The sequence below is a fragment of the Streptomyces umbrinus genome (assembly GCF_030817415.1).
Lineage (GTDB): Bacteria > Actinomycetota > Actinomycetes > Streptomycetales > Streptomycetaceae > Streptomyces > Streptomyces umbrinus_A.
The window spans coordinates 6,017,770-6,075,440 of sequence record NZ_JAUSZI010000002.1 but is presented as its reverse complement, the minus strand read 5'-3'; the positions used below and the strand labels follow the sequence as shown (position 1 = coordinate 6,075,440).

Sequence of the window (57,671 nt, the reverse complement as noted above, 5' to 3'; positions counted from 1 at the left end):
ACCCGCCCAGCCTAGGCCACGGCTCAGCCACCTATTCGAACTGCCTGGCCAGGGGCCTTCCCCGGACGCCTTCCCCGGGCTTTCGCCGCCCCGTCAGACCCCCAGTTCTCCCTCGATCCGTCCCGCCCGCACGGCCGCCACCAGCTCCGCGTGGTCGGCCTCGGTCCGGTCCGCGTAGGCCACCGAGAAGGTCGCGACCGCCTCGTCCAGTTCCTCGCTCTTGCCGCAGTACCCCGCGATGAGCCGTGGATCGGCGCTGTGCGAGTGCGCCCGTGCAAGCAGGGCTCCCGTCATCCGGGCGTAGTCGTCTATCTGGTCCGCGGCCAGCGCCGCGGGATCGACGCTGCCCTTGCGGTTGCGGAACTGCCGCACCTGGAAGGGGCGCCCCTCGACCGACGTCCAGCCGAGGAGGATGTCGCTGACGACCTGCATCCGCTTCTGGCCGAGGACGACCCGGCGGCCCTCGTGCTCGACCTCGGGCACCACGAGGCCGGCCGTCGCCAGATGCGGCACCAGGACTGACGTACGGGCTTCCTTCACCTGGAGGACGAGGGCCTCACCGCGGTGGTCGAGGAGCAGCACCACGTACGAGCGGGTGCCCACGCTGCCCGTGCCGACCACGCGGAACGCCACATCGTGCACCTCGTACCGCGCGAGGAGCGGGAGACGGTCCTCGGAGAGCGTGGCCAGATACTCCTCCAGTGACCGCGCGACCCCGGCGGCCTCGTCGTCCGGCACGCGTCGCAGCACCGGCGGGGCGTCGACGAAGCGGCGCCCGCCGCCCTCCACGACCTCGGTCGACTTGGCCGCGAACCGCCCACTGGTGTTGCCACGGGCCTTCTCCGAGACCCGCTCCAGCGTGCCGAGCAGATCGTGGGCGTCGGTGTGCGAGACCAGCTCCTCGTCCGCGATGGCGTTCCACGCGTCCAGGACCGGGAGCTTGGCGAGCAGCCGCATGGTGCGCCGGTACGAACCGGTCGCGAAGTACGCCGCCTTGCGGCAGGTGTCCTCGTCCGCCCCCGCCTCCCGGGCGGCGAGCACCAGCGAGGTCGTGAGCCGCTTGAGGTCCCACTCCCACGGCCCGTGGACCGTTTCGTCGAAGTCGTTCAGGTCTATGACGAGGCCGCCGCGCGCGTCCCCGTACAGACCGAAGTTCGCCGCGTGCGCGTCGCCGCAGATCTGGGCGCCGATGCCGGTCAGCGGTGTACGCGCCAGGTCGTAGGCCATGAGCCCGGCCGAACCGCGCAGGAAGGCGAAGGGTGTGGCCGCCATCCGGCCGACCCGTATCGGCGTGAGCTCGGAGATCCGGCCGTGGTTGGACGCGTCGACCGCGGTCACCGCGTCCGGGCGGTCGCCGTTCGTGTCGATGGAGGCGTGCGCGCTGCGCGGGACGCTGCCTCGCAGCGCCTTGCCCTCATCCTTCGGCGAGCCGTGCCCCTTGGCCGAGCCCTCGCCGGACAGCCGCGCGAACCCGCGCACCGCCGGAACCCTTGCCGCCCCGGCCACCACACCACCGGTCTCGCTCACCCGAACCGCCTCCCCCGCACACGAACATCAATTTCGAGACGACCGTACCGCCGGGCAGCGATCCGCGTGAGCCCCTGTGGACAACTCCGCACCTGTGGAAAACACCCCAGCTCAGCGCCAAAGGCAGCTCGCAGGCGGTGCAGGTGCTAGCGCCGGAACTGCTCCTGACAGCGCCCGTCCTCCGCCAGATACGTCTTCGCCCAGGCTCCCAGCTCCCCCAGCGCGGGCTCCAGCGCCGCCCCCGCCTCCGTCAGCCGGTAGGAGACCCGCAGCGGCGGCCCGTCGTCGACCTCGCGCACCACCAGCCCGACCGTCGCCAGCTCGGTGAGCCGGTCGGAGAGCATGCGCTCGCTGATGCCGGGGATGGCACGGCGCAGGTCGGCGAAGTGCACGGGGGCGGGCAGGAGCACGGCCACGATCGGGCCCGTCCAGCGCTTTCCGAGCACCTGGAAGACCTGGGTGATGCCTTTGTCCACCCGCCTGCACGACGCAGCGTCGTGGTTTTCCTGGACCGCCATGCCTTCAGGGTACTGGTCTCCCGTGAGGGAGTGAAAAAAAGTAAGTGACTGTGTTATTCATAGTTACGAACAGAAGCGCAGCTCATGGCGACGGGTCACACCGTGCCCGGGCTGCCAAGAGCACAGCGCTGCCTCGGCGCACCTGTCCGACAACGCTCCGTCGAACCACATCGCCGAACCACCCTCACTGGAGAACTCATGGCCACCCTGCTGCACCTGGACTCGTCCGTCTTCCCGGGTCCCGCCTCGGCGTCCCGCGCCGTCACGGACGCCTTCCGCAAGACCTGGGAGGAGCAGCACCCGGAGGGCACGGTGATCTACCGCGACCTCTCCGTGAATCCCGTGCCGCACATCACCGCCGACGCCCACAGCGCCGGCTTCGCCGATCCGTCCGAGCACACTCCGGAGCAGGCCGCCGCCTTCGCCGCGCGCGTGAAGTTCATCGAGGAACTGGAGCAGGCGGACGCCGTGCTGATCGGCGCGCCCATGTACAACCTCTCGATCCCGTCGACCCTCAAGGCGTGGCTGGACAACGTGATCCTCATCGGCCGTACCGCGGGCGATACCCCGTCCGCCAAGGGCACCCCGGTCACCGTCGTGGCCAGCCGCGGCGGCTCGTACGCGCCGGGCACCCCGCGCGAGGGCTACGAGTACGTGCAGAACTATCTGGAGGCCATCCTCAAGGACATGCTCGGCCTGGACCTCGAATTCATCGTCCCGGAGCTCACGATGGCCCCGCACATGCCGGCGATGTCCGAGCTGGTCCCGCTCTTCGAGGCCTCCCGCGCCAAGGCTCTGCAGGAGGCGGCCGACAAGGCCAGGACCCTCACCGACCAGCTCACGTCCAAGGCGGCCTGACGCTTCACCGCGTGAGCACGCACCACGTGGCCACGCACCCCGGTCGTGCGGCGCCCAAGGCTCCCGAAGCGGCGCCGCACGACCGTTCTTCACCCTCTACGGAGAGGGCACTTTCCCTGACGGGCATCCCTAGGAGACCCATTTCCCCCGGGGCCGCATCGACGGAAGTCGCCCCTACGCGGCCGCTGCCGCCGCCCGGTTGATCCCGTCCGTCTCCAGCACCCGCTCGGCCGCCCCGTCCCGGGCCACCGCGATCATCGCCAGACCCACCTGTTCGGTCGTGGTGATCCGCCGGGGCGCCAGCTTCCGCAGGACGGGCAGCAGGGGCCCGGTCAACGCGTACATCACCCGGTACACCCGGGTCTTCGACCGGATTCCGTGCAGCGGCTGGATGAGCCCGGGCCGGAACATGTACGCCTCCACACCGTCCAGGGCGAGCAGCGCGTTCTCCGTCTCCCCCTTGACCCGCGCCCACATCACACGCCCCTGCCCGGAGCCGTCGGTCCCCTGCCCGGACACGTAACAGAAGGTCAGCCCCGGATTCCAGCGGCCCAGCGAACGCGCCACCTCGAGCGTGAGGTCGTATGTGACCTTCCGGTACGCGTCCTCCTTCATGCCCGCCGACGAAACCCCGAGGCAGAAGAAGCAGGCGTCGTACCCGGAGAGCTCGCCCTCGAGCCCGCCGAGATCCATGAGATCGGTCCGCACGACCTCCCGCAGCTTCGGATGCGAGACCCCCACCGCCGACCGCCCGACCACCAGCACACTCTCCACACCCGAGTCCCGCAGACACTCCCGCAGAACCCCCTGCCCGACCATCCCGGTCGCCCCAAAGAGGATCACCTTCACGAGCCCACTCCCACCACTCAGCCGGACCGGCACCCTAGGCCCTGCCCGCACGGGCCGCGCGCCGCAGGGCCGAAGGGACTCGATCCCGCCACGGATCCTGCTGTTTCACAGGCTCGTGCCGCCCTGCTTCTTCTTCATCCAGGCCTGACAAACCCACCGGACGAGCCCCCCGACAAGGACAGCGACGACGATCGTCCCCCAGTCGATGACATGCGGAAGCCCGGGGAAGAAGCCGAAGAAAGCCAGTGTCACCACCAGCCCCCCGACGAACGCCGCGACCCCGACCCACCGCAGTCGCACATCCCGAGCCCGGTCCCGGCCCGCCTGCTGATCAATCATGAACGGCTCACTTCGTGATGTGGTGGCACTGACTCACCCGGCGCACCCCGTTGACGTACAGATGCGCACACGCCTTTCCATAACGAGGCAGCGTCTGAGGAGAGTTGTTCCGCATCGGGTCAACGCGCGCACCGGCTCGAATGATCATGCAATCATGCCCTGACCTGCGGATTCGTATCTTCGATGCCGTCTGGGTTCCAGCCGGTGGACCGGGCGACCAACCGGGCACCCGACGGCCAGTCGCTCCGCCAGGTCGACCCACCCCGCGACACCTCCCCGGCCCTGACCCAGTGAAGACCCGGCCCACACAAAGCAGGCCCCCGACCGTGAGATACCTCACCGCCAGGGGCCTGTGCCGTCATGGCGTCGGTCGGGGCGCAGGGGCTGTCTGTGTATGTTCCGGGGAACGAAGAACGGGCCCCCACCGGAACTTTCGTTCTGGTGGAGACCCGGTCTCCTGTGGTTGGTGCGCGAGGGGGGAGTTGAACCCCCACGCCCTTGCGGGCACTGGAACCTGAATCCAGCGCGTCTGCCTATTCCGCCACCCGCGCATTGGGTGTGTCGTCCGTCTCTCACCGAGTGGGTGAGCGCCTGCCGACATGCAGAAGATTAGCACGCTGGATGGGGTGGATTCACATCCGTTTCCGAGGGCCGGAGGTGGGGCAGCGGACCTCCGCGGCGGCCCGCCATCAGCCCCGCTTCACCCCCGCATCACCTGCGGGACCGCCTCGGACGGCACCCCGGATCCCTCCGTCCCCACCCTCCACGTATCAACGAGAACCGGTTCACGTATCAACCTCGTACCGGTCCAGGCCATCTCCCCAGGAGGGGGCCAGGGTCCACAGTCGGGTGCGGGACACTGTGGGGACGCCACCTCTACGATCCTTCTCATACGGAGTGCCCGGGGGGAGTTCGAAGAGGGACTTCCGAGGGAACTTCGGGAGGGGACTTCAGTGGGCGTCGACTTCTGTCGACCGGGCCGACAGGGGGAACCAGCCGATTTCCCGGCGCGTGGATACGATCAGTAAGCAGTACCAGGGCAACGACGAAGGAGGAGGTGCCCCATGGGAGTCCTGAAGAAGTTCGAGCAACGTCTCGAAGGTCTGGTCAACGGCACCTTCGCCAAGGTGTTCAAGTCCGAGGTCCAGCCCGTGGAGATCGCGGGAGCGCTCCAGCGCGAGTGCGACAACAACGCCACGATCTGGAACCGCGACCGGACCGTCGTCCCGAACGACTTCATCGTGGAGCTGAGTACGCCCGACTTCGAGCGGCTCAGCCCCTACTCCGGCCAGCTCGGAGACGAGCTCGCCGGCATGGTGCGCGACTACGCCAAGCAGCAGCGATACACCTTCATGGGCACCATCAAGGTGCATCTGGAGAAGGCGGACGACCTGGACACGGGCCTGTACCGGGTCCGCAGCCGTACGCTCGCCTCCTCCGCCAATCAGCAGGCCACTCCCGAGCGCGCACCCGCGGGCCCGCCCCCGGCGGCAGCCCGCGGCCAGGCAGGTGGCTACGGCTACCCGCCCGCGGCCGCTCCTCCCATGCCTGCCGCGCCGCCCCCCGGCGGCCGTCCGGGCGCCGCACCCGCGGGCCAGCGGCCCGCCGCGGCCCCGCAGCCGGGTGGACGTACGCGGCACTGGATCGAGATCAACGGCACCCGCCATCAGATCTCCCGCCCGACTCTGGTGCTGGGTCGCAGCACCGAAGCCGACGTGCGGATCGACGACCCCGGCGTCTCGCGCCGGCACTGTGAGATCCGGACCGGAACGCCCTCGACTGTCCAGGATCTCGGGTCCACCAACGGCATCGTGGTGGACGGGCAGCACACCACCCGCGCTACGCTCCGCGACGGCTCGCGGATCGTCGTGGGCAGCACCACCATCATTTACCGGCAAGCCGAAGGGTGAAGCGGGGGCAATGTCAGAGCTGACCCTCACGGTCATGCGGCTGGGTTTCCTGGCCGTACTGTGGCTGTTCGTGATCGTGGCCGTGCAGGTCATCCGCAGCGACCTGTTCGGAACGCGCGTCACACAGCGCGGCTCGCGCAGGGACGCCAACCGGCCGCAGCAGACCGCGCGCCAAGCCGCGCCGCCGCAGCAGCGCCAGCAGGCGGCACCACCGAGCGGCGGCGGCCGTCAGCGCCGCGGCGCCCCCACCAAGCTGGTCGTCTCCGAGGGCATCCTCACGGGCACGACGGTCGCCCTGCAGGGGCAGACCATCACCCTGGGGCGTGCACACGACAGCACCATCGTGCTGGACGACGACTACGCGTCCAGCAGGCATGCCAGGATCTACCCGGACCGTGACGGCCAGTGGATCGTCGAAGACCTCGGGTCCACCAACGGCACGTATCTCGACCGGAACCGACTGACGACTCCCACGCCGATCCCGCTGGGCGCGCCGATCCGCATCGGCAAGACCGTCATCGAGTTGCGGAAGTAGTGCTACATCATGAATGAGCGCGAGCGGAGCGAGCGGGCAGCGGCGGTCCACACGACGGACCCCGGCACGCTCCCGACCGGAGGGTGGGCACCGTGCGGATGTACCCGGAGCCGACGGGCGAGGTGCGCATGAGTCTGTCACTGCGCTTCGCCGCCGGATCGCACAAAGGCATGATCCGCGAGGGCAACGAGGACTCCGGTTACGCCGGTCCCCGGCTGCTCGCGATCGCGGACGGAATGGGCGGCCAGGCCGCCGGTGAGGTGGCCTCCTCCGAGGTCATCTCCACCATCGTCGCGCTCGACGACGACGTGCCGGGCTCCGACATCCTGACCTCGCTCGGGACGGCCGTTCAGCGCGCCAACGACCAGCTCAGGATGATGGTCGAGGAGGACCCCCAGCTCGAGGGCATGGGGACCACCCTCACCGCGCTCCTGTGGACCGGGCAGCGGCTCGGCCTCGTACACGTCGGTGACTCCCGTGCGTACCTGCTGCGGGACGGCGTGCTGACGCAGATCACGCAGGACCACACGTGGGTGCAGCGCCTCGTCGACGAGGGCCGCATCACGGAGGAAGAGGCCACCACCCACCCGCAGCGCTCCCTGCTGATGCGTGCGCTGGGCAGTGGCGACCATGTCGAGCCGGACCTCTCCATCCGTGAGGTCCGCGCCGGCGACCGGTACCTGATCTGCTCCGACGGGCTGTCCGGGGTCGTCTCCCATCAGACGATGGAGGACACCCTCGCCAGCTACCAGGGCCCGCAGGAGACGGTGCAGCAGCTGATCGAGCTCGCGCTGCGCGGCGGCGGCCCCGACAACATCACGGTCATCGTGGCCGACGTCCTCGACATCGACGGCGGAGACACCCTCGCGGGGCAGCTCTCCGACACCCCCGTCGTCGTGGGCGCGGTCGCCGAGAACCAGCACCAGCTGCACGACAACGGCGCCATGCAGACGCCCGCCGGCCGCGCCTCCAGCCTCGGCCGGCAGGTGCCCGGGCAGGGCGGCGGCGGAGAGTTCGGCCCGCCCGGCAGCGGCGACACCACCGGCTACGTACCCACCGGCGGTTTCGGCGGCTACTCGGACGACGACTTCGTCAAGCCGAGCTCCGGGCGGAAGTGGCTGAAGAGATCTCTCTACATCGCGCTCGCGCTCGGCGTCATCGGCGGCGGACTGTACGGCGGCTACCGCTGGACGCAGACGCAGTACTACGTCGGCTCCAACGACGAGCACGTCGCGCTGTACCAGGGGATCAGCCAGGACCTGGCCTGGGTCTCGCTCTCGAAGGTGGAGAAGGATCACCCCGAGATCGAACTCAAGTACCTGCCGCCGTACCAGCAGAAGCAGGTCAAGGCCACGATCGCCGAGGGCGGTCTGACCGACGCCCGCTCGAAGATCGAGGAGCTGGCCACCCAGGCGTCCGCGTGCAAGAAGGACGCCGAGCGCCGCGAGGCGGAGAGCAAGGAGAACGCGAAGACCGGTGAGGGCGAGGCCGGTGGTGCCACGGGAACCACAAGGACCTCAGCCGCGTCCAAGGCGACACCTACGCCGACCCCGTCGGGGTCCGGTACAACATCGCCCGACCCGTCCAAGTCCACGACCGCACCCACTCCCACACCCGGCCCCAGCCTCTCCGACAAAGAGCAGAAGCTGGTCTCGCTGTGCGGTAAGCAGTAAGCAGCCGTGAGGGGCCCTGTCACACGATGAGCAGTTCTTCCAACCCGTCGACGCACCACACGTCCACGATCGGCTCGATCGGAGCACCGAGCCGACGTAACACCGAGCTCGCGCTGCTGGTGTTCGCCGTGGTCATCCCGGTGTTCGCCTACGCCAACGTCGGCCTGGCCATGAACGACTCGGTGCCGCCCGGGCTGCTGAGCTACGGCCTCGGTCTCGGCCTGCTCGCGGGCGTCGGCCATCTCGTCGTCCGGAAGTTCGCCCCGTACGCGGACCCGCTGCTGCTGCCGCTGGCCACGCTGCTCAACGGCATCGGGCTGGTCGTGGTGTGGCGCCTGGACCAGTCGCAGCGGCTGCAGCAGAGCCCCAACTTCTTCGAGGCGGCCCCCCGCCAGCTGCTGAACTCCGCGCTGGGCGTCGCCCTGTTCGTGGTCGTGCTGATCTTCCTCAAGGACCACCGCGTCCTGCAGCGCTACACCTACATCTCCATGGTCGCCGCGGTGATCCTGCTGCTCCTCCCGCTTGTCCCCGGCCTCGGCGTGAACGTCTTCGGCGCGAGGATCTGGATCAAGATTCCCGGCCTCGGCACCATCCAGCCCGGTGAGTTCGCGAAAATCGCCCTGGCGGTCTTCTTCGCCGGCTATCTCATGGTGAAACGCGACGCCCTGGCCCTGGCCAGCCGCCGCTTCATGGGGCTCTACCTGCCGCGCGGGCGGGACCTCGGCCCGATCGTCGTCATCTGGGCGCTCTCCATCCTGATCCTGATCTTCGAGACCGACCTCGGTACCTCGCTGCTGTTCTTCGGCATGTTCGTGATCATGCTGTACGTCGCCACCGAGCGGACCAGCTGGATCGTGTTCGGTCTGCTGATGTCCGCGGCCGGCGCCGTCGGTGTCGCTTCCTTCGAGTCGCACGTCCAGCAGCGCGTCCAAGCCTGGCTCGACCCGATGCGCGAGTACGAGCTGAGCCAGGAAGGCGTCCTGGGCCACACCGAGCAGTCGATGCAGGCACTGTGGGCCTTCGGCTCCGGTGGCACCCTCGGCACCGGACTCGGCCAGGGCAACTCCGACCTCATCGGCTTCGCCGCCAACTCCGACTTCATCCTCGCCACCTTCGGCGAGGAGCTGGGCCTGGCCGGTGTGATGGCGATCCTGTTGATGTACGGCCTGATCGTGGAGCGCGGTGTCCGTACGGCGCTCGCGGCCCGTGACCCGTTCGGCAAGCTCCTCGCCGTCGGCCTGTCCGGCGCCTTCGCCCTTCAGGTCTTCGTCGTCGCCGGCGGCGTCATGGGCCTGATCCCGCTGACCGGTATGACGATGCCCTTCCTGGCGTACGGCGGTTCCTCCGTCATCGCCAACTGGGCCCTCATCGGCATCCTGATCAGAATCAGCGACACCGCCCGCCGCCCCGCGCCGGCCCCCGCGCCCAACCCCGACGCCGAGATGACCCAGGTGGTCCGACCGTGAACAAGCCCCTGCGCCGGATCGCGATCTTCTGCGGGCTCCTCGTCCTCGCGCTGCTCATCCGCGACAACTGGATCCAGTACGTCCAGGCCGACTCGCTGAAGAAGGACACGAAGAACCGCCGAGTCGCCATAGCGCGCTACGCCACACCGCGCGGCGACATCATCGTCGACGGCAACCCGATCACCGGGTCCACGAAGACGAGCGGCGACGACTTCAACGACTTCGAGTACAAGCGCACCTACAAGGACGGCGCGATGTGGGCCCCCGTCACGGGCTACGCCTCGCAGGCCTTCGGCGCCACGCAGTTGGAGAGCATCGAGGACGGCATCCTCACCGGCAACGACGACCGGCTCTTCTTCCGCCGCACCCTCGACATGATCACCGGCAAGAAGCAGGAGGGCGGCAACGTCGTCACCACGCTCAACGCCGCCGCGCAGAAAGCCGCGTACAAGGGTCTGCTGAAGCAGGGCAAGGGTGCCGTCGCCGCGATCGACCCGGAGACCGGCGCGATCCTGGCCCTGGCCTCCACCCCCTCGTACGACCCCTCGACGTTCGCCGGGAACTCCACCAAGGTCGACGGCGAGGCCTGGAACAAGCTCCAGAAGAAGAACAACCCCGACGACCCGATGCAGAACCGGGCGCTGCGCGAGATCTACCCGCCCGGGTCGACCTTCAAGGTGGTCACGGCCGCGGCCGCGCTGGAGCACGGCATCGCCGACAGCGCCGATGAGAAAACCGACTCGCCGCTTCCGTACACCCTGCCGGACACCACCACCGAGCTGAAGAACGAGGGGAACATCCCCTGCAAGAACGCGACGCTGCGCGAGGCGCTGCGCGTGTCCTGCAACACCGTCTTCGGCAAGCTCGGTGTCGACGTCGGCAAGGAGGACATGCTGGAGACGGCGAAGAAGTTCGGCTTCAACGAGGAGCAGTTCGTACCGATCCGCTCCAGCGCCTCCAACTTCCCCGAGAAAATGGACAGGCCGCAGACCGCGCTCAGCTCGATCGGCCAGTTCGAGACGGCCACGACGCCGCTGCAGATGGCCATGGTGGCCTCGGCCATCGCCAATGACGGCACGCTCATGAAGCCGTACATGGTCGACAAGCTCCAGGCGCCGAGCCTCGACGTCATCGAGCAGACCGAGCCCTCCGAGATGAGCGAGCCGCTGTCCGAGAAGAACGCCCAGATCCTTCAGTCGATGATGGAGACGGTCGTCAAGGAGGGCACCGGCACCAAGGGCCAGATCAACGAGGACGGCGTCACCGTCGGCGGCAAGACCGGTACCGCCCAGCGTGGTGTCGACAACAGCGAGAACCCGTACGCCTGGTTCATCTCGTACGCGAAGCTCGACGACGGCAGCTCCCCGGTCGCCGTCGCCGTGGTCGTCGAGGACGAGAGCGCCAACCGTGACGACATCTCCGGCGGCGGTCTCGCGGCACCGATTGCGAAGGACGTGATGAAGGCAGTCATCGACAGCAAGAAGTGACCCCGCTCACGTCCCCTTCACATCGGTGCACGTTGCGATACCGGTCCTGTATCGGGTGACGGTTGTGGCCAGGTCAGTCAAGGCGAGCCGGGTACGGTATGCCCGGACAGCACACCGCCGGACCACACGTGGTGTGGTCAGGACCGTCGGAGAGGGCTGGTAGGTAGCTATGGAAGAGCCGCGTCGCCTCGGCGGCCGGTACGAGCTGGGCCACGTGCTCGGCCGTGGTGGCATGGCGGAGGTACATCTCGCCCATGACACCCGGCTCGGCCGCACGGTGGCGGTGAAGACGCTGCGAGCGGACCTCGCGCGCGATCCGTCGTTCCAGGCCCGGTTCCGCCGGGAGGCCCAGTCGGCCGCCTCGCTCAACCATCCCGCGATCGTCGCCGTGTACGACACGGGTGAGGACTACATCGAGGGCATCTCCATCCCGTACATCGTGATGGAGTACGTCGACGGGTCCACGCTGCGAGAGCTGCTGCACTCCGGGCGCAAGCTGCTGCCCGAGCGCGCCATGGAGATGACCATCGGCATCCTCCAGGCGCTCGAGTACTCGCACCGCAACGGAATCGTCCACCGCGACATCAAGCCGGCGAACGTCATGCTGACGCGCAACGGCCAGGTCAAGGTCATGGACTTCGGTATCGCCCGCGCCATGGGCGACTCCGGCATGACGATGACGCAGACCGCGGCGGTCATAGGAACCGCGCAGTACCTGTCCCCGGAGCAGGCGAAGGGCGAGCAGGTCGACGCCCGCTCCGACCTGTACTCCGCGGGCTGTCTGCTGTACGAGCTCCTGACGGTCCGCCCGCCGTTCATCGGGGACTCCCCGGTCGCGGTCGCGTACCAGCACGTACGCGAGGAGCCGCAGGCGCCCAGCGTCTTCGACCCCGAGATCACGCCCGAGATGGACGCCATCGTCCTGAAGGCGCTCACCAAGGACCCGGACTACCGGTACCAGTCCGCCGACGAGATGCGCGTCGACATCGAGGCCTGCCTCGACGGCCAGCCCGTCGCGGCCACGGCGGCCATGGGCTCCGTGGGCTACGGCGGCTACCCGGACGACCGGCCCACCACCGCGCTGCGCTCCACGGACGCGCAGGCCACGTCCATGCTGCCCCCGATGAACCCGGACGACGGCGGCTTCGGCTACGACGACCGTGCGGGGCGCCGACGCCAGCAGAAGAAGAGCAACACCTCGACGATCCTGCTGGTCGTCGCGGGTCTGCTCGTGCTGGTCGGCGCGATCCTCATCGGCAAGTGGGCGTTCACCGGACAGGGCGGGTCGGGCGACGACGCGTTCCCGGCGCCGAACTTCGTGAACCAGACCCAGTCCGAGGCCGAGAAGCTGGCGACCAACCGCGAGCTGGAGCTGAAGATCGACTCCAAGCCCTGCGAGAACACCCCGAAGAACAGTGTCTGCGCCCAGAACCCGAGGGCGGAGACGCAGGTCAAGAAGGGCGACACGATCACGCTGACCGTGTCGACGGGGGCGCCGAAGGTCGCGGTACCGAACGTCATCGACGACCCGGTCGACGAGGCCACGGAGAAGCTCGAGGACGACAAGTACGGCTTCACGGTCAAGACGGAGTCCAAGGAGTCCAGCGAGACACCCGGCACGGTCCTCGAACAGGACCCGACGGCGGGCGACGAGGTGGAGAAGGGCTCCACGATCACCCTCACCGTCGCCAAGGAGAAGGAACAGTCCACTGTTCCGGACGTCAGCGGCCTGAGCTGTGACGACGCCAAGGCGCAGATGGAGCAGAACGACCTCAAGGGAACCTGCACCGACGTGGAGACCGACGACGACAACCTCGTCGGCAAGGTCGTCGCCACATCGCCCACGGCCAACTCCTCAGCCGACCCGGGCTCCACGGTGAACATCCAGATCGGCAAGGCGGCGGAGGAAGAAGAAGAATTCGCCATGCCGAAGGTGACCCAGATGACCCTCGCCCAGGCCAAGCAGGTTCTTGCGCAGAACAACCTTCAGCTCGGCAACATCCAGGGGTCGCAGGACGACAACGCCATCGTCCTCGCCAGCAACCCGCAGGAGGGCCAGCAGGTGAAGGCCGGCGACAGGGTCAACCTCGGGACGATCGACGCCGGGCAGCAGAACAACGGCGGCAACGGCAACGGCGGCCTCATCGGAGGCGGCGGCTGAGCAGCCCTCCGCCAAGAGGACTGACGCCCTCCCTCCAGTACTACGACGGAGTCCTCGGCACCCTTTCGCAGGGTGCCGAGGACTCCCTCATGTTGTCCGGCAGCAACAACCCGAAAGAGGGCTCCTAGGTGAGGAGAGACGACCATGTCGACCTCTTCACGGCCGACTCCGAGCAGAACGAGGGGAATCTTCGAGGGCGTCAATAGCAGAGACGACCTACCCGGAAATATGAACCGTCGATTACTGGATCTTGTGACTACTCAGTCGAGTAGTCACAATCCTCCACAACATAGACTTTCGTGCGTTACAGGCCATCAAAGTCCCGTTCCAGGAATTCCCTCAACAGAGCACCGAGTGACCTTCATCCAAGAAGGTGCCACACAGGCGACACTCGAGACAGTTGGCCCAATTTTCCTGAATGGCGGAAATTCCGCCATCGAATAAACGCCCGAAATCACCTGCTGCACCACTTGCCCATGACAAGAATTACCATACAATATGATGATCGCGAGGTAGAGCTTATCCCCAACCGGCCGTCACACAGAGGAATGAAATGAGCCACAAGAAGGCAGTCATAGCCGTCACGTCTACACTCCTTGTAGCCTTCGCATTCATCCACCCGGCGTCAGCTGCGACTACCGCAGCGGAGTTTGACGAAACGGTATTGAAGCCCGAAGGCCCTCCGTCCGCGCCCCACAGCGAGTGCGAAACGACCCCGAAAATCAAGGTGTGCTTCGAGGCGGGAGGCGACAAAATCTGGCTTAAGGACCTCAACGGGGGAGACATATATCCCGCGAAGACCAACTGGTCAATCCGGGGAGGGCGCTATGGACAATGCGCTGGCACTCACACGGCGGGAAAGTGGGGAGTATGCAACAAGAATTTCCCCGAAAATAAAACAATCGACTTCGTCATGCATCATTCGAGTAATGATTACACTTTCACGGCAACGACTTAATAGAAAATAGAGTGACCGAACACCGGGCTGGCCGACAGTCGGCAACAAGTGGTCTTCGCCGCTGCGCCCTGGTTGGATTCCAAGCCGCTTCCATAAGAACACGCGACGAGCCCTCGCTGAGCCTATGACCTGTGCCTTCGACCAGCAGGTACCACCCGTCCAGGCCCCTTACGGAAGCAGTTTTGTGGCCGGAGTTCGCGTACCGTATATCTGTGTGCACATCGATCGTGTCTTCATATGTCATGAATCGTTGACGAGATGGGGTGGGGAATCTAGCTCGGCCCGGCCAACAGCCTCGCCCCTCCGTCGGAGTATCGGGTTTGCCTCGTTAAGGGCGGCCACAAGTTCGTCAGATTCAAGACAAGCCTCACGACCTGAGGGTCCCAGATATATTTGAGGCCTGGGAATGTGCCTTTGAGCGCAGACCCGGGTCTCAAATGCTTTCAAGGGCTCCCGCAAACCCGACTGCCATGCCTCACAGAAAACGTGAGTTGCGCCACTTCTCACCGCCTCCAGCTTCCATCGGTTTCTCCCCTCGTTGAGCGGGTGGGGTGGAGCATCAGTGTTCCCCCTCGGCCCATCAGCCCGTACACGAGGAGAGGGGCAAGACCGTGATCAACGAGGCAGCTCTGCTGGAATCGAAGACCCTGCGCGACAGCGCGCTGGAGCGCACGGAAGTCCTCGACAGAGTCAAGGCACTGTCACTGCTGCCGGACGGCATGCATGTGACTACGGCGATGGTCGCCACGTACTTCCAGGTGGGCATCAAGGCCATCCGTTCCCTGGTGGTCGATCACCGAGCAGAACTGGAAGCAAACGGCTACCGGGTTTTGACAGGTTCAGAACTGAGCTCCTTCAAGGAGCTCAGTGGGATTCAGTCACGCACAGCATCCCTCGCGCTCTTCTCCCGCCGCGCAGTCCTCAACGTCGCCATGCTCCTCCGCGACAGCGAAGTCGCACGTCAGGTGCGTACGTACCTGCTCGACATGGAGTACATAGCTCGCACGCAGCCTGTGGATAACTCTGTCCACAGTGACGCCGCCTCCCTCGACGACCGCATCGACCAACGCATCACCCACGTCCTCGGCAGGACCGTCGTTCCGATGTTCAACGCCCTGATCGAGACATCGAGCGAGCACCGTCAGGAACTGATCGCCCTGCGCACCGGCGTCCAGCGCATCGAGCGGCGGCTCCGCCAGCACAACGCCCGGCTGCACCGGCTGGAAGGCCCCCGCGAGGACCGGCCACTCGCCGGAGTCATGGCGTCCCTCGACGCCATGAACGGAGCCGAGTTCGAGGAGCACGTCGCCGAACTGCTGCGCCGCGACGGCTGCACCGCTGTCGTCGTACGTGGCGGCCACGGAGACCGAGGCGTGGACATCACCGGACGTACCGCCGCCGGGCGGCACCTCGTCGTGCAGTGCAAGAGATTCGCGCCTTACGTCTCCGTCACCAGCCCCGACGTCCAGAAGTTCCTCGGCGCGGCCAAAGTCCTCCACAACGCGGAAGTGGCGCTCTACGTCGCCACATGCCCGTTCACGCGCGACGCCTTGAACATCGCGGCCGACGGCGGCATCACCGCCGTAGCTCGCACACTGCTTGAGGCATGGGCTTCAGGGACGACGCTGGACGTCCTGGGATAACTGCCAAGGCCCGAAGCCGCAAAAGGACGTTGCGGCTTCGGGCCTCGTTCATGCTAGAGGACTGGGATCCTTGAAGGACCCCAGTCACGCTCAGCGCAGTTCCGGCGGCGGGGTCCGCTCGTCGTTGACCTTCTCCACGCGGTCCAGCTCGCCCCAGACGACGTACCGGTAGCGGGACGTGTAGACGGGCGTGCAGGTCGTGAGCGTGATGTAGCGGCCGGCCTTCTTCTTGCCCGATTCCTTGGGGACGGGCCCGAGGACCTTGACGTTGAACTTCGACGTCTCGGGAAGGGTCGCGTAGACCTTGTAGACGTACCAGTCGTCCTTGGTCTCGAAGACGATCGCGTCGCCCTTCTTGAGCTTGTCGATGTTGTGGAACTTGGCGCCGTGGCCGTCGCGGTGGGCGGCCAGCGAGAAGTTGCCCTTCTTGTCCTGCGGGAGGGCGGACTTGACGGGGTCGGTGTAGTAGCCGGCGATGCCGTTGTTGAGGGACTTCGTTGAGGTGCCCTTCTTGACCAGCACCTCGCCGTTCTTCATCGCCGGGACGTGCAGGAAGCCGATGCCGTCCTTGGTGTCCAGACCGACCGGGCCACGGTCCTCCGCCCAGTGGTCGCGCACCTTGTCGCCCTGCTTGTCGGCCTCACGGTCCGCGACGACGTTCGTCCACCACAGCGAGTAGGCGACGAACAGGCCGAGGATCAGGCCCGCCGTGATGAGGAGTTCGCCGAAGACACTGACGGCCGCCGCGATCCGGCCGCCGCGGCGCCGCGGCGCGGGCGAGGACGCCCGGGCGTCCGTGTGCTCTTCGTGGTCGGTCGTCGCTGCCACTGCGTTGCCCCGTCTGGTCTCTCAGGAATCTTTGAATGTCGTGAAGCGTGGGCCGCTGGTTGCCCGGGGTCTCAGTCGACGAGGGCGTCCGGTTTGCCCTTGTCGCGTGATCGTTCCTCGACCATCGTGCCCCAGACGATCATCCGGTACTTGCTGGTGAATTCCGGGGTGCAGGTGGTGAGAGTGATGTAGCGGCCCGCCTTGGTGAAGCCCGCGCCCTTGGGGATCGCGTCCAGGACGGCCGTGTTGCTCGGCGACGTTACCGGCAGGATCGACGCCATCTTGTACACGAAGTACTTGTCCTGCGTCTCCACGACGATCGGGTCGCCCGGCTTCAGGCGGTTGATGTAGCGGAACGGTTCGCCATGGGTGTTGCGATGCCCGGCCAGACCGAAGTTGCCCGTCTTGGCGTCCGGCATCGCCGTCTTCACGCCCTCCTCGGCGTAGTGGCCGACCATGCCGCGGTCCAGCACCCGCTTCTTGTCGGTGCCCTCGGCTATCGGCACGACCACATCGAGCTTCGGGATGTGCAGGAGGGCGAAGCCCTGGCCCGGCTCGAACACCCCCGGGTTCCGCTTGCCGTTGGCCCAGTCGTCCTGGAGGCTGCTCGCCTCGTTGCCCGCCTGCGCGTGCGCCCGGACGTTCGTCCACCAGAGCTGGTACGTCACGAACAGCAGCATCAGTACACCGGTGGTGATGAACACCTCGCCGATCGCCCGGCTGGCCATCACGGCCGCGCCCGGCTTCCGTGCCCGCGCCGCGCGCCGCGCCTCCATGCGGGAGAGAGGCGCTCCGGACGCCGCCCCGCTCTCCTGGGCCTCCTGCCCCTCCTGTGCCCCACCGGCCCCACCATGCCGCCCGTGGCGCTTGGAGGCCTTGCGACGGGCCGCACGGCCACCACCCGGCACCCCGGCGCCGCTTCCGGCCCCTGTGGGCGGTACGGCGCGCTCAGCGGGTCGGGGCGTCGGGATTCCCGGTATGGACTCGATGTCCGCTATGCGCAGCCCGACCGTCTCGTCGTCGACCAAGGGCTGCTGCTCGTACGGAGCGGAGTACGCCGGAGCCGGGGAACTCGCCGGGCTCATCGGGCCGGACGCGCTCAGCGGGCCCGTCGAGCTCAGCGGGCTCGTCGGACTCAGCAGGTCCGGCTGCGCGTACGCCCCGTCGTACGACGTCTGCGGCGCCCCTCCGTAGGACGGTCGCTGCTCCTCCCCGTACGGGGCTTGCGGCTCGTACGGCCTCTGGGGCTCGTACGGCTGCGGTTGCGGTTGCGGTTGCGGTTGCGGTTGCGGCCCGGCATACGACGACGGCTGCCCCGTTTCGGCGTACCCGTGTGCGGGCTCCGCCTGCGCGCGGCGCACCGGCTCCGCGTACGAGGAAGCGGTCTGCCCGGCGTTCCAGTCCTGCGGATACCCCTGGGGGTCGTACCACTCCTGCTCGGGCGCCGCGGGCGGCCGCTGCCCCGGCAGGGGGTCGCTGAGCGGGTCGGCGAGCCCGTCGACGGCGGCCCGCATCGCACCGCTCGGCCGGGCATCACCGTTCGGCCGGGCGTCACCGTTCGGTGCCCCGAAGTCACGGGACGGCTCGAAGGCCGCCGCCCCCTCGAAGGCGCCCGCCGCCTCAAACGCCTCAGCGCCCCCGTACAAGGCGTCCTCGCCGTACGGGGCGGCGCTGTCGCGCTCGGGGCGCAGGGCGGTCACGCCGTGGCCCTGCCCACCACCGGGGCGAGCCCGACCGATCTGGCGACGGCTCCCTGGTCCCCGCACTCCACCAGCCAGTTGGCCAGCATGCGGTGACCGTGCTCGGTCAGCACGGACTCGGGGTGGAACTGCACACCCTCGACCAGGAGTTCACGGTGCCTGAGCCCCATGATGATTCCGTCGTGCGTACGGGCCGTGACCTCCAGCTCGACAGGGACGGTCTTCGGCTCGGCGGCCAGCGAGTGGTAGCGGGTGGCGGTGAAGGGCGACGGAAGCCCCGCGAACACCCCCCTGCCCTCGTGCTCGACGAGCGAGGTCTTGCCGTGCAGCAGCTCGGGCGCGCGGTCCACGACCCCGCCGTACGCCACCTGCATCGACTGCATCCCGAGGCAGACCCCGAAGACGGGGATGCCGGTCTCGGCGCAGTGCCGGACCATGTCGACGCAGACTCCGGCCTCTTCGGGCGTGCCGGGGCCGGGCGACAGCAGTACGCCGTCGAAGCCGTCCTGTGCGTGCAGCGCCGACACCTCGTCGTTGCGCAGGACCTCGCACTGGGCGCCCAGCTGGTAGAGGTACTGGACCAGGTTGAAGACGAAGCTGTCGTAGTTGTCGACGACGAGAATCCGCGCGCTCACTGGTTGTCCACCGTCACATCGTTGAAGGGCAGCAGCGGTTCGGCCCACGGGAAGACGTACTGGAAGAGCACGTAGACCGCCGCGAGGACCAGCACGAGGGAGATCAGTGCCTTGATCCACGTGTTCCCCGGCAGATGCCGCCAGATAAAGCCGTACATGCCGTCCCTTCCGTCGCACCACGGCACCAGACTCACGCCGTACCAGACCAGACTAACGGCGTAGGGCCCCCGGTTTCCCAGCCTCTACAGGCTGGGTCGAGTCAAGATGTGCCCAGACGATCAGCCGGTGACTGTGGCCCCATTCCGGCTCGCAGGTCGTCAGCGTGAGATACCGGCCCGCACGCGTGTACCCCGACTTCTTCGGTACGGGGTCAATGACCGCTATGTCACTCGGCAATGTTTTGTAGGGCTTTGTGTCGATGCGATACGTGAACCAGGTCGTCCCGTCGGTCAGCACCACCGAGTCACCCGGCCGCAGCCTGGGGAAATCCTTGAACGGGTCCCCGTACGTGCGCCGGTGGCCGGCGACGGCGAAGTTCCCCGGCTCTCCGAGCTGTGCGGTGCTCGCGTAGTGGCCGAGGCCCTTCTTGAGGGTGCCCGCCCTCGTGCCTTCGAGCACGGGCTTGTTCCACGTGAAACCAAGCCGCGGGATGTACATCACAGCGAAGGGCTTGCCGTCCTTGTACGGGGTCGGCTCCTCGGGGCTCGTGCCGGGGGCGCCCGTCCCCGTGGACCTCGGCTCCTTGGGCCCGGCCGCCACGGAACCCTTCGACCACTGCTCCTGGAGCTGGGCGATCTGGTCGTCCATCGCGGTGTCGGCCTTCACACCCGTCCAGAACAGCACGTACACCACGAAGAGCACGATCACGGTGCCGACGGTGATGCACAGCTCACTGAACGTCCTGACGACCACTCGCACCGACACAAGGTCCCCCAGCGGCAGCGGCTCCACTACTCCATGGGCTCTTACCCCACGGGCAGCTACTCCACAGGCTTCGCGTAGTGGAGATCCACTGTGCCCGAGTAGCCGGGCAGAGTCACGGTCCCGTCCTCGTCGACTTTCCAGCCGAGCCCGTAGACGTTGACGTACACCATGTAGTTCTGGATCGCCTTGGACGCCGAGAGGGCCTTCTGGAGCTTCTCCGGGTCACCGACCGCCTGGATCTTGTACGGGGGCGAGTAGACGCGGCCCTGGAGGATCAGGGTGTTTCCCACGCAGCGGACGGCGGAGGTGGAGATCAGCCGCTGGTCCATGACCTTGATGCCCTTGGCACCGCCCTGCCACAGGGCGTTCACCACGGCCTGGAGGTCCTGCTGGTGGATGACCAGGTAGTCGGGCTGCGGCTCTGGGTAGCCGGGGAGCTTGGCGGTGGCGTTCGGGGGCGCGTCGTTGAGAGTGACCGTGAGGGCCTCGCCCTTGAGCTTCTGGGTGCCCGCGTTCTTCTCCAGGGCGGCGAGCTTGGCCTCCTCCGCCTTCGTACTGCCGTTGTCCCGCTCGGCGAGTGTCTCCACGTCCTCACGCAGCGATCCGTTGCTCTCGTCGAGCTGCCCGTTCTTGTGGCTGCGCTCCTGAATCAGGTCGGAGAGCTTCAGCAGCGAGGCGTCCGTACGGATATTGGTGCCCTTGGCCGTGTTGAAGCTGGTGAAGAAGATCAGTCCGGCCAGGGCGAACACGGCCACGGTCAGCACCCGCACCGGCCGGAAACGCCGGATTGTGCCAGGGCTGGAACCTGACTGGGGAGAGTCGGCAGAATTGCTCAACGTACCCTTATCTCCTTCGGCGCCGCGGAAGCACTACGCTAACGGACGCCCGGGGGAGCGCTAAGAGTCCCCTTGTACGCTGCCCCGGAGCCAGCCCACGTTCCCTGCGCGGCCACGCAGCGCATCGACAGGAGAGACCCTCGTGCCGAAGTCACGTATCCGCAAGAAGGCCGACTACACGCCGCCCCCGGCGAAGCAGGCGACCAACATCAAGCTGAACAGCCGTGCCTGGGTCGCCCCGGTCATGCTGGCCATGTTCCTCATCGGCCTCGCCTGGATCGTCGTGTTCTACGTGACGGACGGTTCGCTGCCGATCGACGCGTTGGGCAACTGGAACATCGTGGTGGGCTTCGGCTTCATCGCGGCGGGATTCGGCGTTTCCACGCAGTGGAAGTAACGCGGCCATAAGGTGTCGGGAGCCTGTACCGGGGCTTCTACGTGCCTGTGTCCGCAAGCCGTGGCCCAAGTTGTCCACTGAGTTATCCACAAGGGTTTCCACAGTGTGGATAGGTCTGAAGATCTGTGGATAACCCATCCGGTGTTGACGCCGGTGTGACTGACCTACCGGTATCCGCAAGTGCGTTCGCCCCCTGTCCCGCCTGGGGAAACCCAGGTCAGGGACAGGGGGCACACTTGTTCCTGCACAGCATGCACAAGATCCGCCACGGTCTGTGGACAACGTGGGCTCGCGCGGGATTCCCAGGCGGGTCGGGACTTGACTTTCGGACGGGTCGACTGGTTCGGCTCAGGTGGGCCGGGCCCTTCGGCTCGGGTGGGCCCGGCAGCTCGGCTCAGGTGAGCTGGCCGGTCCTCACCAGTGTCATGACCACAACCGCGATCAGCACCAGCGCGCACACGCCGTACTGGATCAGGGCCCGCCGCTCGCGGGGCGCGTGCACCATCGCGTAGCCGATCACCACACCGCCGACGAGGCCGCCGATGTGGGCCTCCCAGGCGATGTTGCTCCACCCGAAGGTGAAGATCAGGTTGATCACCAGCAAGGCGATCACCGGGCGCATGTCGTAGTTGAGCCGCCGCATGAGGATGGCGGTCGCACCGAACAGGCCGAAGATCGCGCCGGAGGCACCGAGCGACGGCTGGTTCGGCTCGGCGATCAGATAAGTGAGCGCACTGCCGGCGAGGCCGGACACCGCGTACAGGGCGATGTAGCGGGCGCGGCCGAGGGCCGCCTCCAGGGGGCCGCCGATCCACCACAGACTGAGCATGTTGAAGGCGATGTGGATATAGCTGCCGTGCAGGAACATCGCCGTGACCATCCGGTACCACTGGCCCTCGGCGACGCCCTCGACGCTTCCGAGGATCGGCACAAAGGCCCGGCCGATGAGGTCGAAGCTGTCGGTGAAGCGGTCGCCCACGGAGAGCTGGACCAGGAAGACGGCGAGATTGAGCCCGACGAGAATCTTGGTGATCAGCCGGGGATCCGCGGCGACCGTGCCGCCGGCGAGGGTGCGGGGCTGGGCGGCGTCGGGGGCATGACCCGTGCCGGAACCGTTCCGCACGCATTCCGGGCACTGGAAGCCGACGGAGGCGCTGATCATGCACTCGGGGCAGATGGGACGCTCGCAGCGCGTACAGCGGACACCGGTCTCCCGGTCCGGGTGCCGGTAACAGGTGGGCAGGCTCGCGGCACCCTGTGGTTCCTGCGGGCTGCCTGGCGCCTGGTCCATCGGGATCCCCTCATCCTCTGTACGCATTTGGTACGCAACGCACCGCCCCGCTCATCCTTACGGATGGGCGGGGCGTTTGGTTCCCTGCGGGAGGCCTCTCTCGGTTTCCTCCGAGGGCCTCGATTCCCTCCGGGAGCCTCGGTTCAGCGGGTCTCGATGACGACCGACTCGATGACCACGTCGCTGACCGGGCGGTCGGTGCGCGGGTTGGTCTGCGCGGAGGCGATGGCGTCCACGACCTTCTGGCTGGCCCCGTCGCTCACCTCACCGAAGATGGTGTGCTTGCGGGTCAGCCAGGCCGTCGGGGAGACGGTGATGAAGAACTGGGAGCCGTTGGTGCCCGGGCCGGCGTTCGCCATGGCCAGCAGGTACGGCTTGTCGAAGCCGAGGTCGGGGTGGAACTCGTCCTCGAACTCGTAGCCGGGACCGCCGGTGCCGTTGCCCAGCGGGTCGCCGCCCTGAATCATGAATCCGCTGATCACCCGGTGGAAGACCGTGCCGTCGTAGAGCTTGTCCGTGGACTTCGCACCCGTGGCCGGGTTGGTCCACTCACGCTCGCCCTTGGCGAGCTCGACGAAGTTCCGGACCGTCTTGGGCGCGTGGTTCGGCAGGAGCCGCACTTCGATGTCGCCGTGATTGGTCTTCAGGGTGGCGTAAAGCTGCTCAGCCACGATCTGCCTTCCGTTGTCCTTTGTGACTCCCCGATCCTCGCACGGACCGCGCCCCTCGTCTTGCGTCACCGCCGCTCCGGACCGCTTCAACCGCTTCGCACCAAACCAGCGCACAGTACGGGGATCCGTGACATTGTCGTGGCAAGCTCCCGTTGCACCGTATTGATCAGTTATTGCCCCGAGTACGCCCGGAGTCGGCTCTCATGACCCGGATGCCCGCCCTCGCATGCCCCGGAGCTCTCCGGCAGGCATGATCCGGATAAGGGTGGAAAGGTGAACTGTGACTTGCTGGGGGATGGCCCCAAGCCCCCAAGTACGCCACCGAGGAGGAGGATCCCGTGACCCGCAAGGACAGCGTGCGCGCAGCGGCCGAGTCGGCAAAGGACAGCGTGCGGCACGCCGCGGAAGTGGTGGCGCCCTACGCCGACACGACCAGGGACCGCGCCACGCAGTATGCGCACGAAGCACGCGTCAAGCTCGCGCCGAAGGTGTCGGCCGCCGCGCTCCAGGCCGCTGAACAGGCACGCACGCAGTACGACGCCCATCTCGCCCCGCGTCTTGAGCAGGCGCGGACGCATGTGCCGCCGAAGGTCGACCAGGCCGCCCACGAGGCAGCGGTCCGCACCCGCAAGGCCGCGCGGCAGGCGGCGGACTACTCCCGGCCGAGGATCGAGCAGGCCAGGGTCGCGGCCGGCCCCGTTCGCGATGAGGCCACGTCCCGCAGCGTGGCGGCTCTGGCCGCGCTGCGCGGTCAGGTCTCGGCCAAGCAGGTGGAGAAGCTGGTCCGTAAGCAGGAGCGGCGGGCCAGGGTCGGCCGCCTCGCCAAGGGCCTCGCCGTGCTGGGCATCCTGGCCGGTGGCGCCTTCGCCGCCTGGAAGTGGTGGGACAAGCAGGCCAACCCCGACTGGCTGGTCGAACCGCCCGCCGCCACGGAGGTCCCGGAGGGCGGCCACCTGACCTCGGTCGACGGCAACGCCCAGGACGAACTCGACCCCGAGGTCCAGGCCAAGCAGGCCGAGGCGGAGGCCGCGGAGCACAAGGACCGCGGCTGACGCGGCCGTAGGACATCACATCGTGGGGGCAGGAGGCACCGGTGCCTCCTGCCCCCACGATGTTTCACGTGGAACCAGCTCCGGTCCTGTTTCACGTGAAACCGGCCTGTCGTGAAACCGGCATCGCGTGAGGCCGGGCTCGCGTGGAGCCGGGCTTTACGTGGAGCCGGTCGCGGTGCGGCGCGGGCGCCTGCGTTCCGGCAGAGGCTTGTGCTTGCGGGTGCGGCGGGGTGCTTCCGCCGAACCGCCGACCACCGGTGCGGTCGGAGTCGAGGAGACAGGGGCCGTGGCCGTGAGAGCCCTGATGCGGTCGGTGAAGTCGGGGTCGGGGAGGGGAAGGTCCAGGTCGTCGTCCACGAAGGCGACGGCCGCGGGCACGTAGTGCAGGACGGCGTTGACCGGTTCGGGCACGGGTGCGTCGTCCGGCTTGAGCGCGCGGAGGATGCGCAGCGTGGTGGTGATCTCGACCTCGGGTCCGGCCTCCGCGTCGGCGACGACGTCGGTCTGGGTGTGCTGGGTGTGCCACCAGTCGGCGGCTCCGTGCTCGCCCAGGGCCCGGTGGTGCAGATAGAGGCAGTAGCTGGCGGCGGGGTCGCCGGCCCCTGCGGCGTACTGCCACCAGAAACGGGCTGACTCCTCGCGCTCGGAGAGTTGCAGCATGCACCCCAGAACGCGGGCCCCGGACGGTTCGGGAAGTGCCCGGGCGAGAAAGATCCGGAGGTCGGCGAGGGCTCCGGTGTGGGTGATCACGGTCTCGCAGAGGGTCTGGAGATCGTCTGCGGCGGAGCTTTCGTCCACCGACCCCTCGCGGGCCTGTCCTCTGCCTGGAGAGTGTTCGTCGGCCGGGGTCCCGTCGGCTGCACCTCTCCCGACCGGGTTCTTGCCGAGGACGCTCGCACCGGCCAGGTCTGTGTCGGCAGGCGCGGAGGCGTTGTGGGTAGGGGGCGTGGGGCAGTGGGGTTCCTCGGGTGCGTCGCACCGAACCGCCGCTCGGGTGGCCAGGCGGGCGGCGGCCGCGTCGATGTCCGCCGCGGTGTAGGGCTCGCGGCGCAGCCTGGCGCGGGCGAGCAGCTCGTCAATGTGCGATGTCATCGGCATGCCCTTCCTCGCTCCCGCTCCGCGCGAAGTCATCGCGTTCGCCCTCGCCCTGTGCGGGGCTCTCAGACCGCGTGGCCTCAAGTCGCCTCTTGACCCCGTACGCGTGCTCCAGCCGTCGCCTGGCGTGGCGGACGGTGGAACGTACGCCTGCCGGGGTGATCCCGAGCGCGGCCGCCACCTCCTCCACGGTGAAGCCCTGGCCGAACTGCAGGAGCATGACGTCCATCTGACGTGGGGGAAGCTGTCCGATCGCCTCGTAGAGGCTGAGGCTCTCCTCGAACTGGCCTATGGGGTCGACCGCCTGACTGAGCGCCACTGTCTCGAAGGCGGCCTCGCCGATGAGGGCGGGGCGGCGGTCCCGGGCCCTGGAGAAGTCGATGGTGGTGTGCCTGAGCACGCGCCAGGCGTACGCGGTCGGGTTCTCCTTCGTCAGGACGGTGGACCAGGCCCTGAGCAACTTCTCGAAGGCCGCGTCGACGGCCTCCTCGGCATCGGCCCTGCTGCCCAGCCGGATCTCCGCCCAGTGGACGTAGATCGGCCGGTACATCCGGTGGAATGCCTCGAAATCCAGCGGCAGTTTCCTCATCGGCCGGGCGCCGGTCGCGGTTCGGGGAAGTTCCTGGCTCACGTCTGTCCCTCCGTACCGCTCTCGCGCCGCATCTCGCCGATGCCGGCCCGAACTCCGGCCGCGGCCACGCGGCGCAGCAGACCGAGCACGTCACGGCCGAGCACCCGCAGGGCGAGCACCGCCAGGATCACATCGTCGGCAACGTCCAGATTCACGTGCGGTTTTGCCTCTCCTTACAGAAGGCGAGGCCTCGTGGCGTTCCTGGCGGCCTCGGGAGGGCGCCTGTTTTACGCCCTCCGTTCACGATGACGTTTGCAACGGGCCAGGTGTGCAACACCCGCACAGACTTTCTTAACGGAGCGCAGTGTTCTGATTACGTATCTTCGTTCACAGCAGCTCACACAAGCCTTCACGACTTCTACGCGCCACCCTCACGCCACCTCAGCGACCTGCGCAGCGACCGCATCGCCCCCGAACCGGGCATCTCTTTGCGCAAACAATCGCAAACATCATCACTGTCGCCTTGTGACGCACGTCACCGCGCACACCCCCTGTGGCGCTCCGGCGCTCAAGGAGGGCAGGGCCGACGAGCTTGACAAGGCCACGTCACTACAGGACAGACGGGCAATTCCCTGCCACCTCACACCCGTTGAAGAGCCCACCGCGGCGTGGAACCGCCCCTGAGGGACGCGATACCGAACGGCTCGACGGTCGATGGCAGGCGGTGCCCACAACGCCACCCCGGGACGGCCGGGACACCCCAGGAGTCCCCCCGGACCCAGATCCGAACCTCCCCGCCCGCACGCACCACGGCATGAGAAAACCCCCTCCGACCTGCGAATACGCGGGTCGGAGGGGGTTCTTCGTGTGGAGCCTAGGGGAGTCGAACCCCTGACATCTGCCATGCAAAGACAGCGCTCTACCAACTGAGCTAAGGCCCCGGAAGAGAGGCATCCGCCAGAAGGATCCCCTTCTGAGCAGCGCCGCAGACCAGAGTACCGGGTCACCCCGGGTATCCCGCAAAAAGATTGGGGGTCCCCGCGAACGACCACTCTCCGTAAGATGCTCGACGTGGTTCGCTACAGCGAACCACGGTACTTGGGGAAGCGATGGGGAGACGCGAATGGACGCCGCACAGCAGGAAGCAACCGCAAGAGCCCGGGAGCTGCAGCGGAACTGGTACGGAGAGCCGTTGGGGGCGCTCTTCCGTAGGCTCATAGATGACCTGGGGCTCAATCAGGCCCGCCTCGCCGGAGTGCTCGGCCTGTCGGCGCCCATGCTGTCGCAGCTGATGAGCGGCCAGCGCGCCAAGATCGGGAACCCCGCGGTGGTCCAGCGCGTACAACTGCTGCAGGACCTGGCGGGACAGGTGGCGGACGGCAGTGTGAGCGCTGCCGAGGCCACCGAGCGCATGGACGAGATCAAGAAGTCGCAAGGGGGCTCGGTGCTCAGCAACACCACGCAATCGACGACCAGTTCGGGGGGTGCACCCACGGTCAAGCGTGTGGTGCGCGAGATCCAGTCACTGCTGCGTTCGGTCGCTGCCGCGGGGGACATCATCGAGGCGGCCGACACTCTCGCCCCGACCCACCCGGAACTGGCAGAGTTCCTCCGGGTGTACGGAGCCGGCCGCACCTCGGACGCGGTCGCCCACTACCAGTCCCACCAGAGCTGAGCACATCGCCCGGCCGCCGAACACCCGGTAACCGCAGTCCTGTTGGGCCTGACGGTCACCGGAGGCCAGGCAGCCGGGCACCTCGGAAGGACCGCCGCACCGACCGCCGAAGGGGGGAGCGACGCACGACCATGGGTGAGGTCTTCGCCGGCCGGTACGAACTGGTCGACCCGATCGGACGCGGGGGAGTCGGTGCGGTCTGGCGCGCCTGGGACCACCGGCGGCGCCGGTATGTGGCCGCCAAGGTGCTCCAGCAGAGCGACGCGCACTCGCTGCTGCGCTTCGTGCGGGAACAGGCACTGCGGATCGACCACCCCAATGTGCTCGCGCCCGCCAGCTGGGCCGCCGATGACGACAAGGTCCTGTTCACCATGGACCTCGTCGGCGGCGGTTCGCTGGTCCACCTGATCGGGGACTACGGTCCCCTGCCGCCGGCCTTCGTCTGCACCCTGCTCGACCAACTGCTGGCGGGGCTCGCCGCAGTGCACGCGGAGGGGGTCGTGCACCGTGACATCAAGCCCGCCAACATCCTCCTGGAGGCGACCGGAACGGGCCGTCCGCGGCTGCGGCTGTCCGACTTCGGCATCTCGATGCGGCTGGGCGAGCCCCGCCTGACGGAGACCAACTACGTGGTGGGAACGCCCGGTTACTTCGCGCCCGAGCAGCTGCTCGGCTCGGAGCCCGACTTCCCCGCCGACCTCTTCGCGGTGGGCCTGGTCGCCCTCTACCTCCTGGAGGGCGCCAAACCCGATGCCAAGGCGCTGGTCGACCACTTCACGGCCCATGGCACACCGGGCGCCCCGAAGGGGATTCCCGAGCCGCTGTGGCAGATCGTGGCCTCTCTGCTCCAACCGGACCCACAGGCGCGCTTCCGCACCGCCACAGGGGCGCGCAAGGCGCTCGCCGCGGCCAGGGAGCTCCTCCCCGAGCCCGGCCCCGACGACGAGCTGATCGAGATCTTCGACCAACTCGGCCCGCTTCCGGCCGAGTTCGGCCCGCAGGGTCCTCTGACGACCACCACCGCGTCCGAGGGCACCCAGGCTCACGACACCGCGCCTCAGCGGCACGGCCCGGGCACCTCGACACCGTCGCAGCAGTCCGGTGCCGCGTCTCCGGGCGCTCGGACGGCCACGGAGGGCCGTGCGCCGCAATCCGGGAGCACCGCTCCGTCAGAGCCCCCCACAGGCGCCGCATCCCCCCAGCCGAGCACATCTCCCGAGGCCCACCCCGGCGGCGTGTCTCCAGACGCCCACACAGATACGGCCTGGCCCCAGACACGCACAGGTGCCGTCTCTCCAATGCCTCCCGCAGGCGCAGTTCCTCCCCACCCCCACACCGGCGCCGTACCACCCCGTCCCACCCCTGGCGACGTACCACCACCGCCCTCGACCGCGCCCGTCCCCCCTCAGTCCCCCGCGGTGTCGGACACCGGAGGCCTCCCCCTGCCGCCTCCGCCTCCGCCCCGGACCAGCACCTCTCCCGTACAGCGGCACCAACCAGGGCCTCACTCCCAGCCAGGGCCCCATCCACAGGGACAGGCGCAACCACAGCCCGAGCAACCACCCACTCCCCCCACGTCGCTCGCGCTCCCAAACCCCGCGTACTCCCCGTCGCTGCCGTACGAACCCACTCACGTGCTTTCCCCCCAGGCTCCGCACCCCTCGGCCGCTCACCCCCCGGCCACGACCCCCGTGTCGCCGCCCCAGCCGCACGAATTCGCCTCTACTGCTTCATACACCGCTCAAGACGTTCGGGTTCCACCTCAGCCACAGCCCGTTGCACGGCATCGCGCGAGGCGGGCGCAGCGGCGGCCCGGACCGCCCGCGATGGTGGCGGTTCCCGTGCTCATGCTCGCGCTGGCCTGCTTCGCGGTCGGGTTCTGGGCACTGACGCAGATCTGAGCCGGCCCGGGAACCGCATGCGGACTACGCGCACTACGTGGACTGCGCCGACTACCAGGCTCGCGGCGGCCCGTACTCCCGCGACCGCGCGTCCGGACCCTCGACGGACGGCACAGGCACTGTCCCCTTTTCAGGACCTCCACCTCCGGGTGTCCCCGCTCCGGACAACGTCGCTCCGACCGCCGCCGCCCGCCTCCGTGCGACCACGGTCCACACGGCCAACCCCAGCACCAGCACCGTCCCAGCGCCGATCCCGCCCACGGCCACCGCCTTCATCGCGGTGTTCCCGTCCGGTCCCCCGTCGCCGCCGGCCGCCGCGGCTCCGTTCGACGCCTCGGCCTTGTCCCCCGCGGTCACGTCGAACGCATCGGGCGGCACGGCGGTTCCGTCGTACGCCGCCGGTGTCCCGGCCGTACCGCTCACCCGCACACGCAGGGTCAGGTCGAACGGCCCGTCGCCGAACTTGCCGGCCATCTCCGCACCGAGGTGCACGGCCAGGTAGTACCAGCCCGCGAACCGCATTCCGCTCACCTGGTCGTCCACGTCGTACCGGTTCTCGTAGGCGACCGGGGGCAGCGGCTCCAGCGTGGCCGACTTCGTCTTGCCGTCGTATCCGGTGCCCGCATCGTCCACGAAGGCGCGCACCGGGTTGTAGAGCGACAGGCCGAGGGCGTTGCCCAGGAACCCGTCGCCGCTCGCCGGGCCCAGTTCGGCCGTGGCGTAGAGCTGTTGTCCCCAGTCGACGGGAACGCGGTAGAAGAGCGTCTGCCCGGCCCGGATCCCGTCCTTCCAGACGCCCTGTTCCAGGGAACGCGCCTCGTTGAAGCTCGTACCGCCCCTACGAATCCTGGCGGGGCCGTCGACCGCTTGTGGGGACGCGGAGTCCCACACCTCGGGGGCGGTCGTCGAAGCGGCCTTCTTCAGCGCGGGCTCCGACACGTACCGAAGCTCCAGCTCCCAGTCGTCCGGCGAGGACCCGGCACCGCCGATGCGCTCGACGAGCACGGAGTACACCCCCGCGCTCTTGCAGGTGTACGTGCCGGGGCCCGCCCTGCGCGAGGCCCAGGCGGTGATCGGCCGCGGGCTCTCGGTGGGCCCGAACCGTGCGGCACCGGCGTCTCCGGAGAAGCACTTGTGGCCGTCGGGGTCCTGCATGGACACCTTGATGCCGTCCGAGTACACGGCCTTCGTTCCCGCCTTGGGGACGGCGGTGACCGACACATAGGCGGTGGACACGGCGTCGAGCCGCAGCCCGTAGGAGAGCTTCCCCTTGTCGCGGAGGGTGCTCCGGTAGGTCGTGCCGGGTGTCAGCCGTACGGCATCCTTGGCCGTCGCCGCGCCCTCGATCTTCTCGGCGCCGGCGGCGAAGCGGTACGGAGGGGGAGTGCCGGCCGCCGTCGCCTGTCCCGCCGAGGCCACGGCCGCGAGGAGCGCCGCCGCCCCGGCCAGGACCGTACGGCCGCGCCACCGTCCCGTGCGCCGCCCCATCACGCGCCACCCCTCGCCGTAGCACCGGATCGTCACTCACCGGGCGTCCGCGGACCGGTGTCGGCGCTGTCCCGACGCTGTCCCGGACGTCCGTGAAGCCTCGACCATCCTGCCCCTCCGGCCGCCGCGCCACCCCTTGTTCAGCCACGCAAGCGCTTCCTGTGACGTCCACGACGCTTGAGGTCCACAACGCGCTGTCCAGGCCCCGCCCCCGGCAACACAAAACCCCGACCGCGAGGCGGCCGGGGTCTGTACTAAGGCTGTCGTCGATACTCACGAACCCGTGGGCACGGAGTCGGTCGCCTCCGTCCACAGATCCTGCTCGGCGCGATCCGCCTGGATCTGGCGGTACACGAGGAGCCCGCCGATGGCGGCCAGTGCGACCAGGAGAAGCTTCTTCACCGCGCGACCTCGTCTTTCCTTGGCGTATGGGACTTCTGCCGCCCGACTATACACACCGGCCGATACCGATCAGTGACCTGCGTCGGCCGCCAACTCCCGCACGGCACACAGCAGTAGAACCGGACGACGACACTCCTTTCGGAACGTGAGAAGTCGCCACACACAGTGACTTTCGCTGCTCTCTCTCGCTTTTCTGGCTTATTGGGTCCATCCGGGTGGTGTTCATCGGAAGATCGACGCGCCACGGGTGCAGGTCCACCACTTCACGGCCGCCATACACATCATGAGGAAAGTACGCAAATCGCCCAACCCGAAAGTGAGGGGCCATGGCCAAGATCTGGGTCATGAAGCTGTGGACCGCGGTCATCACCGCCTTCATCGCACTGTGCACGACGCTCGGACTCGTCACGACGGCGAGCGCCACACCGGTACAGCAGCCGAAGAGCCCGCGCAACAGCACCGCGGTCGTGACGCTCCCGACGACGGCCGCCTGGGCATGGGCGTACGCCCGTTCCCTGCCCCCCACCATGAAGCAACGCATCCGCGCCGAGGCCCACGGCTCCTCGCCGAGCTGCCGCCACCGCGCGCCGGCGGACACGGACGAGACCTCCGACGAGGGGGAGCCCGCGGCGGACTCCGCCGCTCCCTGCACCGACCGGACGTAGGCCGAGCGCCGACGAACAGGCCCCTACGTAGACCCTCTTCACGTAATTCGGCCTCTACGTAGACCTCGTTCACGTCTCCTGGATTACCTCTTACACACCTCACGTCCGGGGCGAACTTGCGTACACACCGGGCACACGACAAGACCCCCAACCAGAACTGGTTGGGGGTCTTCGTAGTGTGGGGCTAACAGGATTTGAACCTGTGGCCTCATCCTTATCAGGGATGCGCTCTAACCAACTGAGCTATAGCCCCGCCGCGCTCTGCGGTGTATGTCCCGCGCGCTGACCTCTGAAGATTAGCGCACGACGGGGCCAGTCCCAAAATCGGTATCCGAGCCCCGCTCCAGCCTGCCCGGACAGCCTGACAGCGCATCTCCGGACAGCGTGAGAGCGCATCCCCGGCAAGGGATGCGCTCCAAGCAGGAAGCGGTTACGACAACGTTTTACTCGTCTTCGGCGAGCGTCAGCTCGATACCGCCGACGAAGCCCGCGGAGAGGTTGTAGATGAACGCTCCGAGGGTGGCGAGCGCGGTGGCGAGGACGACGTCGATGACCGCGATGATCGACGTGAAGATGAGCACACGCGGCAGCGACAGGAAGGACTGAAGGTCGAAGCCGTTGGACTCGTTCGAGCCGGTGGCCTCGGAGATCGTCCCGCCCACCGTGGAGAAGACGCCCATGGCGTCCATGACCATCCACAGGACCGCGGCCGCGACGATCGTGCAGATGCCGAGCGCGATGGAGAGCAGGAAGCTGACCTTCATCACCGACCACGGGTCGGCCTTGGCCACCCGCAGCCGCGCCTTGCGCGTGCGCGGTGTCGTACGGGCCCCGGTGCGCGGCCTGCGGACAGCGCCGGTGGCCGCCTGCTGTGCCGGGTACGCCTGCGGCGGGTGGTACGGCTGAGCGGTCTGCTGCGGCTGCCGTTCCCCCGGCAGCGGCGATCCCGGAGGCGGCGGCGCCGCGCCCACGGGAGCAGGCTGGCCCACGGGAGGCGCGTGGCCCACCGGAGCCGCCGGGCCCGGGGCGGGTCCCGGAGAAGGCGCCGGGCCCGGAGGCACCGGCGAGCCTGGGGCCGCGCCCGCCGCGTACTGCGGCGTCTGCGGGCCTCTGGTGTCCGTCACAGTTCCCCCCTGGGATCCATGAGAGTCATGGGAGTCGGTCGACTCAGTGGCGGGGCCACGGCCGCCGTCCTTTTCCGTACCGGTCGAACCGGCACCCGTGGCTCCGCTCACGATGACTCACTCCTCGCGCTACTCGTCCGAGGACTGGTCGCCCTCGTCCGTGCCGGCGACCGTCTCGACCTCGTCCGAGTCGTCGACCACCCCGTCGACTTCCTCGGCCTCGCGACCGGCCTCGGCGTTTCGAGCGATACCGACGACGGCATCGCGCTTGCCCAGGTTGATCAGTTGGACGCCCATGGTGTCACGGCCCGTCTCCCTGACCTCGTTGACTCGCGTACGAATCACACCGCCCGACAGCGTGATGGCGAGGATCTCGTCGGTCCCCTCGACCACCAGCGCGCCGACGAGCGAACCGCGGTCCTCGACGATCTTGGCGGCCTTGATACCCAGGCCACCGCGACCCTGGACGCGGTACTCGTCAACAGCGGTCCGCTTCGCGTACCCACCGTCTGTGGCAGTGAACACGAACGTACCGGGTCGAACAACATTCATCGAGAGCAGCTGGTCTCCCTCGCGGAAGCTCATGCCCTTCACACCCGAGGTCGCACGGCCCATGGGACGCAATGCGTCATCCGTCGCCGTGAACCTGATCGATTGAGCCTTCCTGCTGATCAGAAGCAGATCATCCTCTGCCGAAACGAGTTCGGCACCGATCAGTTCGTCGTCGGAACCGTCCTCTGTTTCACGGAGGTTGATCGCGATGACGCCGCCCGAACGCGGTGAATCGTAATCCTTCAGGGGCGTCTTCTTCACAAGTCCGCCCTTCGTGGCCAGCACCAGATAGGGCGCCGCCTCGTAGTCGCGGATGGCGAGGATCTCAGCGATCGCCTCGTCCGGCTGGAAGGCCAGCAGGTTGGCGACGTGCTGTCCACGCGCGTCACGTCCGGCGTCCGGGAGTTCGTACGCCTTCGCGCGGTAGACGCGGCCCTTGTTGGTGAAGAACAGGAGCCAGTGGTGCGTCGTCGACACGAAGAAGTGGTCGACGATGTCGTCTTCCTTGAGCTTCGTGCCGCGTACGCCCTTGCCGCCGCGCTTCTGGGAGCGGTAGTCGTCCGTCTTGGTGCGCTTGACGTAGCCGCCGCGCGAGATGGTGACGACGATGTCCTCTTCGGCGATCAGGTCCTCCATGGACATGTCGCCGTCGAAGGGGACCAGCTTGGACCGGCGGTCGTCGCCGAACTTCTCGACGATCGCGGCCAGTTCCTCGCTGATGATGCCGCGCTGACGCACGGGCGAGGCCAGGATCGCGGTGTACTCGCGGATCTTCGCCTGGAGTTCGTCGTGCTCGGAGACGATCTTCTGGCGCTCCAGAGCGGCCAGTCGGCGCAGCTGCATCTCGAGGATCGCGTTGGCCTGGATCTCGTCGATCTCCAGGAGGCCCATGAGGCCCTCTCGCGCGATCTCCACGGTGTCACTGCGCCGGATCAGCGCGATGACCTCGTCGATGGCGTCCAGGGCCTTCAGGAGGCCACGCAGGATGTGCGCGCGCTCCTCGGCCTTGCGCAGCCGGAAGCGCGTACGCCGGACGATGACCTCGATCTGGTGCGTCACCCAGTGCCGGATGAAGGCGTCCAGGGACAGGGTTCTCGGTACACCGTCCACCAGCGCAAGCATGTTCGCGCCGAAGTTCGTCTGCAGGTCGGTGTGCTTGTAGAGGTTGTTCAGGACGACCTTGGCGACCGCGTCCCGCTTCAGGACGATGACGAGGCGCTGGCCCGTACGGGACGACGTCTCGTCGCGGACGTCCGCGATGCCGCCGACCTTGCCGTCCTTCACCAGGTCGGCGATCTTCTGCGCGAGGTTGTCGGGGTTGACCTGGTAGGGGAGTTCGGTGACCACCAGGCACTGGCGGTTCTGGATCTCCTCGACATCGACGACCGCGCGCATCGTGATGGAACCACGGCCCGTGCGGTACGCCTCCTCGATGCCCTTACGGCCCACCACAAGGGCGCCACTCGGGAAATCGGGGCCCTTGATGCGCTCGATCAGGGCGTCCAGGAGCTCCTCGTGCGAGGCTTCCGGGTTCTCCAGGTACCACTGGGCGCCGGACGCGACCTCGCGCAGGTTGTGCGGCGGGATGTTCGTCGCCATGCCGACCGCGATGCCCGCCGAGCCGTTGATCAGCAGGTTCGGGAAGCGCGCCGGCAGAACCGTCGGCTCCTGGTTGCGGCCGTCGTAGTTGTCCGTGAAGTCGACGGTCTCCTCGTCGATGTCGCGGACCATCTCCATGGACAGCGGCTTCAGCTTGCACTCGGTGTACCGCATGGCGGCGGCCGGGTCGTTACCGGGAGAGCCGAAGTTGCCGTTGGAGTCCACCAGCGGCATCCGCATCGACCACGGCTGCGCGAGGCGGACCAGCGCGTCGTAGATCGAGGAGTCGCCGTGCGGGTGGTAGGTGCCCATGACGTCGCCGACGACGCGCGCGCACTTGTAGAAGCCCTTCTCGGGCCGGTAGCCGCCGTCGTACATGGCGTACAGGACGCGGCGGTGGACGGGCTTGAGACCGTCCCGTACGTCGGGCAGCGCACGCGACACGATGACGGACATCGCGTAGTCGAGGTACGAACGCTGCATCTCGGTCTCGAGCCCGACGGGCTCGACGCGCAGGGCGATCTCGCCCTCTTCAGGGACGATCGGACCAGTGGGGGAAAGCGGTGTCTCGTCGGTCATTGCTGGTGAAGATCCTTTCTGGCGCGGTCAGCTGAGACCGACTCAGATGTCGAGGAAGCGGACGTCCTTGGCGTTGCGCTGGATGAACGCGCGGCGTGCTTCGACGTCCTCGCCCATCAGGACCGAGAACAGGTCGTCGGCCTGGGCCGCGTCGTCGAGCGTGACCTGACCGAGGACGCGGTGTTCCTGGTCCATGGTCGTGATGCGCAGCTCCTCGGCGTTCATCTCACCGAGACCCTTGAAGCGCTGGATCGAGTCTTCCCTGACGCGCTTGCCCGCCTGGCGGCCGAGCTCGATCAGGGCGTCACGCTCGCGGTCCGAGTACGCGTACTCGAAGTCGTCCCGGCCCCACTTGATCTTGTAGAGCGGCGGACGCGACAGGAACACGTGCCCGGCCTCGACCAGCGGCCGCATGAAGCGGAACAGGAAGGTCAGCAGCAGGGTGTTGATGTGCTGGCCGTCGACGTCGGCGTCCGCCATCAGGATGATCTTGTGATAGCGGAGCTTAGCGATGTCGAAGTCCTCGTGGACTCCGGTGCCGAAGGCGGAGATCAGTGCCTGGATCTCCTGGTTCTGCAGGATCTTGTCGATCCGCGCCTTCTCGACGTTGAGGATCTTTCCCCGGATCGGGAGGATCGCTTGGTACTCCGGGTTCCGGCCGGACTTGGCCGAGCCGCCGGCGGAGTCACCCTCGACGATGAAGATCTCGCACTTGGTGGGGTCGTTCGACTGGCAGTCGCTCAGCTTGCCGGGCAGCGACGCCGTCTCCAGGAGCCCCTTGCGACGGGTGAGGTCACGGGCCTTGCGGGCCGCCACGCGCGCGGTGGCCGCCTGGATGGACTTGCGGATGATGTCCGCGGCCTCGTTCGGGTTGCGGTCCAGCCAGTCGCTGATGTGCTCGTGGACGACCTTCTGGACGAAGGTCTTCGCCTCGGTGTTGCCCAGCTTGGTCTTGGTCTGGCCCTCGAACTGCGGCTCGCCCAGCTTGATCGAGATGATCGCCGTCAGACCCTCGCGGATGTCGTCGCCCGTGAGGTTGTCGTCCTTCTCGCGCAGCAGCTTCTTGTCGCGCGCGTACCGGTTGATGAGACCGGTGAGCGCCGCACGGAAGCCCTCCTCGTGCGTACCGCCCTCGTGGGTGTGGATGGTGTTGGCGAAGGAGTACACACCCTCGCTGTATCCGCCGTTCCACTGCATCGCGACCTCGAGGGAGAGCATGCGCTCCTTGTCCTCGGCCTCGATGTCGATCACGGTGGGATGGACGACCTCGCCCTTGCGGGAGTTGAGGTACGTCACGAAGTCGACGATGCCGCCTTCGTAGTGGTACGTGACGGTCTTGACCTCTTCGGGCTCGTCCGCACCCGCCTCGTCGGCGCCCACCGTGGCCTTCGCCGAGTCGCGCTCATCAGTGAGTTTGATCGTCAAACCCTTGTTGAGGAACGCCATCTCCTGGAAGCGCCGCGAGAGCGTCTCGAAGGAGTAGTCCGTGGTCTCGAAGATGTCCCCGTCGGCCCAGAAGGTGACCGACGTGCCGGTCTCGTCGATGGCCTCGTGCTGGGCCAGCGGAGCTGTCGGCACGCCCAGCTTGTAGTCCTGCGTCCAGCGGTGTCCGTCGGTCCTGATCTCGACGGCCACCTTGGTGGACAGCGCGTTCACGACAGAGACGCCCACGCCGTGCAGACCGCCGGAGACCGCGTAGCCGCCGCCGCCGAACTTGCCGCCCGCGTGCAGCACGGTCAGCACGACCTCGACGGCGGGCTTTCCCTCGGAGGCGACGATGCCCACCGGGATGCCGCGGCCGTTGTCGACGACGCGGACGCCGCCGTCGGGGAGGATCGTGACCGCGATCGTGTCGGCGTGCCCGGCCAGCGCCTCGTCGACGGAGTTGTCGACCACCTCGTACACGAGGTGATGCAGACCACGCTCACCGGTCGAACCGATGTACATGCCTGGTCGCTTGCGGACCGCGTCCAGACCCTCGAGGACGGTGATGGCGCTGGCGTCGTACGAAGCCGTGACCTCGCCGTTCGAGGTGTTGGCCCCGCCGTTCGCGCCGGCGTCGGTGGACGGGATGTTCTCGTTGGGGTTGCCGGAATCGGCCACGAAGCGCCCTTTCTGGCACAGCACAAGCCAAGCTCCCGGCGGGTGGCCGGAGCGGCTGCGGCGTGTTGCGTTGGTAAGCCTTAGTCAGCGTTGCTCGGTGCGTCCCACAAGTGGGGCGGGATTAGCCTCCAGTCTACCGGTAGCGCCGACAGTGATGGGGGTTTGCCGGTACCTGAGTCCGCATGTGCCGCCCTGAACCGGTCTCCACCGACTCCCCATATGCGGACCCGGGCCCAAAGAGGCGCAGAGCGCCACTCAGCGCTTCGAGGTGTCAACCCCCCGCTACGAACGGCATACCGTCCGGTCTGGCTCACCCGTAGGTGTCACCGGGGCCTGTGCTGCCAGGCGCGCGCAAGGGGCCGAAACGCTGGACGGGACCACTGGGGCCGAGCACCTTGATCAGCCTCACCGTGCCGTGTCCGAGGTCCTCGTTCAGGCGTGCGACCAGCTGCGGAGCGAGCAGCCGCAGGTTGGTCGCCCAGGCCGTCGAGTCGCACCGCACGATCAGCACGCGCTCGTCCTCGTCGTACTTCTCCGGTACGCAGTGGTTGGCCAGGTCGTCGCCGACGATCTGCGGCCAGCGGCCCATGACACCGCCGACAGCGGCCGGGGCCTCCCAGCCGCGCTCGGTGATGAGCCGGTTGATGGCGGAGCCGAGCGCCATCGGGTCACGCCCGTCGGCGTGCGCGCCCGAGCGCAGACCCCCACGCCGCGCCTGCTTCTTCTGCCGCGCCGCGTCCCCACGCGCGCGTGCCTGTTCCTTGGCGGCGCGCAGGGCCACGCGCGCGAGGTCGACGCCGGAGGGTTCGGGGCCCTCCGGCGGCTCGGGCTTCGGCTCTGGTGTGTTCTCGCTCATACGCGGTTCACCGTGCCCCCGGACACGGTGAACCGCGTCCCCGCCAGTACGCCCGGTACGTCGTCGTCGACCGCGGCCGTCACCAGCACCTGCTCGCCCGGGGCGACCAGCTCGGCGAGGCGTTCGCGGCGACGGGTGTCCAGCTCGGCGAACACGTCGTCGAGGACCAGCACCGGCTCGTTCCCTTCGGCCCGCAGCAGGTCGTACGAGGCCAGGCGCAGCGCCAGCGCGTACGACCAGGACTCGCCGTGTGACGCATATCCCTTCGCGGGCAGCTCGCCAAGTTTGAGCAGTAGTTCGTCACGATGCGGTCCGACCAGGGTGACGCCCCGTTCGATCTCCGACTTGCGCGTCTCCGCCAGCGCGGCCATCAGCTGCTCGTACAGCTCCTCGCGCGCGTGGCCGGTGATCTCGGGCGAGGAGGGCTTGTACTCCAGCGCCACGGGACCGCCGCCCGGCGCCAGTTGCTCGTACGCCTTGTCCGCCAGCGGCTGGATCGCGGCGACCAGGTCGAGGCGCTGGGCGAGCAGTTCGGCGCCCACGCGCGCGAGGTGCTGGTCCCACACGTCGAGCGTGGACAGGTCCATCGTGCGCCCGCCGTGGCGACGGGCCAGCGCGGCCGACTTCAGGAGTGTGTTGCGCTGCCGCAGGACGCGGTCGTAGTCCGAGCGCACGCCCGCCATGCGCGGGGAGCGCGCGGTGATCAGCTCGTCGAGGAAGCGCCGGCGCTCGCCCGGATCGCCCTTGACCAGTGCGAGGTCCTCGGGCGCGAACAGCACGGTCCGTACGATGCCGAGTACGTCACGGGGTCTGACCTGCGAGGACCTGTTGATGCGGGCGCGGTTGGCCTTGCCGGGGTTCAGCTCAAGCTCGACGAGCTGCTGACGCTCGCCCTGCCGGACGTTGGCCCGGATGATCGCACGGTCGGCGCCCATCCGCACGAGGGGCGCGTCGGACGAGACGCGGTGGCTGCCGAGGGTGGCGAGATAGCCGACCGCCTCGACAAGGTTGGTCTTGCCCTGTCCGTTGGGCCCCACGAACGCGGTGACGCCCGGGTCGAGCGGAACCTCGACCCGGGCGTACGAGCGGAAGTCGGCCAGCGACAGATGCGTGACGTGCATGGTCGTTCGCCGACCTCCCCCAGGGCTGTGGATCCGCGGTGCGGACCTGTGGATTACTTCTTCCGGCTACTCGACGGACTGGATACTCGACGGATTCACTTCGGCGGGTTCACTTCTTCTCGACCGCGTGGCCGCCGAACTGGTTCCGCAGCGCCGCGACCATCTTCATCTGCGGGGAGTCGTCCTGCCGGGACGAGAACCGCGCGAACAGCGACGCGGTGATCGCGGGCAGCGGCACCGCGTGGTCGATGGCGGCTTCCACGGTCCACCGGCCCTCGCCGGAGTCCTGTGCGTAGCCGCGCAGCTTCCCCAGGTGCTCGTCCTCGTCCAGCGCGTTGACCGCGAGGTCGAGCAGCCAGGAGCGGATGACGGTGCCCTCCTGCCAGGAGCGGAACACCTCGCGCACGTCGGTGACCGAGTCGACCTTCTCCAGAAGCTCCCAGCCCTCAGCGTAGGCCTGCATCATCGCGTACTCGATGCCGTTGTGGACCATCTTCGAGAAGTGGCCCGCGCCCACCTTGCCGGCGTGGACGGCGCCGACGCCGGCGTCGCCCTCGGGCTTGAGGGCGTCGAAGACCGGCTGGACCTTGGCGATGTTCTCGGCGTCGCCGCCGTACATCAGCGCATAGCCGTTCTGCAGGCCCCAGACGCCGCCCGAGACGCCGCAGTCGACGAAGCCGATGCCCTTGGCCGCCAGCTCCTCTGCGTGCTTCTCGTCGTCCGTCCAGCGCGAGTTGCCGCCGTCCACGACGACATCACCGGGCTCCAGGAGCTCGGCGAGTTCGTCGACCGTCGACTGGGTCGCCGCACCGGCCGGGACCATCACCCACACCACACGCGGACCCTTGAGCTTGCCCACAAGCTCCTCAAGGCTGTGGACATCGGCGACGGCCGGATTGCGGTCGTATCCGATGACGGTGTGGCCTGCGCGGCGAATGCGCTCGCGCATGTTGCCGCCCATCTTGCCGAGGCCGACGAGACCGAGCTCCATCAGGTTGTTCCTTCACTAGCGATGTGGCAGGAGGGCACTTTCGTACCTGCGTCCGAGCCTAAACCCGGACGCTCCTGCACACCTGTGGGCATAGCCGCTCAGACGTACGCCCCCACCTGCGGCCTTGCTCAGCCGCTGAGCCGCACCGGCATGATCAGGTACTTGTACGCCTCGTCCGCCTCCGCGTCCAAGGCAGGCTTGCCGCTGAGGAGCGCCGGCTTGGTGGACGTCGTGAAGGAGAGCTGCGCGACCGGGGAGTCGATGGCGCTCAGGCCGTCGAGCAGGAACGTGGGGTTGAAGGCGATCGAGACGTCGTCGCCCTCCAGCTGGGCGTCGACCCTTTCCACAGCCTGTGCGTCATCGCTGGAGCCTGCCTCCAGGATCAGCACGCCCTGCTCGAAGGAGAGCCGCACCGGGGTGTTCCGCTCGGCGACCAGGGCCACACGCTTGACGGCCTCCACGAAGGGGGCGGTCTCGATCACGGCGATGGAGTTGAACTCCGTCGGGAACAGCGAGCGGTACTTCGGGAGGTCGCCCTCCAGGAGCCGGGTCGTCGTACGACGACCCGCGCCCTCGAAGCCGATGAGGCCCTCGCCAGCACCGGAGCCGGACAGCGCCAGGATGACGCTGTCGCCGCTTGTGAGGGCCTTGGCGGTGTCCAGGAGCGTCTTGGCGGGCACCAGGGCCACCGCGGACGCCTCGGGGTTCTCCGGCTTCCACAGGAACTCGCGGACGGCGAAGCGGTAGCGGTCGGTGGACGCCAGCGTGACCGTGTCGCCCTCGATCTCGATGCGTACACCGGTGAGCACGGGCAGCGTGTCGTCACGGCCCGCAGCGATGGCCACCTGGGCGGCGGCGGAGGCGAAGACCTCACCGGGGACGGTGCCGGTCGCCGACGGCATCTGCGGCAGTGCCGGGTACTCCTCCACAGGCAGTGTGTGCAGGGTGAAGCGCGAGGAGCCGCAGACCACCGTCGCTCGTACACCGTCTGTGGAAATCTCCACCGGCCGGTTGGGGAGAGCACGGCAGATGTCGGCGAGCAGGCGGCCGGAGACGAGCACCGTGCCTTCCTCGTCGATCTCGGCGTCCACCGAGACCTGTGCCGAGACCTCGTAGTCGAAGCTGGAGAGGCTCAGCGCACCCTCCTCGGCCTTCAGCAGAAGGCCGGCGAGCACAGGCGCCGGCGGACGGGCCGGGAGGCTGCGTGCCGCCCAGGCCACTGCCTCCGCGAGTACGTCGCGTTCCACCCGGATCTTCACCGTTGCCGCCTCCGTCTGTTGCCGGCGCTCTCGCCCTGCTGCTTCGTCGTCTGACTCGGTGTCGCTCAGCCCGGTCATGGGAAGGACACCGGGGAACAGTCTGACGCACCGCACTGACAGTCGGTGCCCCTCGGGGTCAAGTCGTTCCGAGCGGCAGCTGAGGCGCCGAGCTCGAGTTGTGCACAGCCCCCACTTCGAATCGATTCCCAGACTCTCTCTAGTTGGGAGTAGTAGTAGGGGCTGTGGATACCGTGGATAACCCCGTATTCGCAGGTCAGAGTCGGTTTTTTGTCCACCGGCCCTGTGGGCGGAGGCGGTGGACAACAGGCGTCTTCTGTGGACGGGGAAAAGTTCTGCACACCCGATGCACAGGCGGGGGCCACTTCTCCCCAGCGCCGTCCCCAGCTTTACCCACGTTCCCCACAGCCCAACCCGGCACCTTCGTGTGACGCCTTTCACTCGACACGGTGAGAAGGCGCGTCGCGTTGCCGAACAGTGGACAGCGGTGTGGAGAAGCCTCGGATCGCTGGGGACAACCGCCCCCAGCCTGTGGGCCGCCGGTGGACAACTTTCTGCACACCCTGTGGATCTTTTCGTCGTCCACAGTCTGTGGAGATCGTTCGTCCACGAATCCACAACCTGCTGACCTGGTCTGATGACCATTCGGCAGCACGCCCTGTGGACACGATCTGGACAACTTCCCGGTCCCCAGGATGTGGACGCGAGAAAGTCCCCAAATCTGTGGAGGGCGGCCGTAACCAGGGCGCGTATTCGAACAACGGATGGTCTTCGGGTGTCGGCGGAGCGACTCCGGGCGCGGCCGGGAGGGGCGTACGGGGGGCGGATGAGGGCCGGACAAAGGCGGAACGAGGGCCCTTAGCAGGCGTGTGAGAGAGGCGGAAGCCGCCTTCGGAAGCGTTCCGGGGACGGCGTCGACACGTGCCGGATCGCCTTTGGGCACGTGCCAGAACGACGTCTGACGCCTGCCGGCACGCCTTCGGAGGCGTACTGGAACGACGAAAGGCGCCCTCAGGAGCATCTCCCGGGGCGCCTTCAGCGACGTACCGCCGCGGCTGTCAGCCGTTCTTGATGCGGTTCGTGAGCTCGGTGACCTGGTTGTAGATGGAGCGGCGCTCGGCCATCAGCGCGCGGATCTTCCGGTCGGCGTGCATGACGGTCGTGTGGTCGCGGCCGCCGAACTGGGCGCCGATCTTCGGCAGGGAGAGGTCGGTCAGCTCGCGGCACAGATACATGGCGATCTGGCGTGCGGTGACCAGCACGCGGCTGCGCGAGGAACCGCACAGGTCGTCCACCGTGAGACCGAAGTAGTCGGCGGTCGCCGCCATGATGGCGGGCGCGGTGATCTCCGGGGACGAGTCCTCGCCGCCTGGGATCAGGTCCTTGAGGACGATCTCGGTCAGACCAAGGTCCACCGGCTGCCGGTTGAGCGACGCGAAGGCCGTCACCCGGATCAGCGCGCCCTCCAGCTCACGGATGTTCCGCGAGATCCGGGACGCGATGAACTCCAGCACCTCGGGCGGGGCGTTGAGCTGCTCCTGCACCGCCTTCTTACGAAGGATGGCGATACGGGTCTCCAGCTCGGGCGGCTGGACGTCGGTGATCAGGCCCCACTCGAAACGGTTCCGCAGCCGGTCCTCCAGGGTCACCAGCTGCTTGGGCGGCCGGTCGCTGGAGAGCACGATCTGCTTGTTCGCGTTGTGGAGCGTATTGAACGTGTGGAAGAACTCCTCCTGCGTCGACTCCTTGTCCGCCAGGAACTGGATGTCGTCGACGAGCAGGATGTCCATCTCGCGGTACCGCTTGCGGAAGCTGTCGCCCTTGCCGTCGCGGATCGAGTTGATGAACTCGTTGGTGAACTCCTCAGAGCTCACGTACCGCACACGCGTGCCCGGGTAGAGGCTGCGCGCGTAGTGCCCGATCGCGTGCAGCAGGTGCGTCTTGCCGAGTCCCGACTCCCCGTAGATGAAGAGGGGGTTGTACGCCTTCGCGGGCGCCTCGGCTACGGCGACCGCGGCGGCGTGCGCGAAACGGTTCGAGGCGCCGATGACGAACGTGTCGAAGAGGTACTTCGGGTTCAGGCGCGCTGTGGGCTCTCCGGGACCGGCCGCGGGCGCCGGCTGCGCGGCCAGCGGGCCCGGGGCACCACTGGAGGCGGGCAGATTGGAACCGACGGGTCCGCCGCGGTGGACATGCCCGGTCCCGGGCTGCGACGGCGGCTCGGGACGACGGTCCCGGCGGTCCGGGCGCTGGTCGTAGTCGGAGCGCGGCTGGTCGTACCCGGGCCGCTGCTGCTCGTAGTCGGACCGCTGCTGGTCGTAGGGAGAGCGGTCCGGCGGCTGCTGCCGGTAGTCCTGGGAGGGTGACGCGTAAGGGTCCCGGTCCGGGAAGCCGAGCCGCTGCTGCTGCCAGCCGTAGTCGTCCTGCGAGGGCCGCGGCCAGGCGCCGGGATCGGGGCGCTGATAGTCGGGGTACGCGGGACGGGCGGTCGGGAGCTGGTCCCCACGGGGCTGTTGCTGGTCGGGGCGGCCCTGCGGGTGGTCGTCCATGTGGTCGTCCGCACGGTGGCGGCCGTATCCCCGGTATCCGTCACGGCCCTGCGCGGAGGGGCGCTCGGGCTCGTCGTAGCGCTGCTGCGACTGCGTGGGCGGCGTCGGCGGGGCCGGACTCTCGCCGACGGAGTCGTCCACGGTGATCGCGATACGGATCGGGCGGCCGCACTCGCGGCTCAGGGTCTCGCTGACGATCGGCGCCAGGCGCCCCTCCAGGACACCCTTCGCGAACTCGTTGGGGACCGCGAGCAGCGCGGTGTCGGCTACGAGCGCCAGCGGCTGGCAGCGCTTGATCCAGTGCTCGTCCTTCGTCTCGACACCTTGCCCACGCCCCTCACCGAGAAGTTGCTCCAATACTCGTGGCCACACTGCGGCAAGATCGGCAGGTACGTCAGCCACAGGGCACGCTCTCTCACGGGTCCCACGAACGTGTGATTCCTGGGACGGATTGGGTTGAAGCTCGGGTGGGCGGGTGGAACGAAGCAGCTGGGGCGGACGGCACGAACCAGATGGAGCAGGGAGAAGGGAACGAACCGGAGTCCAGCCACGGTAGTCAGGGCGACCCATGCGGTTCAAGTTGTTGTCCCCAGGCTGTGGATAGTGTCTCCCGGGCGGCGCTGGTTTGACCGGATGGCGTAGCCGCGCGTACCGTAACCAGGTCGAGTTGTCGATGGCTGCTGCCGCCTGCCTCCGATGGGCACAGATCGCGAAGAGTGATCGGGAAGCGGTGCACTCGGGCGTAAGCGAGCTACTCGTGGGCGCACGGTGACAGCCAAGACGGCACCCCGAAACTACCGATTTCTTCTGGAGCCCCCGAGTGAGCAAGCGCACCTTCCAGCCGAACAACCGTCGTCGCGCCAAGACCCACGGCTTCCGCCTGCGGATGCGCACCCGCGCCGGCCGCGCGATTCTCGCGAACCGTCGTGGCAAGGGTCGCGCCAGCCTGTCCGCCTGATCACCAACAGGTCATGACGTGCTGCCTACCGAGCATCGGCTGAGGCGGCGCGAGGACTTCGCGACCGCGGTACGCCGAGGACGCCGGGCCGGACGCCCGCTTCTCGTCGTTCATCTACGTAGCGGTGCAACGGACCCGCACGCGCCTGGGGAGAGCGCTCCCCCGACGCGTGCGGGTTTCGTTGTCAGCAAAGCCGTCGGCGGAGCCGTCGTACGCAACAAGGTGAAGCGCCGGCTTCGCCATCTGATGCGTGACCGAGTGGCTCTGCTGACCCCCGGTAGCCTGGTAGTCGTACGAGCGCTGCCCGGTGCGGGTGACGCCGACCATGCACAGCTGGCCCGAGACCTGGACGCCGCTCTGGAGCGGCTACTGGGAGGGGGCGCGCGATGAAGTACCCGCTGCTGGCGCTCATCAAGCTGTACCAGTGGACCATCAGCCCGTTGCTCGGGCCGGTGTGCAAGTACTACCCGTCGTGCTCCCACTACGGGTACCAAGCCATCGACCGTCACGGTGCGATCAAGGGAACGGCACTCACCGCCTGGCGCATCCTGCGGTGCAATCCGTGGTCGCTGGGCGGTGTGGACCATGTCCCGCCGCGCAAGCGTCCGCGGTGGCACGAAATGCTGCGTAACGCCTGGCGTGCACGCAAGGGCGGGACCTCCGCCGCCGAACCGGCCACCGAGGGGCACGGTATGTCCAACCATCCCTCGAGCCCGGCCGCCGAGACCCCGTCCCATGCTCAAGGAGCCTGATTAGTGGACACGATTGCCAGTATTTTCAGCTTCATCACGACACCCGTTTCCTGGGTCATCGTCCAGTTCCACTCGGTGTACGGCGCCATCTTCGGCCCCGACACGGGCTGGGCCTGGGGCTTGTCCATCGTGTCCCTGGTGATCCTGATCCGTATCTGCCTGATCCCGCTCTTCGTGAAGCAGATCAAGGCGACCCGGGCGATGCAGACGCTCCAGCCCGAGATGAAGAAGATCCAGGAGCGCTACAAGAACGACAAGCAGCGCCAGTCCGAAGAGATGATGAAGCTGTACAAGGAGACGGGTACCAACCCGCTCTCCTCGTGCCTTCCCATCCTGGCGCAGTCCCCGTTCTTCTTCGCCCTGTACCACGTGCTCAACAGCATCGCCTCGAACGACACCATCGGCGTGATCAACGACCGGCTGCTGGAGAGTGCGCAGAAGGCGCACATCTTCGGGGCTCCGCTGGCCGCGAAGTTCACGGACAGTGACGCCAAGGTCCAGGCACTGGGCTCCTCGATCACCGACGTGCGCGTCGTCACGGCGATCATGATCGTCCTGATGTCGTTCTCGCAGTTCTACACGCAGCGCCAGTTGATGACGAAGAACGTCGACACGACGGTGAAGACGCCGTTCATGCAGCAGCAGAAGATGCTGATGTACGTCTTCCCGATCATGTTCGCCGTCTTCGGTATCAACTTCCCCGTCGGTGTCCTCGTCTACTGGCTGACCACCAACGTGTGGACCATGGGCCAGCAGATGTACGTCATCCACAACAACCCGACGCCGGGTTCCAAGGCTCAGGCCTCGTACCTGGAGCGCCTGCACAAGCGCGTCACGCACCACGGCAAGACGCGCGGCCGCGGTGAGAAGGCCATCGTCAAGGCCATCGTGGCCAAGGGCCGCGACCGCAACGATTTCGAGCGCAAGTTCATCAACGGCCTCACCAAGGCGGGCCTGGCGGCCCAGGCCGACGGCACGGTGGTGAAGAGCGAGGCCTCGACGGTGGTTGAGACCGAGGACGGCACCCCGGCGACGGGCGGCGCCGCTCCCAAGCGCCAGCAGCCCAAGCGGCAGAGCAAGTCCCAGCGTCAGTCGGGTGCTGCTCATGGCGGTCCCAAGGCGGCGGACGAGTCCGCGCCGAAGACCTCGCTCAGCAAGTCAGACGAACCCGAGGACGCCAAGCCCGGCGCCAAGCCGGCGGGCGGCAAGTCCGCGTCCGGTGGCACTCGCAGCAAGGCCCAGTCCGGACAGCGCAAGGGCCCGCAGCGGCCCAAGTCCCCGTCCAAGAAGTAAGAAGGAGTCCATCCCGTGACGGAAGGCACCACCTCCGCTGCCCCTGAGGGTGGCGACACCCTGACCCGCCTGGAGCAGGAGGGCGAGATCGCGGCCGACTACCTCGAGGGTCTGCTGGACATCGCCGATCTCGACGGCGACATCGACATGGATGTCGAGGCCGATCGCGCGGCGGTCTCGATCATCAGCGACTCCAGCGGCCGTGACCTGCAGAAGCTGGTCGGTCGTGACGGTGAGGTCCTGGAAGCCCTCCAGGAGCTCACACGGCTTGCCGTGCACCGGGAGACCGGGGACCGCAGCCGGCTCATGCTGGACATCGCGGGTTATCGCGCCAAGAAGCGCGAGGAACTCTCCGAGCTGGGCGCGAAGGCCGCGGCCGAGGTCAGGAGCTCCGGTGAGCCCGTGAAGATGAAGGCGATGACCCCCTTCGAGCGCAAGGTGGTGCACGACGCGGTCAAGGCCGCGGGCCTGCGCAGTGAGTCAGAGGGCGAGGAGCCGCAGCGCTTCGTCGTCGTGCTCCCCGCCTGATCCAGCACGTCGTTCTCCGGCCCCGTCTGTGTTCGCAGGCGGGGCCGAACTTTGTCAGCCTGATAGTGCCCGATGGTTCCTGATAGTCCTGGTAGTCAGCGCGCAGTGCGCTCAAGCGGTACGGAAGGACGGTTCCCCGTGACGGAGGCAGCGGAGCTTCCCCCTGCGCCCGAGCAGGCCCGGGCGGTATTCGGCGATCGCTTCGCAGACGCGGTTCGTTACGCGGAACTGCTGGCGGACGCCGGAGTGCAGCGGGGTCTGATCGGCCCCCGTGAAGTGCCTCGCCTCTGGGAACGGCACCTGTTGAACTGTGCGGTGCTCTCGGAGGTCGTTCCCGAGAGCGTGACGGTGTGCGATGTCGGTTCCGGTGCCGGACTGCCCGGTATCCCGCTCGCCCTCGTCCGCCCCGACCTGAAGATCACGCTCCTTGAGCCTTTGCTGCGGCGGACGAACTTCCTCACCGAGGTCGTCGAGCTGCTCGGTCTCGACCACGTCACCGTCGTCCGTGGGCGCGCCGAGGAGGTCCTTGGCAAGCTGCCTCCCGTCCACGTGGTGACGGCGCGGGCCGTGGCGCCCCTGGATCGCCTCGCGGCCTGGGGAGTGCCACTGCTGCGTCCGTACGGAGAGATGCTCCTCCTCAAAGGCGACACCGCGGAGGAAGAGGTCAAGAACGCCGGGGCCGCCCTGAGCAAGCTGGGCGCCGTGGACATCTCCGTGCTTCACGCCGGTGAAGGTGTGGTGGATCCTCTCGCCACGGTGGTACGCGTCGAGGTCGGGGAGAGCCCCGGCGGTGTGCGCTTCGCGGCCAAGCGGGCGAAGGCGGCCCGGACGGGGCGGACCCGCAGGCGTCGCTGACCAATTGCCGAGCGGAGCGGCTCATTCGGGATGTCTGTTGTCGGGTCGGAGGCTCGTTGACTGATCCGTCCTGACGACGAGACGTACTCCACACAAGCTGCCAAACCTACGCATACCGGAGTGTCGCGCGGTCGCGGTCGCGCGCACTGTGCATCGTGTTTCACGTGAAACGTCGCTCACTGCTGCACGGCATCATCAGTCGCGGACGAGCCGCGGCCGAACCCCGCGACCGAAACCCTCTTGGATCCCTGGGATCCTTCGGAAAAAGACCTTCTCGTGGCGGCAATACGTCCCCCGAAGAGGGCACGGAGTTGTCCACAGAGGTGGATTTCTCCACAGAACAACGGGCCTCGCTGGTTCACGACCCCGAAGGCATGGGAGGCTCTGTTCATTGCGAGCCTGAAGTCGAGGAGAGTGAATCCTTGCGGTCCGACGCCAACATCGCGGGACCGATGACCGATCCGGTCCCCGGTCCCCGTACCGAGTCGATGGGGGAGGATGTTTCACGTGAAACACCGCCCCCGATGGACGACACTCCCATCGGTCGTGCTGCCCAACTGGCGGTGGAGGCTCTCGGCCGCGCCGGCGAGGGCCTGCCACGGCCTGACCAAACCCGTGTGATGGTGGTCGCCAACCAGAAGGGCGGGGTGGGTAAGACCACGACCACGGTCAACCTTGCCGCTTCGCTCGCTCTGCATGGTGGGCGCGTCCTGGTGGTCGACCTCGACCCTCAGGGCAATGCGTCCACCGCGCTGGGCATTGACCATCACGCCGAAGTTCCTTCGATCTACGACGTGCTGATCGACAGCAAGCCACTCTCCGAGGTTGTCCAGCCAGTACCTGATGTCGAGGGTCTCTTCTGTGCACCTGCCACGATCGATCTCGCCGGTGCGGAGATCGAGCTGGTGTCCTTGGTGGCACGAGAGAGCCGGCTGGAGCGGGCGATCCAGGCGTACGAGCAGCCGCTGGACTACATCCTCATCGACTGCCCGCCCTCGTTGGGCCTCCTGACGGTCAACGCTCTCGTAGCCGGTGCCGAGGTACTCATCCCGATTCAGTGCGAGTACTACGCGCTGGAGGGCCTGGGCCAGCTGCTGCGCAACGTCGATCTAGTGCGGGGGCACCTCAACCCCAACCTGCATGTATCGACGATCCTGCTCACCATGTACGACGGCCGGACCCGCCTCGCGTCCCAGGTCGCCGACGAGGTGCGCAGCCACTTCGGCGACGAGGTACTGCGGACGAGCATTCCGCGCTCGGTCCGTATCTCCGAAGCCCCCAGTTACGGTCAGACGGTGCTGACCTACGACCCGGGGTCGAGCGGTGCCCTCTCCTATCTGGAGGCGGCACGAGAGATCGCGCTGCGCGGAGTCGGAGTGGCCTACGACGCGCAGCATGCCCACATGGGCGCACACAACGAACAGAGCATGGTGGAGGGGATCCAGTGAGCGAGCGACGGAGGGGGTTGGGCCGTGGTCTCGGCGCACTGATCCCGGCTGCACCGACAGGAGAGAAGGCGGCACCACCCGCGATGGGCGGTGCGTCCACATCGCCGGGAGCCGTTCCCGTGCTCACCGCAGAGCGCGGAGTGGCGGCGGCCAAGGTGGCCGCACTTCCGGCAGCCCATGTTTCACATGAAACAGAGGAGCCGTCGGCGAGCGTATTCGGGGAGGCTCCGTCGGCACCCGTCGGCGCATACTTCGCCGAGCTGCCGCTCGACTCCATCACCCCGAACCCGCGCCAGCCCCGTGAGGTCTTCGACGAGGACGCTCTCGCTGAACTCGTCACCTCCATCAAGGAGGTAGGCCTTCTCCAGCCGGTCGTCGTACGGCAGATGGGTCCGGCGCGCTACGAGCTCATCATGGGCGAGCGGCGCTGGCGGGCCTGCCGTGAAGCGGGGCTCGACGCCATCCCGGCGATCGTGCGGGCCACGGATGACGAGAAGCTTCTCCTGGACGCGCTCCTGGAGAACCTGCACCGTGCTCAGCTGAATCCACTGGAAGAGGCTGCCGCCTACGACCAGCTCCTCAAGGACTTCAACTGCACGCACGACCAGCTGGCCGACCGGATCGGGCGGTCGCGCCCTCAGGTCTCCAACACCCTGCGTCTGCTGAAGCTGTCGCCGTCGGTCCAGCGCCGCGTGGCCGCCGGGGTGCTCTCCGCCGGACATGCGCGAGCCCTGCTCTCCGTGGACGACTCGGAGGAGCAGGATCGCCTGGCTCACCGGATCGTGGCCGAGGGGCTCTCGGTGCGAGCGGTCGAGGAGATCGTCACGCTCATGGGCTCGCGGCCGCAGTCGGCCGCACGCTCCAAGGGGCCGCGAGCCGGCACACGGCTCTCCCCGGCGCTGAGCGACCTCGCGACCCGTCTCTCGGACCGCTTCGAGACTCGGGTGAAGGTCGACCTTGGCCAGAAAAAGGGCAAGATCACCGTCGAGTTCGCCTCGATGGACGACCTTGAGCGGATCCTCGGCTCGCTCGCCCCGGGTGAGGGACCGGTTCTGCAGAAGAGCCTCCTGGACGACGACTCCGAGGAGACGGAAGCCTGAGGCCTGGGTCGGCCGGTCGATGACGACTAGCTGACCAGCAGAGCGGGCCGTGTCCGGTGTGTACCGGAACACGGCCCGCTCTTTGCTTTCAGGCGGTATCGATGGAATCGCATCGTGGATACGATGCGTTCGGGTATGGCGCATCCACCTGGCAGCACCTTTATGGGGAGGCGAGGGGCCATGCGAACGGTGAGCCGGACCGGACTGGTGAGCGCGGGCCTGGGGCTCGGCGCGGTCGGCGGGTTCGTCGGCAGCCTGCTCAGGGAACGGAGCGCTCTGACAGCCGCTCGCGACGCTGCGGGCGAGGAAAGTGAGGAACTGCCTTCATGGGGCGCCGGCTTGCACCGCTCACGCTGGACAACCTTCAGGACCTTCCCAAGCGCTGTCGCGCGTGTGTCTTCTGGGAGCTGGACCCAGTCAGCGGTCAGGCCGCGGTAAAGGCAGGAACACCCGAGCTGGAGAAAGAGGCGTGGATCTCCGCCGTCCTGCTCGAATGGGGATCCTGCGGCCGGGTCGTGTACGTGGATGACGTACCGGCGGGCTTCGTGCTCTACGCGCCGCCCGCCTATGTGCCGCGGGCGACGGCCTTCCCCACGAGCCCCGTCTCCCCTGACGCGGTCCAGCTGATGACGGCCTTCATCACGCCGGGCTTTCAGGGACAGGGACTTGGACGTGTGATGGTGCAGACGGTCGCCAAGGATCTGCTCCGGCGGGGCTTCAAGGCGATCGAGGCCTTCGGAGACGCACGCTGGAAGGAGCCGGCCTGCGTCCTGCCCGCCGACCATCTCCTGGCCGTGGGATTCAAGACGGTCCGGCCGCATCCGACGTACCCGCGACTGCGCCTGGAGCTGCGTACGACGCTCTCCTGGAAGGAAGACGTGGAGTTGGCGCTCGACCGGCTGCTGGGGGCGGTACAGAAGGAGCCAGTGCTGCGTCCGCTGTAGGGCGCGCTCCCGGGTCTGTCGGCATGGCGTCTGCGCCGGTGGCCATACATAGGGATGGGCCAGCCCGTCCGGGCCAGCCCATCCGTGTTTCACGTGAAACATCGCCGCCTGCAGCGGGCGGCTTGCCGAACTACTCGGCGATGAAGTCCTCGAGGTCCCGCACGATCGCGGCCTTCGGCTTGGCACCGACGATGGTCTTGGCGACCTCGCCACCCTGGTAGACGTTCAGGGTCGGGATGGACATGACGCCGTACTTGGCGGCCGTACCCGGGTTCTCGTCGATGTTGAGCTTGACGACCTCGATCTTGTCGCCGTACTCGGCGGCGATCGCCTCGAGGGACGGAGCGATCTGGCGGCACGGACCGCACCAGGCAGCCCAGAAGTCCACCAGGACGGGCTTGTCGCTCTTGAGAACGTCCTGCTCGAAGGAATCGTCGGTCACGTGCTTGAGGGTGCCGGCCACAGCGGGCTCCTTAACTGGTTGGTGCGGTGGGGCGGGAAGGGGGTCAGACAGCGGTCTTCTCGGGCTCCGCGGCGGCCTCGCCGTCCGCGAGGGCGGAGAGGAAGCGCTCGGCATCGAGAGCGGCGGAGCAGCCGGTGCCGGCCGCGGTGATCGCCTGGCGGTAGGTGTGGTCGACGACGTCGCCGGCGCCGAAGACACCCGTCAGGTTGGTGCGGGTCGAGGGTGCCTCGACCTTGAGGTAGCCCTCCCCGTCCAGGTCGAGCTGGCCCTTGAAGAGCTCGGTGCGCGGGTCGTGGCCGATCGCGATGAACAGGCCGGTGACAGGCAGCTCGGACGTCTCGCCGGTCTTGAGGTTCCGCAGCGTCAGACCGGAGAGCTTCTGGTCGCCCTGGATCTCGGCGACCTCGCTGTCCCAGACGAACTTGATCTTCGGGTCGGCGAAGGCACGCTCCTGCATCGCCTTGGAGGCACGCAGGGTGTCGCGGCGATGGACGATCGTCACGGACTTGGCGAACCGGGAGAGGAAGGTCGCTTCCTCCATGGCGGTGTCGCCGCCGCCGATCACAGCGATGTCCTGGTCCTTGAAGAAGAAGCCGTCACAGGTCGCGCACCAGGAGACGCCGCGTCCGGAGAGGGCGTCCTCCTTGGGCAGACCCAGCTTGCGGTGCTGCGAGCCCGTGGTGACGATGATCGCCTTCGCCCGGTGCACGGTGCCCGCCGTGTCCGTGACGGTCTTGATCTCACCGCTGAGGTCGACCGCGACAATGTCGTCCGGTACCAGCTCGGCACCGAAGCGCTCGGACTGCGCACGCATGTTGTCCATGAGCTCGGGGCCCATGATGCCGTCCTGGAAGCCGGGGAAGTTCTCCACCTCAGTGGTGTTCATCAACGCACCGCCTGCGGTGACGGCGCCCTCGAACACCAGCGGCTTAAGCGACGCGCGCGCGGTGTAGAGCGCCGCCGTGTAGCCGGCGGGCCCGGAGCCGATGATGATCACGTTACGGACGTCGCTCACGGATTGATTCCTCGTCTCTGGAGACTGCTTCGTACGACTGGTGGGAGCTTCTCTCAGAACCCTCACCCCACCCAACGGATCCTAAGGGGCGCGCATTCCCACTGTGTCCGGGCACACGAAGACGCGTCACCGCGCGGGGACGCCAGGGATCACACAGAGGTGCTCAGGACGGTCCGAGGCGGAGCCGGGCCGGCTCAGCTCCGCGCGTAGGTGCGCTCCAGCAGAACCTTGCCGGCGGAGATCGACGGCTTGTCCACACAGGCGGAGTCCACGACGTAGGCCGTGACGCGTGCGGTGTCGGAGGCGTCGGGCAGGACCACGAGATACGCCTCCTTGCCCTCGTAGGAACCTTCCTTGAAGGCGAGTGGTTCCGCGTCGCGACCGATGCCCTGTGTGATGCACCCGGGAACCGAGACTGAGGGCGTGTTGAAGATGTGCGGCCCCTCAGTGGACTGGGTGCCGTACGGGTTGGAGGTGCGAGGGCCGCCGTCCTTCTTCTTGTCGGCCTTGGTGAGAAGATCCGTGACCTGGCCCTTGAGCTTGCCCTCGGCGAAGGTATTCGCGGAGTCGCTCTGATTGGGGGAGGCTGACGGGGAATCATTGTCCGAGGCGTTGTTGCCCAGCGACTGGAACAGCAGTCCGCCGAGTCCCAGCGCGGCGGCCGTGAACATGGCGCTCAGGACCGCAGTCCTGCGGCGTACACGACGCGGGCGGTTCGCGCGGCCCGGGCCGGTGGCCGCGCGGGGGCGTCCCGCGGGACGTTCCCCCGCAGTCGATGTTTCACGTGAAACATGCCTGCCGTCGTCGCCCTCATCAGGCAGGGGGCGCGAAGCGCCGACGGACGAGAGGGCGCCGGTGGCGTCGTCTTCGAGAATCGTGGCATTCAGCAGGGCCTCAGCGGCGAGAGCGGCGTCGATGCGTCCCGCGACGTCGTCGGGCATGCGGGGCGGGCCCGGCAGCGTGCCGAGCAGACCTCGGATCTCCTCCAGCGAGTCGTAGACGTCGGCGCAGAGCGTGCAGTCGTCCAGGTGCCGTCGCACGTCCGCCGTGCGGGTGGGAGGGAGCAGACCTTCGGTGAGGTCGGAGATCTCCTCGACGTCCGGGTGCCCGGCTTTGTCAGTCGTGGATGTCACGCTCGCCCACCTCCGCCCTTCACAGCAGCTGAATCGCTTGGTCCATCGTGTTCTCCCGCTGCGGGTGGGACGGATGCCCCCTGCGTGCGGTTCCGTCCCTCACCCGACTTCTTGCTCGCTCTGTCGCTCCCGCTGTCCGTACGCAGGTGTTTGAGCAGCGGGAGAAGTCTGGCTCTGCCACGCGCACAGCGGCTCTTGACCGTGCCGGTCGGCACATCGAGCAGGCTGGCCGCCTCTGCCACGGGGTAGCCCTGCATGTCCACCAGAACGAGGGCTGCCCGCTGGTCGGGAGGCAGAGTGCCCAGCGCCTCCAACAGTTCACGGTGCAGATCGTTGCGCTCGGCCGGAGCGGAGGCCGACTCGTGAGGCTCCAGGAGCTGTTCGAGCCGTTCTGTGTCGTCCACGGGGGACGTCTTCCTGGAAGCCGCCTTGCGGGCGCGGTCGAGGCAGGCGTTCACCGTGATCCGGTGCAGCCACGTTGTGACGGCCGACTGGCCACGGAAGGTGTGGGCGGCCCGGTAGGCGGAGACGAGGGCGTCCTGGACGGCGTCAGCGGCTTCCTCGCGGTCGCCCAGCGTCCGCAGAGCCACCGCCCAGAGCCGATCACGGTGGCGCCGCACGATCTCGCCGAAGGCGTCGGGATCGCCCTCCACGTGACGGGCGAGGAGGTCCTCATCCCTTGCTTCGCCATATCCGGCGCCTTCTGCCATTGGCCCCTCCCTCGGGGCAACCTTACGGACTCAGCCGGAAGAACGCGATGGGTAACGGGTGAACGTGGAAGCCCTGTTGCACGGGAAGCAGGCATGAACGGTGCGGTGACACACGGCACGCGCGACCGAGAGAAGGTTCAAGATTGACCGACCCTTTTTCCTTGGTGGTGTAACGCTAATAAAGGTATGATCATGATTGACTCTGTGATCATTGGAGGGGGAAGAATGAAGTTTTTCAAGAGAGCGGCGGCCGTCGGTGTGGCAGCCGTTTCGCTTTCGCTCGTCGCCGTTCCTCAAGCGGGTGCAACGACGTACACGGGGGCTGACTGCAGCGGCGCCTATCCGTGTCTGGTCTTCTACTACAACTCGAACTTCAAGGGTTCTGCGGCCAACTTTGTTGGCTACGGAAAGATCGATAACCTTGCTGGCTACAATTTCGCCACGAGTGGTAGCGGCAAGGGGCTTTCGGTCAAAAATAATGCTGCTTCGGCGTTCTTTATCGCGAAGACTGCAGACGAGACTGCGGCAATTTACTACAACAGCAACCAGGGTGGATCCTGTGACGAGCTCTGGGCGCAGGGATCCAAGCAGGCTCAGGCGAACCAGCTGCGCAACACCTACAACAACAACGCTTCCCTGAAGATATTCGATGGAAGTCAGTCTTCGGGTATTTGCTACCAGTTCTAGGAAATCCTGAAGAACGGTCGGGTGCCGGACGCGAGCATGATGCGTCCGGCACTTGCTATGTGAACCTCAGAGGAGAATCGATGACGGGAAACAGTGCACGAAGGGCGCAGGTCACCATGCTGGCCTGCGCTGTGCTCATATGCGTCTCCGGATGTGGAGGGGAGGGAGGGGATTCATCTCCTTCCTCGTCGCCATCGGTGTCTGCAGCCGACTCCAAGACGGCCGGATCGACTGAAGTCTCACCTCTGGAAGAATATCTGAAACTTCCCATCGGGGATTACTCGTTCACTCCGCAGCAGATGTATGTGATCTCAAAGGCGGAGAGGAATCTCACAGGCAGTTGCATGCGGAAATATGACTTGACGTACCGGGCCAAAAGCTCCAATTCTCCTGCCGAGTACATCCCGGGGACAAATCGTCGGTACGGCGTGCTGAACCCTGATGTCGTATCGGAATATGGCTACCATTTTCCCGAGAGTGCTGCTGTAAGTGGAATCGATCTTTCTGAGGATGAAATTTTGGCCCTTAATGGCAGGCCTGAAGGGAATGCGGAAGTGAACGGCGTGAAAGTCCCGATAGGTGGCTGCCTGGGCTACGCCAAGGGAGCCCTGCGCGGAAAGTTTACTTACGGAAAAGGTGCGGAGGCGGCTCGGTCTATTGCTTCGGGAAGCTTTGAGGAGTCTCTCAGCTCGCCCAAGGTGGTGGCGGCGACGAGTGCCTGGTCAGACTGCATGAAACGGAGCGGGCTGTCGTACAGCACGCCCCTGCAGGCACTCGGAGCGCCCGAGAACTCCAGGAGTAAAATCACGAAGCGTGAGATTTCCGTCGCGAAGGCGGACGTCGACTGCAAGCTTCAAACCGACCTGGTGAAGATCTGGAGCAATCAGGAATCCGATATCCAAAGGGTCATGATCAAAAAAGACCGCAAGGATCTGGATCTGCTCTCCGAAGCTCATCGAAAGATCCTGGCAGAAGCCCG

At 67.4% G+C, this 57,671-nt stretch carries 53 protein-coding genes and 3 tRNA genes (1 of these 56 running past the window's edge); 24 read left to right on the top strand and 32 right to left on the bottom strand.

What is annotated here, in order from left to right; translation table 11 throughout:
* Nucleotides 1–93: 93 nt before the first annotated feature.
* Both QF035_RS26645 and QF035_RS26640 read right to left on the bottom strand, forming a co-directional pair.
* Nucleotides 94–1,527 carry a DUF2252 domain-containing protein gene (locus tag QF035_RS26645; protein ID WP_373466725.1) on the bottom strand — a complete coding sequence of 478 codons (1,434 nt, stop codon included), beginning with the start codon at nucleotides 1,525–1,527 and terminating at the stop codon, nucleotides 94–96.
* Nucleotides 1,528–1,673: 146 nt separating this feature from the next.
* A complete protein-coding gene (locus QF035_RS26640; protein WP_307523111.1) occupies nucleotides 1,674–2,045 on the bottom strand; it encodes a winged helix-turn-helix transcriptional regulator in 372 nt (123 codons plus the stop codon).
* A gap of 198 nt (nucleotides 2,046–2,243) precedes the next feature.
* Here QF035_RS26640 and QF035_RS26635 point away from each other — a divergent pair, with 198 nt between their 5' ends.
* A complete protein-coding gene (locus QF035_RS26635; protein ID WP_307523110.1) occupies nucleotides 2,244–2,903 on the top strand; it encodes an FMN-dependent NADH-azoreductase in 660 nt (219 codons plus the stop codon).
* Between the two features lie 174 nt (nucleotides 2,904–3,077).
* Here the strand turns inward: QF035_RS26635 and QF035_RS26630 are convergent, their stop codons facing one another.
* The 3 genes from QF035_RS26630 to QF035_RS26620 form a co-directional block, all read right to left on the bottom strand.
* Complete coding sequence (locus QF035_RS26630; RefSeq protein WP_307523109.1) at nucleotides 3,078–3,752, bottom strand: epimerase; 675 nt, start codon at nucleotides 3,750–3,752, stop codon at nucleotides 3,078–3,080.
* A gap of 105 nt (nucleotides 3,753–3,857) precedes the next feature.
* Nucleotides 3,858–4,091 carry a hypothetical protein gene (locus QF035_RS26625; protein WP_307523108.1) on the bottom strand — a complete coding sequence of 78 codons (234 nt, stop codon included), beginning with the start codon at nucleotides 4,089–4,091 and terminating at the stop codon, nucleotides 3,858–3,860.
* A 464-nt stretch (nucleotides 4,092–4,555) separates the two neighbouring features.
* Nucleotides 4,556–4,642: transfer RNA gene (locus QF035_RS26620), tRNA-Leu, on the bottom strand.
* A gap of 513 nt (nucleotides 4,643–5,155) precedes the next feature.
* Here QF035_RS26620 and QF035_RS26615 point away from each other — a divergent pair.
* The 7 genes from QF035_RS26615 (at nucleotide 5,156) to QF035_RS26585 (ending at nucleotide 15,924) form a co-directional block, all read left to right on the top strand.
* Nucleotides 5,156–6,001: an FhaA domain-containing protein gene (locus QF035_RS26615; RefSeq protein ID WP_190230799.1), complete on the top strand. Its 846-nt coding sequence runs from the start codon at nucleotides 5,156–5,158 to the stop codon at nucleotides 5,999–6,001.
* 10 nt (nucleotides 6,002–6,011) lie between these two features.
* Nucleotides 6,012–6,536: an FHA domain-containing protein FhaB/FipA gene (locus QF035_RS26610; RefSeq protein ID WP_143641383.1), complete on the top strand. Its 525-nt coding sequence runs from the start codon at nucleotides 6,012–6,014 to the stop codon at nucleotides 6,534–6,536.
* Between the two features lie 98 nt (nucleotides 6,537–6,634).
* A complete protein-coding gene (locus QF035_RS26605; protein WP_307531435.1) occupies nucleotides 6,635–8,209 on the top strand; it encodes a Stp1/IreP family PP2C-type Ser/Thr phosphatase in 1,575 nt (524 codons plus the stop codon).
* 26 nt (nucleotides 8,210–8,235) lie between these two features.
* Complete coding sequence (locus QF035_RS26600) at nucleotides 8,236–9,675, top strand: FtsW/RodA/SpoVE family cell cycle protein (RefSeq protein WP_307523107.1); 1,440 nt, start codon at nucleotides 8,236–8,238, stop codon at nucleotides 9,673–9,675.
* Nucleotides 9,672–11,162: a peptidoglycan D,D-transpeptidase FtsI family protein gene (locus QF035_RS26595; protein WP_307523106.1), complete on the top strand. Its 1,491-nt coding sequence runs from the start codon at nucleotides 9,672–9,674 to the stop codon at nucleotides 11,160–11,162. The genes QF035_RS26600 and QF035_RS26595 overlap by 4 nt, the downstream gene beginning before the upstream one ends.
* Nucleotides 11,163–11,331: 169 nt before the next feature.
* Nucleotides 11,332–13,323: a Stk1 family PASTA domain-containing Ser/Thr kinase gene (pknB, locus tag QF035_RS26590; RefSeq protein WP_307523105.1), complete on the top strand. Its 1,992-nt coding sequence runs from the start codon at nucleotides 11,332–11,334 to the stop codon at nucleotides 13,321–13,323.
* Between the two features lie 1,569 nt (nucleotides 13,324–14,892).
* A complete protein-coding gene (locus QF035_RS26585) occupies nucleotides 14,893–15,924 on the top strand; it encodes a restriction endonuclease (RefSeq protein WP_307523104.1) in 1,032 nt (343 codons plus the stop codon).
* Between the two features lie 90 nt (nucleotides 15,925–16,014).
* Here QF035_RS26585 and QF035_RS26580 read toward each other — a convergent pair whose 3' ends face one another.
* The 6 genes from QF035_RS26580 to QF035_RS26555 all read right to left on the bottom strand — a co-directional run bounded on the left by QF035_RS26580 (nucleotide 16,015) and on the right by QF035_RS26555 (nucleotide 20,847).
* Nucleotides 16,015–16,752 (bottom strand): class E sortase, encoded by a 738-nt coding sequence (locus QF035_RS26580; protein WP_307523103.1) that lies wholly within the window; start codon nucleotides 16,750–16,752, stop codon nucleotides 16,015–16,017.
* A 71-nt stretch (nucleotides 16,753–16,823) separates the two neighbouring features.
* The gene (locus QF035_RS26575; protein ID WP_444968453.1) at nucleotides 16,824–17,894 is read right to left on the bottom strand and encodes a class E sortase; all 1,071 of its coding nucleotides are present in this window, start codon (nucleotides 17,892–17,894) and stop codon (nucleotides 16,824–16,826) included.
* A gap of 554 nt (nucleotides 17,895–18,448) precedes the next feature.
* On the bottom strand, nucleotides 18,449–19,087 hold the full coding sequence (locus QF035_RS26570) for an aminodeoxychorismate/anthranilate synthase component II (RefSeq protein ID WP_200397078.1): 639 nt from the start codon (nucleotides 19,085–19,087) through the stop codon (nucleotides 18,449–18,451).
* Nucleotides 19,084–19,245, bottom strand: coding sequence for a hypothetical protein (locus QF035_RS26565; protein WP_107102406.1), 162 nt, complete (start codon nucleotides 19,243–19,245; stop codon nucleotides 19,084–19,086). The genes QF035_RS26570 and QF035_RS26565 overlap by 4 nt, the downstream gene beginning before the upstream one ends.
* Nucleotides 19,246–19,297: 52 nt before the next feature.
* Entirely contained in the window at nucleotides 19,298–20,005 is a 708-nt protein-coding gene (locus tag QF035_RS26560) for a class E sortase (protein ID WP_307523102.1), read from the bottom strand.
* A gap of 62 nt (nucleotides 20,006–20,067) precedes the next feature.
* Complete coding sequence (locus tag QF035_RS26555) at nucleotides 20,068–20,847, bottom strand: DUF881 domain-containing protein (protein ID WP_307523101.1); 780 nt, start codon at nucleotides 20,845–20,847, stop codon at nucleotides 20,068–20,070.
* 142 nt (nucleotides 20,848–20,989) lie between these two features.
* Between QF035_RS26555 and crgA the strand changes: the two genes are divergently transcribed.
* Nucleotides 20,990–21,244, top strand: coding sequence for a cell division protein CrgA (gene crgA / locus QF035_RS26550; RefSeq protein WP_055613069.1), 255 nt, complete (start codon nucleotides 20,990–20,992; stop codon nucleotides 21,242–21,244).
* A gap of 394 nt (nucleotides 21,245–21,638) precedes the next feature.
* Here the strand turns inward: crgA and QF035_RS26545 are convergent, their stop codons facing one another.
* On the bottom strand, nucleotides 21,639–22,535 hold the full coding sequence (locus QF035_RS26545) for a rhomboid family intramembrane serine protease (protein WP_307523100.1): 897 nt from the start codon (nucleotides 22,533–22,535) through the stop codon (nucleotides 21,639–21,641).
* Between the two features lie 143 nt (nucleotides 22,536–22,678).
* Nucleotides 22,679–23,206, bottom strand: coding sequence for a peptidylprolyl isomerase (locus QF035_RS26540; RefSeq protein ID WP_143641373.1), 528 nt, complete (start codon nucleotides 23,204–23,206; stop codon nucleotides 22,679–22,681).
* 338 nt (nucleotides 23,207–23,544) lie between these two features.
* Here QF035_RS26540 and QF035_RS26535 point away from each other — a divergent pair, with 338 nt between their 5' ends.
* Nucleotides 23,545–24,258 (top strand): DUF5324 family protein, encoded by a 714-nt coding sequence (locus QF035_RS26535; RefSeq protein WP_307523099.1) that lies wholly within the window; start codon nucleotides 23,545–23,547, stop codon nucleotides 24,256–24,258.
* 156 nt (nucleotides 24,259–24,414) lie between these two features.
* Here the strand turns inward: QF035_RS26535 and QF035_RS26530 are convergent, their stop codons facing one another.
* The 4 genes from QF035_RS26530 to QF035_RS26515 form a co-directional block, all read right to left on the bottom strand.
* A complete protein-coding gene (locus QF035_RS26530; protein WP_307523098.1) occupies nucleotides 24,415–25,350 on the bottom strand; it encodes a hypothetical protein in 936 nt (311 codons plus the stop codon).
* Nucleotides 25,334–25,984 (bottom strand): sigma-70 family RNA polymerase sigma factor, encoded by a 651-nt coding sequence (locus QF035_RS26525; RefSeq protein WP_307523097.1) that lies wholly within the window; start codon nucleotides 25,982–25,984, stop codon nucleotides 25,334–25,336. The genes QF035_RS26530 and QF035_RS26525 overlap by 17 nt, the downstream gene beginning before the upstream one ends.
* Nucleotides 25,981–26,139 (bottom strand): hypothetical protein, encoded by a 159-nt coding sequence (locus QF035_RS26520; protein WP_307523096.1) that lies wholly within the window; start codon nucleotides 26,137–26,139, stop codon nucleotides 25,981–25,983. The genes QF035_RS26525 and QF035_RS26520 overlap by 4 nt, the downstream gene beginning before the upstream one ends.
* 653 nt (nucleotides 26,140–26,792) lie before the next feature.
* Nucleotides 26,793–26,865 (bottom strand) — tRNA-Ala (locus QF035_RS26515).
* A gap of 182 nt (nucleotides 26,866–27,047) precedes the next feature.
* Between QF035_RS26515 and QF035_RS26510 the strand changes: the two genes are divergently transcribed.
* The gene (locus tag QF035_RS26510) at nucleotides 27,048–27,599 is read left to right on the top strand and encodes a helix-turn-helix domain-containing protein (protein ID WP_055613072.1); all 552 of its coding nucleotides are present in this window, start codon (nucleotides 27,048–27,050) and stop codon (nucleotides 27,597–27,599) included.
* A gap of 131 nt (nucleotides 27,600–27,730) precedes the next feature.
* A complete protein-coding gene (locus tag QF035_RS26505) occupies nucleotides 27,731–29,500 on the top strand; it encodes a serine/threonine-protein kinase (protein WP_307523095.1) in 1,770 nt (589 codons plus the stop codon).
* 51 nt (nucleotides 29,501–29,551) lie between these two features.
* Here the strand turns inward: QF035_RS26505 and QF035_RS26500 are convergent, their stop codons facing one another.
* Both QF035_RS26500 and QF035_RS26495 read right to left on the bottom strand, forming a co-directional pair.
* A complete protein-coding gene (locus QF035_RS26500) occupies nucleotides 29,552–30,988 on the bottom strand; it encodes a hypothetical protein (RefSeq protein WP_307523094.1) in 1,437 nt (478 codons plus the stop codon).
* A gap of 273 nt (nucleotides 30,989–31,261) precedes the next feature.
* Complete coding sequence (locus tag QF035_RS26495; protein WP_003999697.1) at nucleotides 31,262–31,390, bottom strand: DLW-39 family protein; 129 nt, start codon at nucleotides 31,388–31,390, stop codon at nucleotides 31,262–31,264.
* Nucleotides 31,391–31,716: 326 nt separating this feature from the next.
* Here QF035_RS26495 and QF035_RS26490 point away from each other — a divergent pair, with 326 nt between their 5' ends.
* Complete coding sequence (locus QF035_RS26490; RefSeq protein WP_307523093.1) at nucleotides 31,717–32,055, top strand: DUF6344 domain-containing protein; 339 nt, start codon at nucleotides 31,717–31,719, stop codon at nucleotides 32,053–32,055.
* 179 nt (nucleotides 32,056–32,234) lie between these two features.
* On the opposite strand, the gene QF035_RS26485 is transcribed toward QF035_RS26490, so the two are convergent.
* The 9 genes from QF035_RS26485 to dnaA all read right to left on the bottom strand — a co-directional run bounded on the left by QF035_RS26485 (nucleotide 32,235) and on the right by dnaA (nucleotide 45,208).
* Nucleotides 32,235–32,308 (bottom strand) — tRNA-Ile (locus QF035_RS26485).
* A 190-nt stretch (nucleotides 32,309–32,498) separates the two neighbouring features.
* Nucleotides 32,499–33,290 carry a DUF3566 domain-containing protein gene (locus QF035_RS26480; RefSeq protein WP_307523092.1) on the bottom strand — a complete coding sequence of 264 codons (792 nt, stop codon included), beginning with the start codon at nucleotides 33,288–33,290 and terminating at the stop codon, nucleotides 32,499–32,501.
* 18 nt (nucleotides 33,291–33,308) lie between these two features.
* Nucleotides 33,309–35,909, bottom strand: coding sequence for a DNA gyrase subunit A (gene gyrA / locus QF035_RS26475; protein WP_307523091.1), 2,601 nt, complete (start codon nucleotides 35,907–35,909; stop codon nucleotides 33,309–33,311).
* Between the two features lie 42 nt (nucleotides 35,910–35,951).
* Nucleotides 35,952–38,012: a DNA topoisomerase (ATP-hydrolyzing) subunit B gene (gyrB, locus tag QF035_RS26470; protein ID WP_307523090.1), complete on the bottom strand. Its 2,061-nt coding sequence runs from the start codon at nucleotides 38,010–38,012 to the stop codon at nucleotides 35,952–35,954.
* A 310-nt stretch (nucleotides 38,013–38,322) separates the two neighbouring features.
* A complete protein-coding gene (locus tag QF035_RS26465) occupies nucleotides 38,323–38,868 on the bottom strand; it encodes a DUF721 domain-containing protein (protein ID WP_307523089.1) in 546 nt (181 codons plus the stop codon).
* On the bottom strand, nucleotides 38,865–39,989 hold the full coding sequence (gene recF, locus QF035_RS26460) for a DNA replication/repair protein RecF (protein WP_307523088.1): 1,125 nt from the start codon (nucleotides 39,987–39,989) through the stop codon (nucleotides 38,865–38,867). The genes QF035_RS26465 and recF overlap by 4 nt, the downstream gene beginning before the upstream one ends.
* Before the next feature lie 109 nt (nucleotides 39,990–40,098).
* On the bottom strand, nucleotides 40,099–40,980 hold the full coding sequence (gnd, locus tag QF035_RS26455; RefSeq protein WP_307523087.1) for a phosphogluconate dehydrogenase (NAD(+)-dependent, decarboxylating): 882 nt from the start codon (nucleotides 40,978–40,980) through the stop codon (nucleotides 40,099–40,101).
* Nucleotides 40,981–41,108: 128 nt separating this feature from the next.
* Entirely contained in the window at nucleotides 41,109–42,239 is a 1,131-nt protein-coding gene (gene dnaN, locus QF035_RS26450; protein ID WP_307531431.1) for a DNA polymerase III subunit beta, read from the bottom strand.
* A gap of 1,076 nt (nucleotides 42,240–43,315) precedes the next feature.
* Entirely contained in the window at nucleotides 43,316–45,208 is a 1,893-nt protein-coding gene (gene dnaA, locus QF035_RS26445; protein WP_307523086.1) for a chromosomal replication initiator protein DnaA, read from the bottom strand.
* A 418-nt stretch (nucleotides 45,209–45,626) separates the two neighbouring features.
* Here dnaA and rpmH point away from each other — a divergent pair, with 418 nt between their 5' ends.
* The 9 genes from rpmH to QF035_RS26400 all read left to right on the top strand — a co-directional run bounded on the left by rpmH (nucleotide 45,627) and on the right by QF035_RS26400 (nucleotide 52,684).
* Complete coding sequence (gene rpmH / locus QF035_RS26440; protein WP_006381191.1) at nucleotides 45,627–45,764, top strand: 50S ribosomal protein L34; 138 nt, start codon at nucleotides 45,627–45,629, stop codon at nucleotides 45,762–45,764.
* A gap of 18 nt (nucleotides 45,765–45,782) precedes the next feature.
* On the top strand, nucleotides 45,783–46,154 hold the full coding sequence (gene rnpA, locus QF035_RS26435) for a ribonuclease P protein component (RefSeq protein ID WP_079052841.1): 372 nt from the start codon (nucleotides 45,783–45,785) through the stop codon (nucleotides 46,152–46,154).
* Nucleotides 46,151–46,516 (top strand): membrane protein insertion efficiency factor YidD, encoded by a 366-nt coding sequence (gene yidD, locus QF035_RS26430; RefSeq protein ID WP_055611475.1) that lies wholly within the window; start codon nucleotides 46,151–46,153, stop codon nucleotides 46,514–46,516. Before rnpA ends, yidD begins: the two co-directional genes overlap by 4 nt.
* A 3-nt stretch (nucleotides 46,517–46,519) precedes the next feature.
* The gene (gene yidC / locus QF035_RS26425) at nucleotides 46,520–47,809 is read left to right on the top strand and encodes a membrane protein insertase YidC (RefSeq protein WP_307523084.1); all 1,290 of its coding nucleotides are present in this window, start codon (nucleotides 46,520–46,522) and stop codon (nucleotides 47,807–47,809) included.
* A gap of 15 nt (nucleotides 47,810–47,824) precedes the next feature.
* Nucleotides 47,825–48,337: a Jag family protein gene (locus tag QF035_RS26420; RefSeq protein ID WP_055611477.1), complete on the top strand. Its 513-nt coding sequence runs from the start codon at nucleotides 47,825–47,827 to the stop codon at nucleotides 48,335–48,337.
* Nucleotides 48,338–48,475: 138 nt separating this feature from the next.
* A complete protein-coding gene (gene rsmG / locus QF035_RS26415) occupies nucleotides 48,476–49,192 on the top strand; it encodes a 16S rRNA (guanine(527)-N(7))-methyltransferase RsmG (RefSeq protein ID WP_307523083.1) in 717 nt (238 codons plus the stop codon).
* A 374-nt stretch (nucleotides 49,193–49,566) separates the two neighbouring features.
* Complete coding sequence (locus QF035_RS26410) at nucleotides 49,567–50,640, top strand: ParA family protein (RefSeq protein ID WP_079052842.1); 1,074 nt, start codon at nucleotides 49,567–49,569, stop codon at nucleotides 50,638–50,640.
* On the top strand, nucleotides 50,637–51,740 hold the full coding sequence (locus QF035_RS26405) for a ParB/RepB/Spo0J family partition protein (protein WP_307523082.1): 1,104 nt from the start codon (nucleotides 50,637–50,639) through the stop codon (nucleotides 51,738–51,740). Before QF035_RS26410 ends, QF035_RS26405 begins: the two co-directional genes overlap by 4 nt.
* A gap of 326 nt (nucleotides 51,741–52,066) precedes the next feature.
* A complete protein-coding gene (locus QF035_RS26400) occupies nucleotides 52,067–52,684 on the top strand; it encodes a GNAT family N-acetyltransferase (RefSeq protein ID WP_189841525.1) in 618 nt (205 codons plus the stop codon).
* 130 nt (nucleotides 52,685–52,814) lie between these two features.
* Here the strand turns inward: QF035_RS26400 and trxA are convergent, their stop codons facing one another.
* The 4 genes from trxA to sigM all read right to left on the bottom strand — a co-directional run bounded on the left by trxA (nucleotide 52,815) and on the right by sigM (nucleotide 56,005).
* Nucleotides 52,815–53,147, bottom strand: coding sequence for a thioredoxin (gene trxA, locus QF035_RS26395; RefSeq protein WP_143641354.1), 333 nt, complete (start codon nucleotides 53,145–53,147; stop codon nucleotides 52,815–52,817).
* A gap of 43 nt (nucleotides 53,148–53,190) precedes the next feature.
* On the bottom strand, nucleotides 53,191–54,162 hold the full coding sequence (trxB, locus tag QF035_RS26390; RefSeq protein ID WP_307523080.1) for a thioredoxin-disulfide reductase: 972 nt from the start codon (nucleotides 54,160–54,162) through the stop codon (nucleotides 53,191–53,193).
* Nucleotides 54,163–54,356: 194 nt separating this feature from the next.
* Nucleotides 54,357–55,295: an anti-sigma factor family protein gene (locus QF035_RS26385; protein ID WP_307523079.1), complete on the bottom strand. Its 939-nt coding sequence runs from the start codon at nucleotides 55,293–55,295 to the stop codon at nucleotides 54,357–54,359.
* Complete coding sequence (sigM, locus tag QF035_RS26380; protein ID WP_269648815.1) at nucleotides 55,292–56,005, bottom strand: RNA polymerase sigma factor SigM; 714 nt, start codon at nucleotides 56,003–56,005, stop codon at nucleotides 55,292–55,294. Before sigM ends, QF035_RS26385 begins: the two co-directional genes overlap by 4 nt.
* 192 nt (nucleotides 56,006–56,197) lie before the next feature.
* Between sigM and QF035_RS26375 the strand changes: the two genes are divergently transcribed.
* A complete protein-coding gene (locus QF035_RS26375) occupies nucleotides 56,198–56,692 on the top strand; it encodes a hypothetical protein (protein ID WP_307523078.1) in 495 nt (164 codons plus the stop codon).
* A gap of 197 nt (nucleotides 56,693–56,889) precedes the next feature.
* Nucleotides 56,890–57,671 carry the 5' portion of a hypothetical protein gene (locus tag QF035_RS56285; RefSeq protein ID WP_307523077.1) on the top strand. The gene runs 16 nt beyond the window's last position, so the window shows 782 of its 798 coding nt (coding positions 1–782); the start codon lies at nucleotides 56,890–56,892; the stop codon falls past the right edge of the window.

Coding starts and splice junctions, on each gene's coding strand:
- QF035_RS26640 (WP_307523111.1), bottom strand. CDS start 2,045: ATGGCGGTCCAGGAAAACCACGACGCTGCGTCGTGCAGGCGGGTGGAC.
- QF035_RS26635 (WP_307523110.1), top strand. CDS start 2,244: ATGGCCACCCTGCTGCACCTGGACTCGTCCGTCTTCCCGGGTCCCGCC.
- QF035_RS26625 (WP_307523108.1), bottom strand. CDS start 4,091: ATGATTGATCAGCAGGCGGGCCGGGACCGGGCTCGGGATGTGCGACTG.
- QF035_RS26615 (WP_190230799.1), top strand. CDS start 5,156: ATGGGAGTCCTGAAGAAGTTCGAGCAACGTCTCGAAGGTCTGGTCAAC.
- QF035_RS26610 (WP_143641383.1), top strand. CDS start 6,012: ATGTCAGAGCTGACCCTCACGGTCATGCGGCTGGGTTTCCTGGCCGTA.
- QF035_RS26605 (WP_307531435.1), top strand. CDS start 6,635: ATGTACCCGGAGCCGACGGGCGAGGTGCGCATGAGTCTGTCACTGCGC.
- QF035_RS26600 (WP_307523107.1), top strand. CDS start 8,236: ATGAGCAGTTCTTCCAACCCGTCGACGCACCACACGTCCACGATCGGC.
- pknB (WP_307523105.1), top strand. CDS start 11,332: ATGGAAGAGCCGCGTCGCCTCGGCGGCCGGTACGAGCTGGGCCACGTG.
- QF035_RS26565 (WP_107102406.1), bottom strand. CDS start 19,245: ATGTACGGCTTTATCTGGCGGCATCTGCCGGGGAACACGTGGATCAAG.
- QF035_RS26545 (WP_307523100.1), bottom strand. CDS start 22,535: ATGGACCAGGCGCCAGGCAGCCCGCAGGAACCACAGGGTGCCGCGAGC.
- QF035_RS26530 (WP_307523098.1), bottom strand. CDS start 25,350: ATGACATCGCACATTGACGAGCTGCTCGCCCGCGCCAGGCTGCGCCGC.
- QF035_RS26510 (WP_055613072.1), top strand. CDS start 27,048: ATGGACGCCGCACAGCAGGAAGCAACCGCAAGAGCCCGGGAGCTGCAG.
- QF035_RS26505 (WP_307523095.1), top strand. CDS start 27,731: ATGGGTGAGGTCTTCGCCGGCCGGTACGAACTGGTCGACCCGATCGGA.
- QF035_RS26500 (WP_307523094.1), bottom strand. CDS start 30,988: ATGGGGCGGCGCACGGGACGGTGGCGCGGCCGTACGGTCCTGGCCGGG.
- QF035_RS26490 (WP_307523093.1), top strand. CDS start 31,717: ATGGCCAAGATCTGGGTCATGAAGCTGTGGACCGCGGTCATCACCGCC.
- gyrA (WP_307523091.1), bottom strand. CDS start 35,909: ATGACCGACGAGACACCGCTTTCCCCCACTGGTCCGATCGTCCCTGAA.
- QF035_RS26465 (WP_307523089.1), bottom strand. CDS start 38,868: ATGAGCGAGAACACACCAGAGCCGAAGCCCGAGCCGCCGGAGGGCCCC.
- recF (WP_307523088.1), bottom strand. CDS start 39,989: ATGCACGTCACGCATCTGTCGCTGGCCGACTTCCGCTCGTACGCCCGG.
- gnd (WP_307523087.1), bottom strand. CDS start 40,980: ATGGAGCTCGGTCTCGTCGGCCTCGGCAAGATGGGCGGCAACATGCGC.
- yidD (WP_055611475.1), top strand. CDS start 46,151: ATGAAGTACCCGCTGCTGGCGCTCATCAAGCTGTACCAGTGGACCATC.
- QF035_RS26410 (WP_079052842.1), top strand. CDS start 49,567: ATGGGAGGCTCTGTTCATTGCGAGCCTGAAGTCGAGGAGAGTGAATCC.
- QF035_RS26400 (WP_189841525.1), top strand. CDS start 52,067: ATGGGGCGCCGGCTTGCACCGCTCACGCTGGACAACCTTCAGGACCTT.
- sigM (WP_269648815.1), bottom strand. CDS start 56,005: ATGGCAGAAGGCGCCGGATATGGCGAAGCAAGGGATGAGGACCTCCTC.
- QF035_RS26375 (WP_307523078.1), top strand. CDS start 56,198: ATGATTGACTCTGTGATCATTGGAGGGGGAAGAATGAAGTTTTTCAAG.